Origin of the sequence: Methylobacterium komagatae, from assembly GCF_042661665.1 — a bacterium.
Lineage (GTDB): Bacteria > Pseudomonadota > Alphaproteobacteria > Rhizobiales > Beijerinckiaceae > Methylobacterium > Methylobacterium komagatae.
This window is the reverse complement of record NZ_JBHSWN010000001.1, coordinates 2259966-2317636: the sequence shown is the minus strand read 5'-3', so window position 1 is coordinate 2317636 and position 57671 is coordinate 2259966. Positions and strand designations below refer to the sequence as shown.

The 57671-nt window shown below is 65.6% G+C and carries 47 protein-coding genes and 6 pseudogenes (2 of these 53 cut by a window edge); 22 read left to right on the top strand and 31 right to left on the bottom strand.

Annotated features, from left to right (window positions below; translation table 11 throughout):
* The 3 genes and pseudogenes from ACFQE0_RS11300 to ACFQE0_RS11290 form a co-directional block, all read right to left on the bottom strand.
* A pseudogene (locus ACFQE0_RS11300) lies at positions 1-601 on the bottom strand (efflux RND transporter permease subunit) (it extends 2453 nt beyond the left edge of the window).
* Between the two features lie 22 nt (positions 602-623).
* On the bottom strand, positions 624-1709 hold the full coding sequence (locus ACFQE0_RS11295; protein ID WP_378969601.1) for an efflux RND transporter periplasmic adaptor subunit: 1086 nt from the start codon (positions 1707-1709) through the stop codon (positions 624-626).
* Positions 1706-2824 carry an efflux RND transporter periplasmic adaptor subunit gene (locus ACFQE0_RS11290; protein ID WP_378969599.1) on the bottom strand — a complete coding sequence of 373 codons (1119 nt, stop codon included), beginning with the start codon at positions 2822-2824 and terminating at the stop codon, positions 1706-1708. The genes ACFQE0_RS11295 and ACFQE0_RS11290 overlap by 4 nt, the downstream gene beginning before the upstream one ends.
* 99 nt (positions 2825-2923) lie before the next feature.
* On the opposite strand from ACFQE0_RS11290, the gene ACFQE0_RS11285 reads away from it, so the two are divergent.
* The 9 genes from ACFQE0_RS11285 to ACFQE0_RS11245 all read left to right on the top strand — a co-directional run bounded on the left by ACFQE0_RS11285 (position 2924) and on the right by ACFQE0_RS11245 (position 8926).
* Positions 2924-3496, top strand: a complete 573-nt coding sequence (locus tag ACFQE0_RS11285; protein WP_378969596.1) for a TetR/AcrR family transcriptional regulator — start codon at positions 2924-2926, stop codon at positions 3494-3496.
* 66 nt (positions 3497-3562) lie between these two features.
* Entirely contained in the window at positions 3563-4558 is a 996-nt protein-coding gene (locus ACFQE0_RS11280) for a phosphoribosylaminoimidazolesuccinocarboxamide synthase (protein ID WP_378975426.1), read from the top strand.
* A 150-nt stretch (positions 4559-4708) separates the two neighbouring features.
* Positions 4709-5197 (top strand): hypothetical protein, encoded by a 489-nt coding sequence (locus ACFQE0_RS11275; protein ID WP_378969594.1) that lies wholly within the window; start codon positions 4709-4711, stop codon positions 5195-5197.
* The gene (locus ACFQE0_RS11270; RefSeq protein ID WP_378969592.1) at positions 5194-5445 is read left to right on the top strand and encodes a monovalent cation/H+ antiporter complex subunit F; all 252 of its coding nucleotides are present in this window, start codon (positions 5194-5196) and stop codon (positions 5443-5445) included. The genes ACFQE0_RS11275 and ACFQE0_RS11270 overlap by 4 nt, the downstream gene beginning before the upstream one ends.
* Positions 5442-5726, top strand: coding sequence for a monovalent cation/H(+) antiporter subunit G (locus ACFQE0_RS11265; protein WP_378969589.1), 285 nt, complete (start codon positions 5442-5444; stop codon positions 5724-5726). The genes ACFQE0_RS11270 and ACFQE0_RS11265 overlap by 4 nt, the downstream gene beginning before the upstream one ends.
* On the top strand, positions 5723-5992 hold the full coding sequence (locus ACFQE0_RS11260) for a Na(+)/H(+) antiporter subunit B (protein WP_378969587.1): 270 nt from the start codon (positions 5723-5725) through the stop codon (positions 5990-5992). Before ACFQE0_RS11265 ends, ACFQE0_RS11260 begins: the two co-directional genes overlap by 4 nt.
* Positions 5989-6765, top strand: a complete 777-nt coding sequence (locus tag ACFQE0_RS11255; protein WP_378969585.1) for an MnhB domain-containing protein — start codon at positions 5989-5991, stop codon at positions 6763-6765. Before ACFQE0_RS11260 ends, ACFQE0_RS11255 begins: the two co-directional genes overlap by 4 nt.
* Complete coding sequence (locus ACFQE0_RS11250) at positions 6762-7160, top strand: sodium:proton antiporter (protein ID WP_378969582.1); 399 nt, start codon at positions 6762-6764, stop codon at positions 7158-7160. The genes ACFQE0_RS11255 and ACFQE0_RS11250 overlap by 4 nt, the downstream gene beginning before the upstream one ends.
* Positions 7157-8926: a complex I subunit 5 family protein gene (locus ACFQE0_RS11245; protein WP_378969580.1), complete on the top strand. Its 1770-nt coding sequence runs from the start codon at positions 7157-7159 to the stop codon at positions 8924-8926. Before ACFQE0_RS11250 ends, ACFQE0_RS11245 begins: the two co-directional genes overlap by 4 nt.
* Positions 8927-8953: 27 nt before the next feature.
* Here the strand turns inward: ACFQE0_RS11245 and ACFQE0_RS11240 are convergent, their stop codons facing one another.
* The 14 genes and pseudogenes from ACFQE0_RS11240 to ACFQE0_RS11175 form a co-directional block, all read right to left on the bottom strand.
* Complete coding sequence (locus tag ACFQE0_RS11240; protein ID WP_378969578.1) at positions 8954-10075, bottom strand: DUF2827 domain-containing protein; 1122 nt, start codon at positions 10073-10075, stop codon at positions 8954-8956.
* Between the two features lie 10 nt (positions 10076-10085).
* Complete coding sequence (locus ACFQE0_RS11235) at positions 10086-11294, bottom strand: DUF2827 domain-containing protein (protein ID WP_378969575.1); 1209 nt, start codon at positions 11292-11294, stop codon at positions 10086-10088.
* Positions 11291-12424, bottom strand: a complete 1134-nt coding sequence (locus ACFQE0_RS11230; RefSeq protein WP_378969572.1) for a DUF2827 family protein — start codon at positions 12422-12424, stop codon at positions 11291-11293. The genes ACFQE0_RS11235 and ACFQE0_RS11230 overlap by 4 nt, the downstream gene beginning before the upstream one ends.
* Before the next feature lie 406 nt (positions 12425-12830).
* On the bottom strand, positions 12831-13493 hold the full coding sequence (locus tag ACFQE0_RS11225) for an invasion associated locus B family protein (protein ID WP_378969570.1): 663 nt from the start codon (positions 13491-13493) through the stop codon (positions 12831-12833).
* Between the two features lie 447 nt (positions 13494-13940).
* Positions 13941-14186 (bottom strand): hypothetical protein, encoded by a 246-nt coding sequence (locus ACFQE0_RS11220; protein ID WP_378969567.1) that lies wholly within the window; start codon positions 14184-14186, stop codon positions 13941-13943.
* Positions 14187-14306: 120 nt separating this feature from the next.
* Positions 14307-14930 (bottom strand): invasion associated locus B family protein, encoded by a 624-nt coding sequence (locus tag ACFQE0_RS11215; protein WP_378969565.1) that lies wholly within the window; start codon positions 14928-14930, stop codon positions 14307-14309.
* Positions 14931-15108: 178 nt separating this feature from the next.
* Entirely contained in the window at positions 15109-17346 is a 2238-nt protein-coding gene (locus ACFQE0_RS11210; protein ID WP_378969562.1) for a YadA family autotransporter adhesin, read from the bottom strand.
* On the bottom strand, positions 17259-18416 hold the full coding sequence (locus ACFQE0_RS11205; RefSeq protein ID WP_378969559.1) for a serine-rich family protein: 1158 nt from the start codon (positions 18414-18416) through the stop codon (positions 17259-17261). Before ACFQE0_RS11205 ends, ACFQE0_RS11210 begins: the two co-directional genes overlap by 88 nt.
* A gap of 1179 nt (positions 18417-19595) precedes the next feature.
* The gene (locus ACFQE0_RS11200; RefSeq protein WP_378969556.1) at positions 19596-23333 is read right to left on the bottom strand and encodes a beta strand repeat-containing protein; all 3738 of its coding nucleotides are present in this window, start codon (positions 23331-23333) and stop codon (positions 19596-19598) included.
* 1 nt (position 23334) lies between these two features.
* Entirely contained in the window at positions 23335-23574 is a 240-nt protein-coding gene (locus ACFQE0_RS11195; RefSeq protein ID WP_378969554.1) for a hypothetical protein, read from the bottom strand.
* Positions 23575-24760: 1186 nt separating this feature from the next.
* Positions 24761-25953 (bottom strand): annotated as a pseudogene (locus ACFQE0_RS11190) (YihY/virulence factor BrkB family protein).
* Positions 25954-25996: 43 nt separating this feature from the next.
* Positions 25997-28330, bottom strand: a complete 2334-nt coding sequence (locus ACFQE0_RS11185) for a putative bifunctional diguanylate cyclase/phosphodiesterase (RefSeq protein WP_378969552.1) — start codon at positions 28328-28330, stop codon at positions 25997-25999.
* A complete protein-coding gene (locus ACFQE0_RS11180) occupies positions 28327-28917 on the bottom strand; it encodes an MHYT domain-containing protein (protein ID WP_378969549.1) in 591 nt (196 codons plus the stop codon). The genes ACFQE0_RS11185 and ACFQE0_RS11180 overlap by 4 nt, the downstream gene beginning before the upstream one ends.
* Positions 28918-28992: 75 nt before the next feature.
* Positions 28993-29280, bottom strand: a complete 288-nt coding sequence (locus ACFQE0_RS11175) for a hypothetical protein (protein ID WP_378969547.1) — start codon at positions 29278-29280, stop codon at positions 28993-28995.
* A 140-nt stretch (positions 29281-29420) separates the two neighbouring features.
* Here ACFQE0_RS11175 and ACFQE0_RS11170 point away from each other — a divergent pair, with 140 nt between their 5' ends.
* The 4 genes from ACFQE0_RS11170 to ACFQE0_RS11155 all read left to right on the top strand — a co-directional run bounded on the left by ACFQE0_RS11170 (position 29421) and on the right by ACFQE0_RS11155 (position 31637).
* Positions 29421-30530, top strand: coding sequence for an SMP-30/gluconolactonase/LRE family protein (locus ACFQE0_RS11170; protein WP_378969545.1), 1110 nt, complete (start codon positions 29421-29423; stop codon positions 30528-30530).
* Between the two features lie 97 nt (positions 30531-30627).
* The gene (locus ACFQE0_RS11165) at positions 30628-30981 is read left to right on the top strand and encodes a hypothetical protein (RefSeq protein WP_378969543.1); all 354 of its coding nucleotides are present in this window, start codon (positions 30628-30630) and stop codon (positions 30979-30981) included.
* Positions 30982-31046: 65 nt separating this feature from the next.
* Entirely contained in the window at positions 31047-31430 is a 384-nt protein-coding gene (locus ACFQE0_RS11160) for a hypothetical protein (protein ID WP_378969541.1), read from the top strand.
* Positions 31431-31472: 42 nt separating this feature from the next.
* The gene (locus tag ACFQE0_RS11155; protein ID WP_378969539.1) at positions 31473-31637 is read left to right on the top strand and encodes a YqaE/Pmp3 family membrane protein; all 165 of its coding nucleotides are present in this window, start codon (positions 31473-31475) and stop codon (positions 31635-31637) included.
* Positions 31638-32053: 416 nt separating this feature from the next.
* Here the strand turns inward: ACFQE0_RS11155 and ACFQE0_RS11150 are convergent.
* Positions 32054-32938, bottom strand: a pseudogene (locus ACFQE0_RS11150) (MBL fold metallo-hydrolase); the annotation flags it as partial.
* A 453-nt stretch (positions 32939-33391) separates the two neighbouring features.
* Here ACFQE0_RS11150 and ACFQE0_RS11145 point away from each other — a divergent pair.
* The 4 genes from ACFQE0_RS11145 (at position 33392) to ACFQE0_RS11130 (ending at position 38967) form a co-directional block, all read left to right on the top strand.
* Positions 33392-33835 (top strand): Ros/MucR family transcriptional regulator, encoded by a 444-nt coding sequence (locus ACFQE0_RS11145; protein WP_378969537.1) that lies wholly within the window; start codon positions 33392-33394, stop codon positions 33833-33835.
* 126 nt (positions 33836-33961) lie between these two features.
* Complete coding sequence (locus ACFQE0_RS11140) at positions 33962-35515, top strand: OpgD/OpgG family glucan biosynthesis protein (RefSeq protein WP_378969534.1); 1554 nt, start codon at positions 33962-33964, stop codon at positions 35513-35515.
* Positions 35500-37647 carry a glucans biosynthesis glucosyltransferase MdoH gene (gene mdoH, locus ACFQE0_RS11135; protein ID WP_378969532.1) on the top strand — a complete coding sequence of 716 codons (2148 nt, stop codon included), beginning with the start codon at positions 35500-35502 and terminating at the stop codon, positions 37645-37647. The genes ACFQE0_RS11140 and mdoH overlap by 16 nt, the downstream gene beginning before the upstream one ends.
* 129 nt (positions 37648-37776) lie before the next feature.
* Positions 37777-38967 carry a YbfB/YjiJ family MFS transporter gene (locus ACFQE0_RS11130; RefSeq protein WP_378969529.1) on the top strand — a complete coding sequence of 397 codons (1191 nt, stop codon included), beginning with the start codon at positions 37777-37779 and terminating at the stop codon, positions 38965-38967.
* Here ACFQE0_RS11130 and ACFQE0_RS11125 read toward each other — a convergent pair.
* Positions 38964-39341, bottom strand: a complete 378-nt coding sequence (locus ACFQE0_RS11125) for a PH domain-containing protein (RefSeq protein WP_378969527.1) — start codon at positions 39339-39341, stop codon at positions 38964-38966. The two genes, ACFQE0_RS11130 and ACFQE0_RS11125, sit on opposite strands and share 4 nt — an antisense overlap.
* Positions 39342-39531: 190 nt before the next feature.
* On the opposite strand from ACFQE0_RS11125, the gene ACFQE0_RS11120 reads away from it, so the two are divergent.
* Positions 39532-40215: a GntR family transcriptional regulator gene (locus tag ACFQE0_RS11120; RefSeq protein WP_378969525.1), complete on the top strand. Its 684-nt coding sequence runs from the start codon at positions 39532-39534 to the stop codon at positions 40213-40215.
* A 337-nt stretch (positions 40216-40552) separates the two neighbouring features.
* Complete coding sequence (locus ACFQE0_RS11115) at positions 40553-40690, top strand: hypothetical protein (RefSeq protein ID WP_378969523.1); 138 nt, start codon at positions 40553-40555, stop codon at positions 40688-40690.
* A 57-nt stretch (positions 40691-40747) separates the two neighbouring features.
* Here ACFQE0_RS11115 and ACFQE0_RS11110 read toward each other — a convergent pair whose 3' ends face one another.
* The 4 genes and pseudogenes from ACFQE0_RS11110 to ACFQE0_RS11095 form a co-directional block, all read right to left on the bottom strand.
* Complete coding sequence (locus ACFQE0_RS11110) at positions 40748-41593, bottom strand: carbohydrate ABC transporter permease (protein WP_378975424.1); 846 nt, start codon at positions 41591-41593, stop codon at positions 40748-40750.
* An 88-nt stretch (positions 41594-41681) separates the two neighbouring features.
* Positions 41682-42638 carry a carbohydrate ABC transporter permease gene (locus tag ACFQE0_RS11105; RefSeq protein WP_378969520.1) on the bottom strand — a complete coding sequence of 319 codons (957 nt, stop codon included), beginning with the start codon at positions 42636-42638 and terminating at the stop codon, positions 41682-41684.
* A 23-nt stretch (positions 42639-42661) separates the two neighbouring features.
* Positions 42662-43975 (bottom strand): ABC transporter substrate-binding protein, encoded by a 1314-nt coding sequence (locus ACFQE0_RS11100; RefSeq protein WP_378969518.1) that lies wholly within the window; start codon positions 43973-43975, stop codon positions 42662-42664.
* A gap of 80 nt (positions 43976-44055) precedes the next feature.
* Positions 44056-45118, bottom strand: a pseudogene (locus ACFQE0_RS11095) (ABC transporter ATP-binding protein).
* Between the two features lie 431 nt (positions 45119-45549).
* On the opposite strand from ACFQE0_RS11095, the pseudogene ACFQE0_RS11090 reads away from it, so the two are divergent.
* Positions 45550-46011, top strand: a pseudogene (locus tag ACFQE0_RS11090) (sigma factor); the annotation flags it as partial.
* 24 nt (positions 46012-46035) lie between these two features.
* Here ACFQE0_RS11090 and ACFQE0_RS11085 read toward each other — a convergent pair.
* From ACFQE0_RS11085 to ACFQE0_RS11075, 3 genes are read right to left on the bottom strand one after another with little or no spacing between them, the layout of a single operon-like run.
* On the bottom strand, positions 46036-47451 hold the full coding sequence (locus ACFQE0_RS11085; RefSeq protein ID WP_378969515.1) for an MATE family efflux transporter: 1416 nt from the start codon (positions 47449-47451) through the stop codon (positions 46036-46038).
* A 9-nt stretch (positions 47452-47460) separates the two neighbouring features.
* Positions 47461-48792, bottom strand: a complete 1332-nt coding sequence (locus tag ACFQE0_RS11080; protein WP_378969513.1) for a lysine N(6)-hydroxylase/L-ornithine N(5)-oxygenase family protein — start codon at positions 48790-48792, stop codon at positions 47461-47463.
* Positions 48789-49805 carry a GNAT family N-acetyltransferase gene (locus ACFQE0_RS11075; protein ID WP_378969511.1) on the bottom strand — a complete coding sequence of 339 codons (1017 nt, stop codon included), beginning with the start codon at positions 49803-49805 and terminating at the stop codon, positions 48789-48791. The genes ACFQE0_RS11080 and ACFQE0_RS11075 overlap by 4 nt, the downstream gene beginning before the upstream one ends.
* 144 nt (positions 49806-49949) lie before the next feature.
* On the opposite strand from ACFQE0_RS11075, the gene ACFQE0_RS11070 reads away from it, so the two are divergent.
* Positions 49950-52778 carry an amino acid adenylation domain-containing protein gene (locus ACFQE0_RS11070; protein ID WP_378969509.1) on the top strand — a complete coding sequence of 943 codons (2829 nt, stop codon included), beginning with the start codon at positions 49950-49952 and terminating at the stop codon, positions 52776-52778.
* Between the two features lies 1 nt (position 52779).
* The gene (locus ACFQE0_RS11065) at positions 52780-53559 is read left to right on the top strand and encodes a GNAT family N-acetyltransferase (RefSeq protein WP_378969507.1); all 780 of its coding nucleotides are present in this window, start codon (positions 52780-52782) and stop codon (positions 53557-53559) included.
* Between the two features lie 4 nt (positions 53560-53563).
* Here the strand turns inward: ACFQE0_RS11065 and ACFQE0_RS11060 are convergent, their stop codons facing one another.
* The 5 genes and pseudogenes from ACFQE0_RS11060 to ACFQE0_RS11040 all read right to left on the bottom strand — a co-directional run.
* A complete protein-coding gene (locus ACFQE0_RS11060; RefSeq protein ID WP_378969504.1) occupies positions 53564-54337 on the bottom strand; it encodes a ferredoxin--NADP reductase in 774 nt (257 codons plus the stop codon).
* Between the two features lie 18 nt (positions 54338-54355).
* Positions 54356-54694 (bottom strand): ferredoxin FdxA, encoded by a 339-nt coding sequence (gene fdxA / locus ACFQE0_RS11055; protein ID WP_378969501.1) that lies wholly within the window; start codon positions 54692-54694, stop codon positions 54356-54358.
* A gap of 43 nt (positions 54695-54737) precedes the next feature.
* A complete protein-coding gene (locus ACFQE0_RS11050; RefSeq protein WP_378969499.1) occupies positions 54738-55598 on the bottom strand; it encodes an ABC transporter ATP-binding protein in 861 nt (286 codons plus the stop codon).
* Between the two features lie 43 nt (positions 55599-55641).
* Positions 55642-56528 (bottom strand): annotated as a pseudogene (locus ACFQE0_RS11045) (ABC transporter permease).
* A gap of 4 nt (positions 56529-56532) precedes the next feature.
* Positions 56533-57671, bottom strand: the 3' portion of a protein-coding gene (locus ACFQE0_RS11040; RefSeq protein ID WP_378975422.1) for an ABC transporter substrate-binding protein. 286 nt of this gene lie beyond the right edge of the window; 1139 of the gene's 1425 nt are visible here — the last part of the coding sequence; the start codon falls outside the window, past its right edge — the gene reads right to left on this strand; it ends in the stop codon at positions 56533-56535.

The following is a 57671-nucleotide window of genomic DNA, read 5'->3' as shown; positions in this document are numbered from 1 at the left end:
CGTAGCCGGCGAGCTTGCGTGGGGAGAAGTCGAGGGAGATTACCTCGTCCTGCGCGCCGAGGATCTGCGTCTTGCCGATATCGGGCACCTTCAGGATCTCGGTGCGCACTTTCTCGACGTAGTCGCGCAGCTGCCGGTAGCTCAGCCCATCCGAGGAAAAGGCGTAGACGTTGCCGTAGACATCGCCGAATTCGTCGTTGAAGAACGGGCCCTGCACGCCTGCGGGGAACTGGCCCTTGATGTCGCCCAGGCGCTTGCGCGTCTGGTAGAAGGCCGGCTGCACCTGAGATGGCTTGGTGGTGTCGCGGAACTGCACGAACACCGTGGTCTGGCCAGGCGTCGTGTAGCTGCGGACGTAATCGAGCCCGTTGAGCTGCTGAAGCTCCTTCTCGATCCGGTCCGTCACCTGATCGAGGGTGTCGGTGATGGTGGCGCCCGGCCACATCGCCTGCACCACCATCGTCTTGATGGTGAAGGGCGGGTCCTCCTCGCGGCCGAGTCGGCCATAGGCCATCACCCCGGCGAGCAGGCAAACGCCCATCAGGAACCAGACGAGCGACCGGTGCCGCAGCGCCCAATCCGAGAGATTGAAATCCTTCACGATCCGACCCGCTCCCGCACGGTCACTCGGCGGCGGTGGCGAGGCGCACGGCCTGCCCGTCGCGGATGGAATGGACGCCCGCCACGACGACGCGCTCGCCCGGTTGCAGCCCGTCCGTCACAGCAATTTCGTCCGGGTTCTCCGGCGGCCGCCCGACGGTGACGTCGCGCCGGACGACGGATTTCCCGTCCGCCGCCACGACCCAGACCGAGCGCCGCTCGCCCTCGGAGAGGAGCGCCGTCGCAGGCAGCACGAAGCTGCGCGGCTTCGCGCGGCTGAGGGATACGGTGATCGTCGCGCCCAGGCGGAAGGCCGGGTTCGGATCCTCGAGGGTCATGCGGATGCGCCGTGTTCGCGCCCCGGTCTCGGCGAAGGGCGCGGTCTCGCGCACGCGACCGCGTGCGGTGATTTCCGGTGCGCTCTGGAGCGAGACGGTGAACAGACCGTCCGCCGGCATGGCACCGACGAGGTCTTCTGGGATATCGACCACCGCGTCGCGAGCATCCGGCCGGGCGACGGTGACGACGCCTTGACCGGCGCTCAGCACCTGCCCGACTTCCGCGAGACGCTGGGTCACCACGCCGTCGAACTCTGCCTTGAGTTCGGTGTAGCCCATCTGGTCACGGGCCTTCTGCAAGCTTGCTTCCGCCTGGGACAGGCGGGCCTGCGTGGTGTCGCGCTTCGCCACCGCCTGATCGAGGGATGCCTGACTGACGGCATTGCCCGCCAGGAGGCGGCGTGTCCGCGCCTCGGCCGCCATGGCGTTCTCCGCCTGCCCGCGCGCATCCGCGAGGTCGGCTTCGGCGCGGGTCAGATCGAAGCGCGACACCACCGGATCGAGGGCCGCGAGGCGCTGCCCCTGCTTGACCAGATCGCCCATCGTGACGTCGCGGGCGACCATGCGGCCGGGAATCTGGAAGCCGAGCTGCGACTGGTAGCGCGGCTCGACCGTGCCCGCGAAGGGGCCGAATGTGACGCTGTCGCTCGGCTGCGCCACCTGCGTCAGCACCGGGCGGATCGGCGAGGCCTCATGCGCCTCCTCGGTCGGCTTGCACGCGCCGAGCGCGAGGGCGGCGAGCGCCAGTGCGGCTGGATGTAAGTGGTTCATCGGCGTTCGCCCGTCACGGCCGCACCCTGAAGCGGCGTCTCGCCGAGTTCGATGGCCGCCACCGTCTGACCCGGCCGCAGGAACTGGATCCCCGCCACCACCACGTGCTCACCCTGCTCGATGCCGGATTTCAGGGTGATGACGTTCGGCCCGTAGCGATCGATGGCGACCTTGCGCACCGCGACAGTGCGTTTAGCCGGATCGTAGACCCACACCGCCGGCTCGTTCTCGTAGCGGTAGAGAGCCGACCACGGCAGCACGACCACGTCGCGCGGAACGAACGTCCCGCGCCCCACGACCACCGAGCCGAGGCTCATGGCGGGTGGCGTCGATTCGAGCCCGATCTTGACCCGCACCGTGCCACTCGACGCATCGACGGTCGGGGAGATTTCCCGCACCGTCCCCACCGTTTTCACGGAGGGATCGGCCTGAAGCGAGACTTCCACGACCTTGTTGCCCGGCGGGCGGGCGGTCAGCGCCTCGTAGACGTTGAACACCGCGTCGCGGGGTCCATCCTGCGCGAGAACCAGCACCGTTTGGCCGGATTGCACCACCTGCCCGACCTCGAAGTCCCGGCGAGTGACGATGCCGGGCACGCCCGCGCGCAACTCGGTGTAGCTCAGCTGCTCCTGCGTGGTTCCGAGGGCCGCCTTGGTCGATTCGACGGAGGCCTGGGCCGTGCGCAGGTCCTGCTCGGCGTTGTCGTAGGTCGAGCGTGTCGTGAACCCGCCGCCGAGGAGTTGCTTTTGCCGCTCGAAGGTGAGCTTCGCCTGCGTGAGCTGCGCCTCGGCCGAGGAGACCGCCGCGCGGGCGTTATCGAGGTTGGCACGTTGCGTCAGCGGCTCGAGTTCGGCGATGACCTGATCCGCCGCGACATGGTCCCCCACTTCCACGAGGCGCTTGGCGACCTTGCCATTCGTGCGGAACGAGACGTTGACCTGAGCCTGGGCCTGGATGTCGCCGCTGAAGACGACATCCTCCGCCATGGAGGTGCGTCGTGCCTCGGCGACGCGCACGCGCAGGAGCCCCTCGTCCCCCGGCGGCGAAGCGGCGACGAGGAACGGTGCCGCCAGGAAGGCGGCGAGTGAGATGCAGAACTTGCAGCGAGGATGCATGATGCGAGCAGCACCGCGACGAACGCCAAGCGGCGAGAGAACCCTTGCTCCCTATAATCCCTTTGCTACATACCGTCCAGTCGGTAACTAAGGAGCGTCATGCAGCCTAAGCGCCAGCGGCTCGCGGAGCGACCGGAGATCATCCTCGACGCAGCGGACGCCGTGCTGCTGCGCAACGGCGCACGCGGGCTCACCATCGATGCGGTCGCCGCCGAAGCGGGGCTGAGCAAGGGTGGCGTGCTGCACCATTACAACTCGAAGGACGCGCTCGTGGCGGCGCTGGTGGCGCGCAAGCTCGCCAAGCTGCGAACGGGAATCGCCGAGTGCGAGGTATCGGAGACGGGAGAGCGCCGAAGCCTCGCGCGGGCCATGGTCGCGCATTTCCGGCAAAACCTCTGCGCCGACGACGAGATTTCCCGCGCGCTTCTCCTGGCCTCCATCGAGAACCCGGCCGCCCTCGCCGATTACAACGGCTTCGTCGCGGAACGCCTCGACCGGCTGGCCGCGGCGGAAGGCGGCTTCGGCGCGGGATCTGTCGCGTTCTACGCCATCCTCGGGATCGCCATGGGCCGGGCTCTGGGCCTGCACGACGTCCCGCCTGAGCAGTTCGACGCCGTGTTTGCCGCCCTCGACCGCATCGCAGCCTTGGACGATCCTGCCGCGAAGGCTTGAGCCCTCTGGTCTTCCGCTACCGTTCTGCGCAAAGGCTTATCGCGAGACCCCCGCCCGGAGCGCATGATGGATCACGCCGCCCTCGCCCCCTATGTCCGGCATGTCATTGAGGAGGCGACCCTCGCCGAACTGCCGAACCATTACCGGGGCAAGGTCCGGGACAATTACGATCTGCCGGATGGGCGGCGCATCCTCATCACCTCCGACCGGATCAGCGCCTTCGACATCGCCCTGGCGGCGATCCCCTTCAAGGGACAGGTGCTGACGCAGACCGCCCGGTTCTGGTTCGAGCGCACGGGCGACATCTGCCCGAATCACGTCATCGCCTATCCCGATCCGAACGTCGTCGTGGGGCAGCGCCTGTCGATCCTGCCTGTCGAGATCGTGGTGCGCGGCTACCTTGCGGGGACGACCTCGACCTCGATCCTGACCCGCTACAAGGCGGGCGAACGGGAGATGTACGGCCATCGCCTGCCCGACGGGATGAGCCCGAACCAGAAGCTCGACCGGCCGATCATCACGCCGACCACCAAGGCCGACCATGGCGGCCACGACGAGCCCCTGACCGAGGCCGAGATCCTTGATCGCGGCCTGCTCACCGCCGAGCAATGGGCGACCGTGAGCGCGGCGGCCCTCGGCCTGTTCGCGCGCGGTCAGGAGGTCGCGGCCGAGCGGGGCCTGATCCTGGCCGACACCAAGTATGAGTTCGGCCTGGATGGCGAAGGCCGCATCGTCCTCGCGGACGAGATCCACACGCCCGACAGCAGCCGCTACTGGTTCGCGCAGAGCTACCCGGCGCGGTTCGCGGCGGGCCAGAGCCCCGAGAGTTTCGACAAGGACTTCATGCGGAACTGGGTGGTCGCCCGTTGCGACCCCTACAAGGACCCGATCCCCGAGATCCCATCCGAGGTCATCCTGGAAACCGCCGCCGTCTATATCCGCGCCTACGAGACCATCACCGGACAGGCATTCCCCCTGCCCGAAACCGCCGAGAACCCCCTGGAGCGCATCCGCCGCAACATCGCAGCTTATCTCCAGAGTGACAGAGGGCCGAAAGCCTGATCGCGACGGCGGGCGGCTCGATCATATTTTAGTCAGACGGCAATGAGGCCACGTCTCTCGGCGGAACCCTGAGCCGACTGCTCGATTGTGCCGCCAGGCTTGCCGGTGGTCGGGAGCCGCCCGATCCCCCGAACCGGTGGCGCTTTCGGCATGTCCCAGCCTTCCGCCGCCACTAAACCCGGACATTTCGCCCTCACCACCGCAGCGGCCTGGGTGGTGCTGTTCGCGCTTTACATGCTCCTCGCAGGCTCTTTAAGCCTGGACGAGGCAGCAACCGGCGCAGGCGCCGCGACCCTCGCATGCATCTGGTGGGCCGTGGGCGGCCGGGGCGGCGGCATGCGGTTCTCCGGGTGGACGGGCTTTCTCGGCCCGATCTGGCGGTCCCTGATCGCCCTGCCCGGCGCGACGATCCGCGTGGGACGGCAATTGCTCGGCTTTGTCCTCCACGGCGCTCCACCGGGCCACACGACCTATGAGCGCGATGCTGCCAGCGCCTGGGCCACGGCGGATGCCCCGGCCGAGCGCGCCCTTGGCCTGATCGCCAAGTCGCTGGCGCCGGACAGCTTCGTCCTGCGCGAGAAGGGCGGCGATGCCGGAATCGTCGAGCATTCCCTAAGCGAGAGCGAGGCACGGCGATGAGCGTCTGGATTCTGGCGACCCTGGCCCTGATGCCTCCACTCGTCCTCAGTGTGGCACTGACCTGGCGCGGGCGCCCCGGCCAGCGACTCGCGGCCTACCAGCTCGCCACGACGATCGGCGTGACGATCCTGACGCTTCTGACCTTCGCCACCGACCAAGCCTCGGTCATCGACCTCGCCCTCACCGCCGTTCTCCTGGCTTTGCCCGGCACCCTGCTGATCTCCGTCTTCATGGAGCGGTGGATATGACGGCGATCATCGCGCTCCTGCTCGGCCTCGCCGTCGCGACCACATGGCTCTCGACACTCGCCCTGTGGCGGATGCCCCGCGCCCTCGACAGGTTGCATGCGGTGTCCTTCCTCAACATCGCGGTGGGCGCCTTCGTCACGGCTGCCGCCTTCGCCTCGGACGGTGTCTCGGTGCGCTCCCTGAAGATCCTGCTGATGACGGTCCTCCTCGTCGGCTTCGGCGCGGTGATCTCGCACGCGGCGGGCCGGGCCATCCTCCTGCGAGAGGGCCGGTCCGCATGAGCGTTCTGCTCGGCCTCCTATTCCTGCTCACTGCCGCATCGGGCACGGCGGTTGTGCTGGTGCGCGATCCGCATCGCCAGATCTTCGCGATCTCCGCCAACGGAGTCGTGCTCGCGATCCTGTTTACCGCCCTTCAGGCACCGGACGTCGCCCTGTCGGAACTCACGGTCGGCGCGGTCGCCGTGCCGCTGCTGTTCCTCGTCGCTCTCATGGCCGTGCGGGCGGGCCGGATCGAACAGGCCAACGGGGAAGGCAACGAGAAGTGAGCCCGCGCCTGCGCCTCGCCCTCCTTGGGGCTGCCCTTGCAGGCCTCCTGCCGGGCGCCGTCGCCGTGATCGGCCGCCTTCCTGAATTCGGTGCGACCATCGCCGCCTATGGCGAGAGCATCAACGCCATCGTCCCCGGCGAACGGCACGTCGCGAACATGGTCAGCGCCATCAATTTCGATGTGCGCGGGCTGGATACGCTGGGTGAGGAGTTCATGCTGCTTGCCGCCATCACCGGCACCGTCGTGTTGCTGCGCGGGCGGCGCGGCGAATCCACCACCGACCGCGCGATGCGCCTGCCCGGCCGGGCGATCCTGCCCCGCTCCGAGGCCGTGGTGCTGACCTGCCGCCTCGCCGGGCCGCTCCTGATGCTGTTCGGCCTCTACATCGTGGTCCACGCCACGGTGACGCCGGGCGGGGGATTCCAGGGTGGCGTCATCCTCGCCTCCGGCACGCTGCTCGCCTATCTCGGCGAGGGCTATGCGGGATGGCGCGACGTCGTCCGCAGCCATTGGCTCGACGCCATGGAAGGCGGGGGCGCCCTGCTCTTCGCCCTGTGCGGGCTCGCGCCGATGCTGACCGGGGCCGCCTTCATGCAGAACGTGCTGCCCCTCGGCACCTTCCGTGATCTCTATTCCGGCGGGCTGATGCTCATCGAGAACGCAGGCGTGGCCCTGGCGGTCTGCGGCGGCTTCACGCAACTCTTCCTCGAATTCCTGGAAGAGACGCGAGAATCCGACGGTCCGGATGAACCGGGGGAGGATACCGCGTGACCTGGCTCCCCTACGCAGTCGCCGCATGGCTCTTCGCGGCAGGCCTCTATGGCCTCGCCTCCAGCCGCAACCTCATTCACCTCGTGGGCTGCCTCTCGGTCTGCCAATCGGCCACCTATGTGCTGCTGCTCGGCCTCGGCTATCGCTGGGGCAGTATCGCGCCGATTTTCTACGACCACCCGCCCGGCACGCCTGCCGTGGACCCGGTGATGCAGGCGCTGGTCCTCACGGACATCGTCGTCGGCGCGACCCTGACCGCCCTGCTGCTCGTGTTGACCGTGCAGATCTTCAAGCGCAGCGGCACTCTCGACCCCGAACACCTGAAGCCCCTGCGGCGCCGGCGAGAGTCTTCGGCGGGGAAAACCAAGTCAAACGGGGAGCGACCCGCACCATGAGCGGCACTTTGCTCGCGACCTGGCCGACGGCGACCCTCGTCCCCCTGCCGGTGGCCGTACCCCTGGTGGTCTGCGCCTCTCTCCTCGCGACGGCCCATCTGTTGCCGGGGCGCCTGCCCGATATCCTGGCCACCCTCGCCTCTCTCGCGGTGACAGCCCTGTGCGCCCTGATCGCCTCCCGGGCTGGGGACGGCACGGTCGATTACTGGTTCGGCGGGTGGGAGCCGCGCGATGGCGTCGCGCTGGGTATCGGCTTCTCGGTTGATGCCGCCAGCGGCTGGATCGCCGCGTTCATCGGACTGCTCTACACCCTCACCTTCGTCTTCGCCTGGGGCTTCTTCGGCCGCACACACGGGCATTTCCACATTCTGATGTTGCTATTCCTGGCCGCGATGGTCGGGTTCTGCTTCACCCGCGACCTCTTCAACCTGTTCGTATGGTTCGAGGTGATGAGCGTGGCCGCCTTCGCGCTCACCGCCTACCACCTTGAAGAATCGGCGCTTGCGGGCGCACTCAACTTCACCGTGGTGAACAGCCTTGCGGGCTTCCTGATGCTCGGGGGCATCGGCCTGCTCTACGCCCGCGCCGAGACGCTGGACTTCGCCGGAATCGCCTATGCCGTCGCCCATGCGGGGCGTGATCCCGTCGTGGCTGGAGGCTTCTGCCTCGTCGCGGCGGCGCTGATGATCAAGGGCGCGGCCGTGCCGTTCCAGTTCTGGCTCGCCGACGCCCATGCCGTCGCGCCGAGCCCGGTCTCGGTGATCTTCTCCGGTGCGATGGTGTCGATGGGCGTGTTCGGCCTCGCCAAGCTCACCGCCTTCGTCTTCGCCGGATCGCCCCAGATCCAGGAGGCCGTTCCTACCCTGATGATCGGCCTTGGTGCCGTCAGCGCTGTGCTCGGGGGCTGGATGGCCCTGTTGCAGCGACACCTGAAGCGGCTGCTCGCCTTCTCCACCATCTCCCATGCCGGCATCATGCTGACCGGCATCGGCGCTCTGTCCTCCTCCGGAACCGGTGGGCTCCTCGTCTACGTGGTCGGCCACGGAATGGTGAAAGGCGCGCTGTTCATGATCGCGGGCATCCTTCTCGCGACGCGCGCGAGCATCGACGAGATATCCCTACGCGGCCTTGGGCGCGGTATCGGGCCAGCGGGCGCGGCGATGGCGATCGCCGCGTTGCTCCTGGCGGGACTGCCGGTTGGGCTCCTCGACTACGGCTCACGCCTTCTTCACGGAGCGTTGGAGGACGCCCATCCCCTCGCGCTCGCCGCGAATGTCGCCGGTGCCGCCCTGACCGGCGCCGCCGTGTTACGCGCGGCCGGTCGGATCTTCCTCGGCCTCGGCGAAGATCCCGGCGACGAGGCCCATGCCCCGAGTGAAGAGGAACGCGAGAAGGCCGATCGGCCGCTCTGGCTGATGCTCGCCCCCTGCTGCCTGCTGCTGGTACTCGATGTCGCTATTCCTACGGACTGGGCGCACGCTCTTGCCCCTGGCGCGGTCGTGGCCTTCACCCGTGGAACGATGACGGGCGCCCTGCACGAGGGTCCGGCCTGGGCGGGCTGGCTTTCCGTCGCCGCCGCACTGCTGCTCGCGATTTACGCGTTGTTCCGGCAGCACCTGCCCGGCGCCGTGGTTCGCCCGCTCCAAGCGACCCAATCCGCGCCCGCGCGGGCGCTGGAAGCTCTGCATAGCGGGTTGATCGGCGATTACGTAGCGTGGCTCGCCCTCGGCCTCGCTCTCATGGCCGGTGCTTTGGCCATGGCATGATCGCTTCCGCGACGGGAAGCCAGGAGTTCAACCGTCCACGAGGTTGAACAGAAGATCGTCATAGCGGGCGACGAGCGCGGGATCCGTTGCGAGGAAGCGGCCGATCCGTTTCCGCTGGTTCGCACGATAGGCCTGCCACTCGCTGTCGTGATGCCGGAGGGACCGGAGCAGACCGTCCGCCGCCGCCTCCAGATTATGACCCTCATAGTAATAACCGAGATCTTTCGCGATATCGGCGTTATGAATGAGCGGAAATCCCTGCCAGCAGCATTCGAGATACAGATAGTTGAGCGGCAGCCCCCATTGATGGGAGATCACCACATCGGTGTGCTCGGCCAAGAAATACGGCGTCGTGACACGCCCGATGAAGGATGCCCGACCGGCGCGGATCAGATCGAGGTGACGCATGAGCATGGCGAATTCGCGGTTTTCCCGCGCAAACCGGTCCGCATTCGCGACATGGAGAAACTGCACCAGATCGGGAGCCTGCCGGTAAGCCCGCTCTGCAATGAAGACCGGGTAGAGGCAGAACTTCATCACATCGATGTTGGGCTCAATCACGGTCAGTCGCTTCGCCCTATGACCGGGTCGATACTCGCCGCTATGCGGGAGGTCACGCGTCGCGGCCTCAAGGGCCATCGGATCCCACACGAACGGCACTGCCTGGATCGGACAGCGACGCAAGGTCTCGAAGAAGCCCCGATTCAAATCCCAAATCTGGGGGATGATCCACACGCAATCATAATGCTGATTGATGAAGATCGAGTCGTAGAGGGGGCGACCGAAGATCATCGCCTCTATGTTTTGTACGTATTCCGGTCCGCAGCAATAGCTGACGATTTTTGTTCCCTGGTGCTTCAGGCGCGCCGTCTGATCGGGATCGATTTGCCCGCCGAGCTCGATCAACACATCGAGCCCTTCCCAACCCTCCTCGAACGGCCGGGTTTCGAACCGGCTGCGGTCCCAGGGAAGGGACTCGTTCAGGGGAACGGCCGTCGTGTTGAGGAGAATGGCCCGGTGCCCGAGGGGTGAGTGCAGAAAAAGCTTGGCGAGATACAGGGCGTTCTGCTTGATCCCGTTGAGCCACAGACTCTCTCCGGGATCCCGGAGGCCTATCGTGATGCCGATCGTCAGCGGTCGCCGTGTCATCGCTGAAGCCTCACACCGCTTCCGCCTGCGCGCCGCGATAGGCTAACGTCGGGTCGGCTTGGCGATCCGGATCGAACAGCCCGGCAATGGCATCGCTATAGAGGCGGACATTCGCTTCCGACGTCGGATCAAGCTTGGACAGCAGCTTTCGCCCGTTGGACATGTAGGCCCCTAGGCTCTGATCGTGCTCCAAGAAAGCCTGCAGCAAGGCGCGGCCACCGTCCTCGGGATCGAAATCGCCGTAGCAATACCCACATCCGTCGAGCAATCTCGAGTTGTGGATCAGCGGATATCCGAGGTAGATCGCTTCATAGTACAAATAATTCTGCGCATTTTCCCAATGGTGCGAGACGATCGCATCCACATATGACCCGAGCACGCTGAAGATCGGGAAGCGTCCTTCGAAGCTCGCCCGACCGTTCTTGACCACATCGAGGGAACGGGCAAAGTTTGCGAAGATCTCGTTCGAGCGAATGCCGTCCGTGTTGAAGACGCGCAGCGCTTCAAGGAATTTGGGCTGCATCCGGTAGGCATTTTCGCAGACCAGCATGGGGATGTGGCAGGTCTTCACGGAGCAGAGATTCGGCTCGAGCACCCCGACCCGCCAGCGGGACCGTCCGGGCGAGTAGCGCAGCTTCTCGTGATGGCCTGTCCCCGAGGCCGCCCTCTCAAGAAGGACGGGCGACCAAAGGTGCTGCATGATCCGGACGGGCGCCCGGAAACCCATTTCGTAGTAGGTCCGGCAGGTCGGTTCGAAAGCCGGCAGCGTCCACACTTCGTGATAGGGCACACCCGACATCAACAGACCTGGCGACAGGCCGAATGCCATGCGCTCGGCGTCGATGACGAAATCGCTGGCGACCCGCATCGCCACGATCCGCCCTCCTCGCTCCACAAAGCGACGCCCCCATTCCGGATCGAGTTGGGCGCTCAATTCGATGACGACATCCAGGGTCTCCATCGCCTCATTCAAATCGATGATGCTGGCCTCCGCCCCGGCCAGGAAATGTTTGGCTTTGGCCGGATCCCCAGGTCCGGAGGCGATGATGCAACACCATTCGACGAGCGGCGACTTTCGCAGGGTCGCCAGGAGAAAGAAGCTGTTCTGGAAAATGCCATTTTCCCAGATCGACTGATGTTCGTCCCTCAGAAACAGCGTGACGCCGACACGCAACCGCTCGGGACGGCCATGACCCCGCGAACCGTCCGGCTGTCTCATGCCGACCTCCGGGTCGCACTCGCACTCGTCAGGGCCACCAGACGGCGGGCGTAATGATCGACGTTCAATCTTGCGGACGGAGACAGGGCATCCACGACGCCTTTTGCGCGCTCGGAATAGGCATCAAGGTCGTCGTCATGGGTCTCGATCGCCTGCCGCAGGGCCTGGGCCCCTGCCGTGACGTCCGACGCCTCATAGTAATAGCCCGCCTCCTTGAACAGCGGCGAATTATGGATCAGCGGGTAGCTACCGTGGAGGGCGTCCAGATAAACGTAGTTCTGCGGACAATTGATCTGATGACTCACCACGATGTTGGATCCACGACCCATGACATGAGCAAAGTAATCGCGCCCGGTAATCCGCGCCTTTCCAGCTTGGTAGACAGCCGAGTTGCGCATGAAATGAACGAACGTCGGATGCGTCATCATACCGTCGCCGTTGAGATACGTCACATCTTCGAGCATGCCCGGTGAGCGGCGCTCGACCGCATCGCAAATCATGTAAGGAATGAGCCCCATCTTGATCGGCGACAGGTTGGGCTCGAAGATTGCGGGGCGCGCGGTTCCCCGCTTGAGCGACCCCCGGCGGTAGCCGTAGCGCGGCCCGCCATCTTCCGCCGTCTCGATCGTCTGTTCGAGGAACCGTGGCGCCCAGAGATAGGGCACCTCGTAGACGGGGCACCGATGGATCGTCCGCAGCATCGGCGCGAAGATCATGTCCTTGGCCAGGAGCCAAATCTCCTCGGCTCGCTGCGCCTCGATGAAGAAGCCCTGGCGGCCGAAAATGGTAGGCTCGATCAACGAGACGTAAGGCTGCCCGCAAAGGTGTAAGATGAACTTGCCACCCTGGAAGCGAAGTCGGCGGATCCACTCGACATCGACAGCCCCGCCCATTTCGATGCCGACATCGATTAGATCCAGGGCCTCTGCTGCCCTCACCAACGGCAACGATTTGGCTTCGTCGTCCGAACCGTTCGGGTGGCAATCCTGATCGCCACAGTTGATCAGATATACCTGTTCAACAAACGGTATTTTTCGCAGAAGAGCCGCGAAATGATAGATGTTCTGGACAAGACCGTTATTCCAAACATGCTGTTTGTTTCCGGTCATGATAGAGATGCCGATACGCATCCTAGATCCTTACGGGCCGCACAATGCCGTGCGAGAATTGTCCATGAACATAAGATACGGTTCTAAATCTTTTAGCTGGGCCAGCCATTGATCAACAAGTAAATGCCGAGCCACATTGAGAAGGCACAACCCTAGCGCGCGTATCCAGTTGACCGCGACACCCTGAGCTCACTTCAAAGCCGCCGCATGACCTCAGGGCGCCGCGACATCACCACAGCACTGATGCGATGCCCCGCTCGAACAAAGCTTTCGCTTCGTCTGACATAGCGCAGAATATTTTGGAGCACGGCGCCTTGCCGAACCTTCAATTTCCATCATCCGAAACGTTCCCCGCCGCCGACCATCTGGATCGGCAGACAGGGTTTGAGCGACACTTCATTCTGTCGACGTGTCAGCCAAAGCGCTCTTAGCGTGAAGCAAGATAAGCGATAGTGTTACGAGATTCCTGCAACGGGTATTCGACACGAACTTCGCCAACGCCGAGCCCAACCCATGAAGCACTCGCCTTCGAAGAATCGGCCACTTCACGAGTAAGAGCCTCATCCATGGGAAGAGCTGCCGAGCAGAGGGCAGGCTCACAGCTGACATAATTGAGATGCCGCGGCGCAGCATCCCCGATCTTGAGCATAACGCCCGGCGCAAGATCGATCCCCGTCGGAGTCTGAATGACGAGCGTTGACTTTCCGTCGGCTTTCACAATGTTCATGAAGACGATAGGGCGAGGATCCTCTTTGCTTTTGATCACAGTCGTCTTCGCCATACATGTCCGCGGCTGCCCAGCAGAGCCGGGCGGCGTGCATGCAACCGACCATCCTTGAAAGTTTGCGGTTTCGTTCTTGGGAGCGGCTGCGGCAGACGCCGGGGTAGATGCAGCAGCCGCAGTTGGTGCGGGAGTTGCTGCGGGCTTCAGCGTCGCACGCTCTGGCGCTCTCGGCTTCTGCTCAGTGCGGTGAAGCTTCGGCGCTGGATTTCCAGAAAGCTGCTCCTGCGCAGATACGTAGGCAGGTGCCAATAGAAAGGCGCCGAGGAAACCCACCACGAGCGGCGTATAATTGATCGAGCGCTTCATGATTTTGGATCCTAACTAAATACAAGGTGCGACAGGCAAGGACTTGCAGCACGCTCAGTGTCCGTAGATCATCCTGTAGCTTGCGCCCCTCGTAGTATCGTTGACCTCTCCCGCAGCGGGGTCGATCCTGATACATTTATGGACGATCCCCTTCGCATCAGCACAGGCAATGATGTCGAATCCAGTTGAAGCTTGGGAGACAGCCTTCGCCTTAGGCTTTTGCGTCGTGACGGATTTGACTGCCGACTGAGCGTGAGCCGGCGCGCCTCCGTGTACCGCAAGAGCAGCACCTTCTACGCCTTGAGCCAGGGTAGCCCCCGCACCCGCCACAGAGAAGAGCGCAAAGGGAATGATCAAGAAGGCTCGCAGTTGCAAAGTAGCTTTCGACATGCTCGAACCTTTCAAATGAACTCAGGGGGCGCCACCATTGCAATATTTTGCCTTGGCTTATTGCCCATAGATGACGCGGTAACTCGCACCCTTCGCGGCATCGTTGATCTCTCCGGCTTTCGGGTCGATGCGGATACATTTGTGAATATGCCCAGCCGCATCCCCGCACTCAATCATCTCGAAATTATTCCGTGGAGGAATACTTGAAAATGCCGAGTAGATATTTGCACCTGTTAAGGCGATGATATTGACCGTCAGAGAGACGAAGATGACAAACAGAATGTTTTGCTTAACCATTTGCATGACTCTCGTTTTCGCTAGGCAACCGACCCGTTGAAGACCTGTTCGTCATTCGACAGCAAAGCATTGCGCTCTCGTCTCACCGCAAACGTTATGCGAAGCGAAGCGCCACAGTCTGCCGAACTACCAAACCTTAGTGCTCTCGGTGAGAGCCTCAGCAAATCCACGCCCAGATATCGTGAGAAATTTCACGAGCTGGCCGGGCCGGTCGTTGCGGAGCTTTCCCTTCGGCCCTTCCGGAGCGGGGGAAGCGATGGATACCGTTTCACCTGCGTTGAGAATGAAGACCAATCTCGAATCCAAGGGAAACATATACTTACAACTTGTATCGCAGATCATGGGGCGAGTTGTCGTCTCAAACTCAACCTTCACGACCTTTCCATCGACTTTACCAATCGAACTCGCCCGAACGGCGATAGGTTTTTCTTGGGCCAAATCATGAGGCAGCGTGATCATCATAGCAGGAATGCCAGTATCGGTAGATGCTATGACGACAGATCCGCCGAGATTACCACGGTAATCCACGGCGTTCGATAAAAGATTGCATACTCTCTTTTTGATTTTCACAATCTGTCGGCAATTTGCCGCCCAGTCCTGGAATTTGAAGTTCTTATCTTCAACTGCCCCATCCTTGAAGATACTGGTATCGATAGCTGGGGTTGCTACCACCGTTTGGGCCAAGACCACATTGCTGCATCCTGCAAACGCGACGGCTGCCGACAGCCCAATAAGAAAGTACCACCGCATAGCTCTCAATAGCATAGAGCCGTTCAATATCAAACTTTTACTTGTGATTGCTCTTGTTTAAGCGCTAAACCGAAAGTTGCAGCGCGTCCCAGAGGCCACATCCCGTCGTCGCCCCCACTGTCCTCGCAATAGCCAATGCGGATCGGGCGCGCCTTCGCGCGCCCGATCCCTCCGGTGATTACCAACTATAGGACAAGCCCGCACCCATACCGATCTTGTTGATGGCCGGCGAGTACGAGAGCGAAGCCGTCCCGCGCCACGCGCCATCCTCGGAGGTGAAGCCGTAGCCAATGGCCATGGCGCCTTGACCGTCATAGAAGCCGGTTCCGATACCAAGGCTCTGCGAGCCCGGGCGATCGGTAAACCGCATCTGGCTCATGGCAAAGGCTGAAGCCACGCCTCCCGCCGCAACGTTGCGGTTTCGTGTGATCTGCGTCTGGAGGGACGCCGTGACGGCATACATGTTGTTCTGCAGGGAGGTCAGACCGTTGTCGAGCGCCGTGATAGCGCCGCCAACACTGGTATATGTCGACCCCTGCACCTTGTAGGCAGGCGCTGTGACTTGACCCGTTGTTGTATCCAGAGTCGCTCCACCGCCGAGAGCCGTTGCGATGCTGTTGCCGAGGGCGACCATCTGCCCGCCGTTGATCGCGTCGGTGGAGTCGACCGCCAAGCGACCGGCTGCCACGTTGTGCAGAACAACGGGACCCGACCCTGATTGAGGTTGCAGGAACAGGTCGTTCGGGGTGCCCGAACCCGAGCTGGATCCAGCGGTGCCATATCTCAGTGGCCCGATCTCTCCGTTCGCGAGGCTTGCAACTGAGCTGTTCGTGCCGGCGAGCCCGGTCGAGAGTGAACCAACCAAAGCCGTCGTGCCGCTCAATCCTGTCGAGAGAGATGCAACAGAACTTGCTGTGTTGGACAAGCCTGATGATATCGCGGCAACCGCGCTGCTGGTCGAACTCAGAGCCGTCGACAGTGACGGGGTCACCACGCCAGGCAATCCAATGCCGCCCGCGACACTAGTTGACAGTTGCGCGACGACTTGCACCACCGCGTAGAGCTGACTTCCGTTGACGGCATCGGTCGAGTTGGCACTGATCCTCCCGGCGGCCACGTTCTGAATCTGCCGCTCGTTGCCGAGAGACCCCACGGAGAAGGTTCCAATCGGGGCAGTACCGGCAAATCCAGAGATCGTCGTCCCGTTGATCGTGGCACTGGACACGGAAACCGGTGCGGTTGCGATCGATCCATCGCCCAATGCGATACTACGCGCCGCCGACACAGTGGCACCTGAGCCCAGCGCAATGCCGGTGGTTGCGCCCGGTGCGACGACGGCCTCGTTGCCGATCGCGATAGCACCAGTATTGGCGGCATTGGTGTGATAGCCGAGAGAGATACTGCCTTGCCCGACTGCTATGGCCTCGTTGCCGATAGCCACGGCTCCATCCGCAGCACCACCAGTTATAGTGCCATCTGACGAAGCGCCAGAGTTATAGCCGGCAGCGAAGACGCCCTGACCAATCGAGAAGGTCGGATCGCCGATCGCGACAGCACCTGCGCCCTTTGCGACATTGCCCAAACCAATGGACACAGCCGAGCCGGCGCCGAAGCTATTAGCTGATGTTTGGGTACCGATCGCAATGTCGTTGGAACCGGTGGCCAGTGACTGACTACCAATCGCAATGCTGCTTTCGCCCAGAGCTTGAGCAGCGCCATTCGGACCCGCACCGATTGCCGTCGAGCCGGTCCCGGAAGCGGTGGCCATATAGCCGAGGGCTGTCGAATAACCCTTGTTTGCATCTGAGCGGACACCGACAGCTGTTGCAGTCGTGAATGCTGCATTGGCGCCGCTGCCGATGGCGACATGCGTGTTTCCAGGCCCGTTCGGAGCAACGGCGCTGTATAGATCCGATACTCTGCTATCGACCGCGTAGAGCTGAGCGCCGTTCACCGCATCGGTCGACGATGCACCGATTGTGCCTGCAGCGACGCCAGTTATCTTCTGTGCGCTGCCATTACGGGTGGCATCGAATTCCGTGCCATTCCACTGCAAAGCATTCTGACCCATCGCCGCGATGCTGGTGGACAGCGAGATGACCGAGCTGGTCGTATTGCTGAGGCCGGTCGACAGGGAACCGACACCCGTCGATAGGCTCCAGACCGCGCTGCCAGTATTCGACAAGCCGGTCGACAGGGATGCCGTGCTTGTCGACAATGAGCTCACGCCCGTCGACAGCGAGCCGACACCGGTCGAAAGGGAGATCACGCCCGTCGACAAGGAAACGACGCCAGTCGACAGCGAGCTCACGCCCGTCGACAGGGAATTTACGCCAGTCGACAGCGATACCACGTTGCTGTTCGTGCTCGACAGGCCGGTCGACAGCGAACCGACACCCGTCGAGAGTGAGCCCACCCCCGTCGACAGCGAGCCACGCTGCTGTTCGTGCTCGACAGACCCGTCGAGAGTGAGCCGACGTTGCTGTCCGTGCTCGACAGACCCGTCGAGAGCGAACCCACACCCGTCGACAGCGAACCCACGTTACTGTTCGTGCTCGACAGACCGGTCGACAGTGAGCCAACGCCGGTCGACAGCGAGCCCACTTTGCTGTTCGTGCTCGACAGACCCGTCGACAGTGAACCGACGTTGCTGTTCGTGCTCGACAGACCCGTCGACAGCGAGCCAACGCCCGTCGACAGTGAACCGACATTGCTGTCCGTGCTCGACAGGCCGGTCGACAGGGAGCCGACGCCCGTCGACAGCGAACCCACGCTGCTGTTGGTGCTCGAGAGACCCGTCGACAGGGAGCCGACGCCGGTCGACAGCGAGCCTACTCTGCTGTTCGTGCTCGATAGACCCGTCGACAGCGAGCCAACGTTGCTGTTCGTGCTCGACAGACCCGTCGACAGGGAGCCGACATTGCTGTCTGTGGTCGACAAGCCGGTCGACAGCGAGCCGACATTGCTGTCCGTGCTCGACAGGCCGGTCGACAGGGAGCCGACGCCCGTCGACAGCGAACCCACGCTGCTGTTCGTGCTCGACAGGCCCGTCGACAGTGAGCCAACGCCCGTCGACAGCGAGCCTACTCTGCTGTTCGTACTCGATAAACCGGTCGACAGCGAGCCAACGTTGCTGTTCGTGCTCGACAATCCCGTCGACAATGAACCGACGGTGCTGTCCGTGCTCGACAAGCCGGTCGACAGGGAGCCGACATTGCTGTCCGTGCTCGACAGGCCGGTCGACAGCGAGCTGACGCCCGTCGACAGCGAACCTACGCTGCTGTTCGTGCTCGACAGACCCGTCGACAGCGAGCCGACTCTGCTGTTCGTGCTCGATAGACCCGTCGACAGTGAGCCAACGTTGCTGTTCGTGCTCGACAGACCCGTCGACAGTGAACCGACGTTGCTGTCCGTGCTCGACAGACCCGTCGACAGGGAAGCGACGGTGCTGTCCGTGCTCGACAGGCCGGTCGACAGCGAGCTCACCTTGCTGTTCGTGCTCGACAGGCCGGTCGACAGCGAGCCGACGCCCGTCGACAGCGAGCCAACTTTGCTGTTCGTGCTTGATAGACCCGTCGACAGCGAGCCGACGTTGCTATTCGTGCTCGACAGACCCGTCGACAACGAACCAACGTTGCTATCCGTGCTCGACAGACCCGTCGACAGTGAAGCGACGGTGCTGTCCGTGCTCGACAGCCCCGTCGATAGCGAGCTGACGCCCGTCGATAGCGAGCCACCTTGCTGTTCGTGCTCGACAGGCCGGTCGACAGTGAAGTCACACCCGTCGACAGCGAGCCCACTTTGCTGTTCGTGCTCGACAGGCCCGTCGACAGGGAACCGAAGCCCGTCGACAGCGAAGCGACGTTGCTGTCCGTGCTCGACAGACCGGTCGACAGGGAGCCGACGTTGCTGTCCGTGCTCGACAGACCCGTCGACAGTGAGCCAACGCTGCTGTTCGTGCTCGACAGGCCAGTCGACAGTGAAGTCACACCGGTCGACAGGGAGCCCACTTTGCTGTTCGTGCTCGACAGACCCGTCGACAGCGAGCCCACCTTGCTGTTCGTGCTCGACAGACCCGTCGACAGGGAACCGACGGTGCTGTCCGTGCTCGACAGGCCGGTCGACAGCGAACCGACATTGCTGTCCGTGCTCGACAGGCCGGTCGACAGCGAGCCGATATTGCTGTCCGTGCTCGACAGACCCGTGGAGAGCGAACTCACCCTGCTGTTCGTGCTCGACAGACCGGTCGACAGCGAGCCAACGCCCGTCGAGAGCGAGCCCACCTTGCTGTTCGTGCTCGATAGACCCGTCGACAGTGAACCGACATTGCTGTCCGTGCTCGACAGACCTGTCGACAGCGACCCGACATTGCTGTCCGTGCTCGACAGACCCGTGGACAGCGAGCTCACGTTGCTGTTCGTGCTCGACAGACCCGTCGACAGTGAGCCAACGCCGGTCGACAGCGAGATCACCTTGCTGTTCGTGCTCGACAGACCCGTCGACAGCGAACCGAAGCCCGTCGACAGCGAACCAACGGTGCTGTTCGTGCTCGACAGACCCGTCGAAAGTGAACCGAAGCCCGTCGACAGCGAACCGACATTGCTGTCCGTGCTGGACAGGCCGGTCGACAGGGAGCCGACACCCGTCGACAGCGAACCGACGGTGCTATTCGTGCTCGACAGGCCGGTCGACAGGGAACCGACACCGGTCGACAGCGAGATCACTTTGCTGTTCGTGCTCGACAGGCCAGTCGACAGCGAACCGACATTGCTGTCCGTGCTCGACAGGCCGGTCGACAGGGAGCTCGACATTGCTGTCCGTGCTCGACAGACCGGTCGACAGGGAGCCCACGCCCGTCGACAGCGAGCCCACGCTGCTATTCGTGCTCGACAGGCCGGTCGACAGAGAGCCAACGCCGGTCGACAGCGAGATCACTTTGCTGTTCGTGCTCGACAGGCCGGTCGAGAGCGAACCAAAGCCCGTCGACAGCGAACCGACGGTGCTGTTCGTGCTCGACAGACCGGTCGACAGAGAGCCGACATTGCTGTCCGTGCTCGACAGGCCCGTCGACAGCGAGCCCACGCTGCTGTTCGTGCTCGACAGGCCAGTCGACAGAGAGCCAACGCCGGTCGACAGCGAGATCACTTTGCTGTTCGTGCTCGACAGACCCGTCGAGAGCGAACCAAAGCCCGTCGACAGCGAACCGACATTGCTGTTCGTGCTGGACAGGCCGGTCGATAGTGAACCGACATTGCTGTCCGTGCTCGACAGGCCAGTCGACAGGGAGCCAACGCTGCTATTCGTGCTCGACAGGCCGGTCGACAGGGAGCCGACGCCCGTCGACAGCGAACCCACGCTGCTGTTCGTGCTCGACAGGCCGGTCGACAGTGAGCCAACGCCCGTCGACAGCGAGCCTACTCTGCTGTTCGTGCTCGACAGGCCCGTCGACAGGGAGCCGACATTGCTGTCCGTGCTCGACAGACCGGTCGACAGCGAACCGACATTGCTGTCCGTGCTCGACAGGCCGGTCGACAGGGAGCCGACGCCCGTCGACAGCGAACTCACGCCGGTCGACAGCGAACCCACTTTGCTATTCGTGCTCGACAGACCGGTCGACAGCGAACCGACATTGCTGTTCGTGCTCGACAGACCCGTCGACAGAGAGCCGACATTGCTGTCCGTGCTCGACAAGCCGGTCGACAGTGAGCTGACGCCCGTGGACAGCGAGTCCACGCTGCTGTTCGTGCTCGACAGGCCGGTCGACAGCGAGCCGACGCCGGTCGACAGCGAGATCACTTTGCTGTTCGTGCTCGACAGACCTGTCGACAGTGAACCGAAGCCCGTCGACAGTGAACCGACGCTGCTGTTCGTGCTCGACAGACCGGTCGACAGCGAACCGACATTGCTGTTCGTGCTCGAAAGACCCGTCGACAGTGAATCGACGCCCGTCGACAGCGAACCCACGCTGCTATTCGTGCTCGACAGGCCCGTCGACAGTGAACCAATGCCGGTCGACAGCGAGCCTACCTTGCTGTTCGTGCTCGACAAGCCGGTCGACAGCGAACCGAAGCCCGTCGACAGCGAACCGACGTTGCTGTTCGTGCTCGAAAGACCCGTCGACAGTGAATCGACGCCCGTCGACAGCGAACCCACGCTGCTATTCGTGCTCGACAGGCCGGTAGACAAGGAGCCGACGCCCGTCGACAGCGAACTTACACCGGTCGACAGCGAGCCCACCTTGCTGTTCGTGCTCGACAGGCCCGTCGACAGCGAACCGACGTTGCTGTTCGTGCTCGACAGACCGGTCGACAGTGAACCGACGTTGCTGTTCGTGCTCGACAGACCCGTCGACAGTGAATCGACGCCCGTCGACAGCGAACTCACGTTGCTGTTCGTGCTCGATAGACCCGTCGACAGTGAACTGACGCCAGTCGACAGCAAACTCACGTTGCTATTCGTGCTCGACAGACCCGTTGAGAGCGAGCCGACACCCGTCGACAGCGAACCGACATTGCTGTTCGTGCTCGACAGACCCGTCGACAGCGAGGCCGTCGTGTCCAACATGGTCGAGGCCACCGAGTACAGCTGGCTACCGTTTACCGCATCCGTCGAGGTCGCTGTGACTTGGCCCGCCGCCACGTTCTGAATCTGGCGCTCGTTGCCTGCAGAGCCCACCGACACTGGGCCCACAGGCGCCGTGCCCGCAAAGCCGCTGAAGGCCTTGCCGTTCACCGTGGCCGACGAGACCGGCGTCGCGGCCGTGGTGGTGCTGCTCGCGCCAAGCGCGACGCTGTTCTGGACGGAGGCGCTGGACGACTTACCAATCGCGATGGCTTGGAGGCCGTCCGCCTTCGCTGAGTCGCCTACGGCCGCGGCGGACTGCCCAGCGGCCTGAGAGCTCTGGCCGAGAGCCGTGGCCGAAGTGCCCGAAGCATTCGCGCCGTTGCCAAACGCCGAGGCGGTCTGGCCGGAAGCAACAGCGGAGGCACCCACCGCGGTGGCGCCGAGGTTGGACGCGTTGGCAGAGTTGCCGAACGCCGAGGCGTAAACGAAGGAGGCAACGGCTGAGTTACCCACGGCGGTCGTTGCACCGCTGGCCGCCTTGGCAGTTTTACCGATGGCCACCGCACTGTCAGCGGCAGCATTGGCGTTGTAGCCGAGGGCCACGGCGCTTTGGCCGGCAGCATTGGCGTTGTTGCCGAACGCCACGGCCTGGATGCCCGTCGCCGCCGCGCCTGTGCCAATGGCCGAGATACCCGACAGCGCCTGATCGCCCACGCCGCGTCCACCGTCCCAGGCGCCGAGCGTGCTGTTCCACGGCAAGCCGCCGTCGACCAACGCCTTCGCCACTGCGTAAAGCTGGCTGCCGTTCACCGCATCCGTAGAGGTCGCTGTGAGTCGGCCCGCCGCCACGTTCTGGATCTGGCGCTCGTTGCCCGCCGAACCCACCGACACCACGCCCACCGGCGCCGTGCCCGCAAAGCCGCTGAAGACCGTGCCATTCACCGTGGCCGACGGGACCGCCGTCGCGGCCGTGGTGGTGCTGCTCGCGCCCAGCGCGACGCTATTCGCAACGCTGGCGGTGGCGCCGTTACCGATCGCTACCGTATTGTCACTGGTCGCACCGGCGCTCGTGCCGATGGCGGCGGCGTTCAGTCCGGAGGCGCTGGCCGCCTTACCGAGCGCCAGGGCGGTGCTCCCCGCTGCGCTCGCGCTCGTACCGATGGCCATCGCATTGGTCCCGGCGGCCGTACTTGTCGTGGTCGTGTCACCAATCCGCATCGACCCGTTGCCGGCGACATCCTGAACGGTGATCTTGCCACCGTTGACGTAGAGCTGGCCGCCTAGGCTGAGGTTATAGGATTCGCCACCGCCCGCGCCGCCTACCGCCCCGAAAAACACAGAACGGACCGTCTGCGTGGCGAAATTTGGATTGCAGCCAACGTTAGTGAGACTTCCATAGAACGTGTTTTGTGATCCGTCCTGGATCATTGCGCAAGCGCCATCTTGCTGATTATTGATGAACAACTGCGCCGTGGCCGTGGAGGGCATCAGCCCACCCACGGCTCCGAACGTCGCCGTCAGCGCCCCCGCGCCCAGCGCCCCGAGCCGGGGGCGGCGGCCGAAGGCCACGCAAAGGCTGGAAAGGCGCAGCACGGCCATGATGCGGCGGCGCATGCCGTCCGTTAGCTCGCCGCGGATCCCCACCGCGTAGCCCAGATGGGCGGCGCGGCCGTTGGCGCGGGTGGTTTCCTGATTCTTACGGTTCGTGTTCATGGTGCCCCTGAAAGGATGATCGCGCCGTTGGCCGTCGCGGTTGTTTCGGGTGGCCAGAGCGGAGCGTCCGCTCCCCTGGCCGTTGTCTCGGTTCTGCTCCGGGGCGCCCCAGCCCCGCCGCTTCACGTCATTCGCGGTGGAGGTCGCTGTCCCTCGTGGCGCCGCGGAGCCACCAGCCGACGAAGCCCATGGCGGGGACCACCACGGCGACCATGGCCGCCATCGCGATCCGCCCCTGGATCAAGAGGCCCATGAGGCACCCGGAGACGGCCGCCGCGGACAGGCCGACCACGGCCGCCCCGCTGTCGCCCTCCGTCTCGACCCGGCCCAGGGCCTCCACGGCGCCTTCGGTATTCCGCTCGTGCATTCGACGAACTCCACCCTCGCCCCAGAACGACACCGCCTCCGAAGGCCTCTGGCTACGCACAGCCGCACCCTCCGAACAGGTTTGCTGCAACTCCACGATGCACACCCCTGACTTTTGCCCCGTCAATTGTGGATGTTACCGCTAGTTTGCTGATAATCAGTACTTGCAACTTCTGCGTTATGTCGCCTTAAACGCAGTCTTGCTGGGTTTTTGTTTGCATGCGTCGGTATAGCTGTCAATTCATCGAGGTAGAAACCGCGCTGCACCTGTTTAACGGCTTTTATCCGATCATTTTAACTTTTTGTTAACCTGTAAATTATTGGTCGAAATGCCGAAGCTGATTGGGTTTTTGCTTCGGACTCTTGGATCTCTCGGGCGCTGGGTCTGGTTTTGCGCAAAAAAGATAGTACCCGCCGATCTTTCGGCTGAACACGACTGGGATTTCTTGGCCCAAAATGCGATCAACAGTCGTTTCACGGCGAGATTCCGGGAAATTTCGTCAGGTTCTCGGCGGACATCGGAGTCTCTAGGCCGATCACCAATGGATCGGTCCGTTCGATGCTCCGCACGCGCGTGCTTCACGCGGTTCTGATCAGCGGCCAGTCGATTTTTCTAGAGTTCTAGTGGTCTTCCGGGGCGAGTAGCCGGGACGAGCCGAGGTCTTTACTGGCCCAGCCCACTTGCGGGACCAGCCATCGATGAAGGCAGACCTCTCGTCGCGATGCGTCGCCGCCTCGCTCATCTCATCACTACCGCGGCGGCGCTGGGCCCCAGGCAATCAATAAGCACCGGGGCTATGGGCGGATTCCTGGCGATCCAGTCCGCTTTTTCCGCGCCATTCCATCCGTTAAGTTAAGCTATCGTATAAAGCGGGTGCGCGATCTTCGAGATCATGGCGCCAACAAGTATGCCGCGGGCGTGATTCCTTGCGCGGAAGTCTCTGCATGATCTTCGTGCGCCGATCCGGGCGGTGCGATCATGCCGAGACGGTCATTTCTTCCCTGGGCCCGCCAATCCTCACGACAATTTCTCCGTTTTCGCCGGTTCCGGAGCGGCCGTGGCTTCGTTGCAACAGGTTCTGTGGGGCGGCGGGCCGCTTCCTCATCCTGAGGCGCCCGGTTTGCCGGGCCTCGCAGGAGGCCTCCGGGAATCGCGGCGACCTCTGGGGCACTGCTTCGCTTCCCGGTCAGGCTCTGGTGGCGGCGGGCGTATCCGGATCGACCCCCTCATCCGCCGCCTTGCCGACCGTGTCGGCCATCGTGGCGCGGCGGGTGCCGAGGGGCTCGGGATCACCCACCGTCGTGTCCTCGGCGGTCTGGTGCTCCATCTCGGCGTTCAGCTGCGCGCCCAGCAGCACGATGGTGGTGGACAGCCAGATCCAGGTCATGAAGCCGATGGCGGCGCCGAGCGACCCATAGGTCTGGTTGTACTTGCCGAAGTTGGCGACGTACCACGAGAAGAGCCCCGATCCGCCGAGCCAGAGAATCGCCGCCAGCGCCGAGCCGGGGGTCGCCCAGCGCCAGCGGGGGCATCCCGGCTGGGGCCGAATCGGTACAGCAGGGCGAGGCCGAACAGCACCGCAACCAGCAGGATCGGCCAGCGCAACTGCGACAGCCACCACGCCCCCTCCCCCAGCCCGATGAAGCCGAGGACGATGGGCAGGACGATCACGGCGGCGAGCGCCGAGACGAGGAACAGCAGCGCCCCACCGGTGAAGGCGAGGGAGATGAGGTTCAGCTTCACGAAGCCGCGCGATTCGCGCTCGTCGTAGACGAGGTTGAGGGCATCGAAGACGTGCTTCATGCCGCCGTTGGCGCTCCACACCGAGAGGGCGAGCCCGACGATCAGGCTGAGGCCGAGGGTGGTGCTGCCCTTCTCGTTGAGGCGCGTTACCTGCTCGCCGACGATCTCAAGGGCGCCCTGGGGCAGGATACCCTGAAGGCTGCCGATCTGCTCCGCGATGGTCGAGGGGTCGGCGACGAGGCCGTAGAGCGAGACCAGGGCCGCGATGGCCGGGAAGATCGCGAGCAGGGTGAAGAAGGTGACGCCCGCCGAGACGAGCATGATGCGGTTCTCGCCGACATCGTGCCACGTACGCAGCAGGATGTCCTTCCAGCCCGCCGCCGGGATCTCGGTGGGGGCGGACGCCCTGCGGCCACGGTCCGCTTGGCGGCGGGCGACTTCCTCGGCCTTGCGGCCCGTATGGGAGGGCGGTGGGCGCCGGGCCTCGCCCGGATCAGCGCCACGGGGCTGCCCGGCGGCGCGGCGCGTCCCCGGCAAGGCCACGAGGCCGACGAGGGCGGCGGCAAGGCCGAGTGTCCAGATCAAAGAGGCCGAAGCGGCCGTTTCGTCTTGATCTCGCGAAGTCGTCTTCGGCATCGGCGGCCCCGTTCCATTCGGGGATGCGCCCGAATTCCTTGGGCTAACCTCCGTTGGTCCCGGCGCGTTTCAGGGGACGCTTGGTTTGTGTCGGGCCCGCTTCTTCCTGGTCCGCGAGCGTGTCCACCATCCAGGCGGATTCCGCGTTCTCACCGCGCAGATAGCGGGCGAAGACGTCGATCGGCTGCGGCTTGCCGACGAGGTAGCCCTGCACCTCGTCGCAGGCCTCGTCGGTGAGGAACCGCATCTGGTCCGGCGTCTCCACGCCTTCGGCCACGACGCCCATGCCGAGGCTGCGCCCGAGGCTGAGCACCGCGCGGACGATGACCGCCGCCTGCGGGCTGCCCTCGACATGCCCAACGAAGGATCGGTCGATCTTGATCTTGTCGAACGGGAAGGCCTGCAACGTCGCGAGCGACGAATAGCCGGTACCGAAATCGTCCATGGCGATGGAGATGCCGAAGCTCTTCAGCCGCCGGAGGATGCCGAGCGCGCGGGCCATGTCGTTGATGATGACCGATTCGGTGATCTCCAGTTCCAGCCGCGCGGGGGGCAACCCCGTCTCGGCCAGGATGGCGAGGATGCGGTCGGCTAAATCCGCTTGCTGAAACTGCATCGGCGACAGGTTCACCGCGATCTTGAGCGGGCGGTCCCAGGTCGCGGCCTCGCGGCAGGCGGCGCGGAGCACCCACTCACCGAGGCTGAGAATCGTCCCGCTCTGCTCGGCCAGCGGCACGAACACGCTGGGGGGCACGAGGCCGCGCGTCGGGTGGCGCCAGCGCACGAGCGCCTCGAAGCCCACGAGGTCCCGCCCGCCGGTATTCACCTGAGGCTGGTAATGCAGGGTCAGCTCGTTCTCAGCGATGGCGCGGCGGAGGTCGCATTCGAGATCGAGGCGTTCGGCCACCGCCTCGTCCATGGCGGCCTCGAACACGCGGTACGTGTTCCGTCCTTCCAGCTTCGCGCGGTACAGAGCCAGGTCGGCGCGCTTGAAGATCTCCTCGCCGGATTTGCCGTGCTCCGGCGCGAGGGCGATGCCGATGCTGAGGCCGACCTCCATCCGCTGCTCCTCGAAATAGACCGGCTCGTTGACGGAGCCGATGAGGCGGCGGGCGAGGTCCTCGATGGCCGCAAGGTCGCCGCCATCGGCCACGAGCACGGCGAATTCGTCGCCGCCGAGCCGGGCCACCACGTCCTCCGCGTGCAGTTCCACGCGGATCCGGTGCGCCACCGCGCGCAGCACGGTGTCGCCCGCGAGATGCCCGAGGCGATCGTTCACCGCCTTGAACCGGTCGAGGTCGAGGCAGAGCACCGCCGCCCTGCCCCCGCGCAGGCGCAGTTCGGAGAGGCGGTCGTCCAGACGCTCGTAGAACAGGGCGCGGTTCGGCAGGTCGGTCAGGCCGTCATGCCGCGCCATGTGGGCGATCTGTCGCTCGGCGGCCTTGCGGGCGCTGATGTCGATTTGCGTGCCGACGAAACGCAGCGGCGTGCCATCCTCGGCGCGGGCCACCACCCGGCCGCGGGTGAGCAGCCACGCCCAGCCACCATCGCTGCGGCGCATGCGGTGCTCGCACTCGTAAAGGGGCGTGCGGCCGTCGATATGATCCTGAAGAACGCGCTCCGTCCTGGCCGCATCCTCGGGGTGGACCAGCATCCGCCACGTGCGAGCATGGGGCTCCAGCTCGCCGGGCGTGTAGCCCAGCACCTCCCACCAGCGCGCGGAACACCACGCTTCCCCGCTCACCAGATCCGAATCCCACAGGCCGTCGCTGCCCGCATCGAGCGCCAGGGCGAGGCGCGCCTCGCTCTGCGCCACCTGGGTCTCGGCGCGCTTGCGGGCGGTGATGTCGGTGAAAGTCAAGACGGCGCCTCCCTCCACGACAGGGACGAGGCGAACCTCGACCACGCAGCCGTGGGGCGCTTCCTGCTCGAAGGCGTAGGTCTCGCCCGGTGCCATATCCTCGAAGTTCCAGCGGCGCAGGGCCTCCGGAGCATTGCCGAGACGGCCTTCGGCGATCTGGTGGAAGCTCACGGCCTCGAAGGAGGGATGCGCACGCATCAGGGCCGGGGGAAGACCGAGCAGGGTGGCGGCTCGCTCGTTGCACACCCGGACGAGGCCGGAGGCGTCCACCATCATCAGCCCCTGGTCCATCGTTTCGAGGACCGTATCGAGCAACTCGGTCTTCTCGCGCAGGAGCTGCTTGCCCTCGCGCAGGAAGCGGTTCGTCCGCCGCAGATGCTCCACGAACAGGGCCAGCGCCGACATGGCGAGGATGGTGAGCATCCCCGCCGCGATGGCGAGCGCCAAGGCGCCGCGGGGGAAGGTCTCGGTCTCGGGCGCCCGGGCCGGATCGGGCACGATCTCGACGGCCATCATGGCGATGAAGTGCAGGCAGGCGATGGCCGCCGTGAGGAGCGTGGCCGATACGACATCGACCGCCCCTCCCCCGGTCGGCGAGCGGCAGCCATGGCCAGGGCGGCGAGCGCAGTGCCCGCCACGAGGGCGATCACGACGAGGGCGATGTCCCAGGTGATGAGGCCCGGCAGGCGCACGCCCGCCATGCCGGTAAAATGCATCGCCCCGATGCCGAGCCCTAGAACCGCGCCCGCAACAGCGGCCCCGGACATGCCCGGAAGGGAGCTCGCCAGGATCAGCGCAAAACAGGCCGACGCGATCCCGACCACGAGGGACAGGCAGGTCAGGACCGGATCGTAGCCGATGCCGAAGCCGGGGTCGTACCCCAGCATGGCGATGAAATGGGTGCTCCAGATCCCGATGCCTGCCGCGATACCGGCTCCCAGGATCAAGGCCGCGCGACTCGCTCCAAGGCCGGCCCTGGCCTGCCTCAGCAGGTAGAGGGTGGAGAAACACGAGAACCAGCAGACCAGGGCGGCAAGGGGTACCGCCCAGGCCGTGTGCTCATGAGTCAGACAGAAGAGCGCGCGATACATGGTGGCCCACATGCCCGTTTCGTGGAGGGCATGTTGGCCGTGACAACTTTAAGATGGGTTATTTTACAACCTACGAGCGAATTTCTGTCACCGGTTGAGGGAGGGTCCACCGGCCGTGCCGCCCGTGCCGGGCGGACCGCTGGTGGGGGTTCCGCCGATCGTGACGTTGGGCGTGGTGCCGGGAACCGACGAATTGCTCGGGTTGGCCTCGTTCCCTCGGGTGATCGGGCTCGGCCCGAGATCACGCTCCCCGGGCGTGACGCCGCCGACGCTCGAGGGCGGTGTCACGCCGGTATTGCCCGCGCCTCCGGTGACGACCTGCGCCATGGCGGGAGAGGCCAGGGCAAGGGAGAAGGCGAGAATCACAAGGCGCATGGATGGGTATCCGTTCGTCGGAATGGCGGGCGGCAACGGACCGGGCGCGGGTTGGTTCACCGATGCTGCGGCGACGCTGCCCGGAACAAGGCGTCCGGCGGAGGCTTTGCGCAAACTGTCGGACCACCCGGGATCATCGCATGCGCCGCACGCCGCTCTTCGCCACCATCCTCCTCACACTCGGATTGGGCGGGCCGGGCCACGCGGCGGAAGGGGCGCAGTTCGATGGCTCAGCGCTGAAGCCGATGCTCCAGAGCGACAACCTCGTCTTCAACGGCGTGACCCGTTCGGCGGATGGCCGGGTGTTCTCGCCGTTCCAGCGTCAGACCAAGGACAAGGGCATCGAGCTCGGCGAATGGAAGGATGGGAAGCCCGTCGCTTATCCGAACGAGGCCTGGAACGCGTGGAAGCAGGGTGACGACCCGGCCAAAGCCTTCGTAGCGGTGAACGCCATCCGCATGGGACCGGACGGCGACCTGTGGGTGGTCGACAAGGGGGCGCCGGGCCTCGGCGACGCACCGCTCCCCGGCGGGGCGAAGCTCGTGCAGATCGACATCGCTAAGAACGAGATCCGCAAGATCTATCCCCTTGATGCGGCGGTGGATGAGAAAGGCTTCATCGACGATTTCCGCTTCAACGGTCGCAAGGTCTATCTCACCGATGCGGGCAGACCCGGCCTCGTCGTGCTCGATCTCGACAGCGGCAAGCTGCGTCGCGTGCTGGACAACCATTGGTCGATGATCGCGCAACGTCCCCTCACCGGTCAGGGGCGCGTCTTGCGCGACGACAAGGGCAAGCCTTTGGCGATCCACGCGGACCAGCTCGAAGTCTCCCCGGACGGCAAGACCTTCTATTACCAAGCCTGCACCGGCCCGCTTTATAGCATCGAGACCCGTTGGCTCGATGACGAGGGCGCAAGCGACGAGGAGCGGGCCAAGCATGTGAAGCTCTTCGCACCCACCGTGGCGACAGGCGGCACTGCCATCGCGGCGGATGGGACCATCTATTCGAGCGACACCGACGCCCTGCGCGTCCTGAAGATCGCCCCGGACGGCACGACTAGCACCCTGGTTCAGGACCCTCGCCTCATCTGGGTGGACGCGATGTGGATCGATGAGGAGGGCGGGCTATGGATCCCGGCCGCGCAGATGAACCGCACGCCCGCCATGAATGGCGGAGAAGCCTCGGCGGTGAAGTTCCCGACCACGATCTTCCGGCTCGATATCGGCGCCATGCCCCTGAGAAACTGACGATTCGGCACGCGGCGGTGGATGGCCCTCACCGCCGACGCTGCATCGTGAGGCAGATCGGCTAAAATGGGGGCGTCTCCTTTGAGCCGTTTGAGCGATGCCGCCGAGTTCGACGCCCACCCCGGACACCGACGATCAAGCCGAAGGACTGGCGAAGGTCCACCGCCTCGCGACCGAGCTGGCCGCCAGGCTGCGCTATGCGCAGATGGTGGAGCGTCCGCTCCCGCCGGAACAGGTGAACGCCCTGATCGATGCGGCGCGCCTGCTCCAGGAGCGCGGTGAGCCGTGGCCGCACCTCGTCGGCGAGGTTCTACGGAAGGTCGCTGACGATCTCAGCGAGGAAGAGACGCCGAAGGAGCCGGACGAAGCCGGGCGAGGCCGCGTCGTGGCGGGCCTCAACCGTTTCCTCGGCGCCTTCCGCCGCGAGGGCCGCCCCTCTTCGGAGAGCTGAACCGGGTGGCGACGCGCCGCAGGCAGCCATGAGCAGCATGCAGGCACCCTTTCGGTGCTTTCGCGTTGGGCCGGCATGACCGTAGAGGCGCCGACCATGTTACGTTCCGAGACCCCGCCCCCGCCCGGCAACCTGGGCTCAAGGAGCCGCCGGATTCCGACCGGCCGAACGTCGCGCAGTTGAAGGGCGACATCAACAGCGGCCGCACGGGCGATAAGATTGCCCATGTCGATGTCGGCGCGGCCATGCTCGGAACCTGTGAGGAGGCCGGAGGCGCCCCGCCGACGCCGCAGCAGGTGAAGCTGGCGCGGACCAACGAGGCGGCGTCGGAACGCGTGCGCGCGGCGGCCGATCCCCACGGCCACAGGGGCTGGACCATGCCGCTTTACCTTGGGATCGTCGGGGCTATCTGTGCCGTTCTGGTGATCGGGATGGTGGTGATCCGCTGACAGGCCGGTCCCACCTGAACCGGCACAAGGAGACCTTTGCCCATGGTCATGATCATCATTTGCTTCCTGGCGCCGTGGCTCGCCATGTTCCTGCGGGGCAAGATCTTCCAGGGCATCCTTTGCATCATTCTCCATCTGACGCTGATCGGCTGGATCCCGGCGACGATCTGGGCACTCATCGTTACCCAGCGGGAAAAGAGCGCCTAAGCGACACGCGTCGCCTCGGCCGTTCGGCGCTGGCGCTCGACATGCTCGCGCGCCCGCAGCCAATGGACCAGATCGAGCACGACCACCGGTGAGACCGCCGCCAATGCCATGAGGGTGCGGTGGCGTTCCGGATTCGAGGGCCCCAAACCCCGCGCGAGCAGGGCGGCGTCGAGCAGATCGCCGCCGACCCGCAGGCCCAGCCGACGCTCCGGCTCCGATCCCGCGAGCATCGCCGCACCCGAGGCGATCTCGCGCAATCCGAAAGCCTGGAGTGCGCGTTCGTGACCTTCGAGGCCGATGGCGCGCGCGAGTTTCCGTGGCGCCAGCACCTCGACGACGCCGAGGCCGATGCCGAACCATGCGAGTCCCCGGGCCATGCGACGGTCATCGGCTTCGTCCCAGGATGTTCTGCGGTCCGGCGGGGAATAGGCACTTCGGTCCCCGGCCCGCACTGGGGCTCGGCGATACGGCGACCGGCGCGGCACGGCGACGGAGTCGAACTGCGCGGCAAGCCTGTAAAGGCCGGAGCGCAGTGCAGGGCCCTGCAGCGGCCGTCCGTGGCCGGTGATCGCGCGTTGCGGCTCGAGGGCGGCCAGTTGCTCGACCGATCGCCTTGCCGCTCCCCAATCCACCGTGAAATACATCGGCGGCCCGTGGATCTCCGGCACCTGCAACGTCACGGCGTAGACCGATTCCTGCGCGGTGGTGACGAAGGCATCGCCCGCGATGAGGCTGCGATCGGCCTCGCGCCAGAAGGCGACCTGCCCGACCGAATGCCCTGGGACGTGGATCCAGCGCCAGCCCGGCATGGGCGGCACCGAGCCGTCCTCGGGTAAGAGATGCAACCGATTAGCGACATCGACCGGGTTACGCGGGAACAGCGTCGAGAGACGAGCGAGCGCCCCGCCGCCGACGTGGGGGGCAGCGGGCGGATAGGAAGCGGAACCGTCGAGATAGGGGCGTTCCAGGGTATGTGCCCAGACCGGTGCGTCCCATTCCTGGGCAAGTTCTTCCAGAGCGCCGACATGATCGAAATGGCCGTGGGTGAGCACGATGGCCGCCGGTCTGCTCTTTGGCCCGAAGCGCGCGGCCGCCGCGGCCTTGATCGCGGCGCGGGAGCCCATGAGCCCCGCGTCGATCAGCACCCATTCCCGGTCGCCCGCCCCAGGGGCACCCCAGAACACCACGTTGACGATGGCGAGGCGCAGATAGGCCAAGTCGGACGTCACATCATAGAGGCGGCCCTGCCCAGAAGGCCGGTCGGCACGGGCATCTCGATCGATCGGGATTTGCTGGGCCACGGCACGCTCCATCGACGGACAGGCCACCCGAAGAACGGCAGAGGTTCTCGGCGGCTCCTCAGTCCAACCTGAGGCCCAGGCGAACGTTCACTCGACGCATTCACTCCTCTGCTTGCACTCCGCGCCCACGTCGTCTGGAAACACCTATGTTAGCCGGCGATTCATCTATCGAATTGTCGCACCCGGCCAGTAAATCCATTTTAACCAATCACCGGCGCGATCCACCGCTCGTCAGACAATATCCGCCGCTCAATCCGGTGGCATACGCTCTTCCGCAACCAAGCCTGCTAGAAGCGTGACATGTGCTCCAAAGCACAGCCAAAATTGCCACTTTTGCCGAAGCCATTCCCTCGACGCTGATCTGTAATCCACGTCAATAATGGTTTTGGCACTTGCTTATTCGATAAATGAAGCTCATTTGACACCTGAGGGTGCAACCATGGAAAAATGCGAATGTCTCAGGAAACCGAGGGCCAACGCCTCGACTTCATCGTAGCAGCCAGCGACATCGTCGCCGCCTACGTCTCCAACAATCACGTCGCTGCGGCCGATCTGCCCGCGCTGATCATCACCATCCATCAGGCTCTTGGTACGCTCGCCAGCGGCGCTCCCGCCCATGAGGAAGAGGCGGTCGAGAAGCCGAGTGCCGCTCAGGTCCGCAAGTCCGTGCAGCAGGATGCGATCATCAGCTTCATCGACGGGCGCCGGTACAAGACGCTGAAGCGCCACCTCGCGGCGCATGGGTTCAACCCGGCGAGCTACCGCGAGAAGTTCGGCCTCGGCGCGGACTACCCGATGGTTGCCCCCGCCTACAGCGAGAAGCGCTCGAACCTCGCCAAGTCGCTCGGCCTCGGCCGGCCGGCGGAGCAGCCTTCGCCCCGTTCGAAGGCCGCCTGAAACGGCGTTCCCGGCCGCTGGACGAAGCTCCGGCGGCCGTTGTAGTGCGGTGCACACTTCTTCACGGAACCAAACGGCCACCTTGGCCATATCTGTTGCTCCGTGATCCGCAGGAGTAGTGATTCCGTGCATCGACGTAACGTCCTCCTGGGCGGCTCCGGCGTGGCCCTGTCCGGCCTGTTGGAGACGGTCCTTCTGCCGAAGGCCGCCCTTGCCGAGGGCAACGACAAGCAGGCCGCCATTCCGGGACCGGGACCGTTCGAGGGATCGACCGTCCGCCGCCTCGCGCAAGCGCTGGCGAAGCAACCCTTCAAGGCGCCGTCGACCGATCTGCCCGGCGCGATCAAATCCCTGACCTACGACCAGTATCGGGGCATCCGCTTCCGCAAGGAGCGCGCCCTCTGGCGCGACCAGAAGTTGCCCTTCGAGGTGCAGTTCTTCCCGCGCGGCTTCCTGTTCCGTCCCGCCGTAGACATCTTCGAGGTCGTCGACGGCAAGGCGACGGCGGTGCCCTACAGCGCCGACCTCTTCACCTATGACGAGCCCAACTTCCGCGTGACGGAGCCGCTCGGCTTCGCGGGCTTCCGCATCCACGTGCCATCGCAGGGCGGCGGCGACAGCGACGAACTCTGTGCCTTCCTTGGCGCCAGCTATTTTCGCGCGATCACCAAGGGCCAGCAATATGGCCTCTCGGCGCGTGGCCTCGCCATCGGCACGGGCAACCCGAAGGGCGAGGAATTCGCCCGCTTCCGCTCGTTCTGGCTGGAGAAGCCAAAACCGGACTCACCCGCCCTCGTCATCTACGCCCTGCTCGACAGCGAAAGCGTGACCGGCGCGTACCGCTTCACGGTCCGTCCGGGCTCGGCCACGGTGTTCGACGTGGAGAGCGTGCTCTACCCACGGGTCGACATCACCGAAGTCGGCATCGCGCCTCTCACCAGCATGTATCAGCTCTCGCCGAAGGATTCCCGCCGGTTCGACGAGTGGCGCCCGGCCGTCTACGATTCCGAAGCGCTGCTGATGTGGACCGGCCAGGGCGAGCAGATCTGGCGCCCCCTCTGCAACCCGGTCGATCTTCAGTTCAGCGTGTTCGGACAGGCCAACCCGCGCGGTTTCGGCCTGATGCAGCGCGACCGCATCTTCGCGGATTACCAAGATCTCGAGGCACGCTACGACAAGCGGCCAAGCCTCTGGATCGAGCCGATCGGCGATTGGGGCCAGGGCGCCATCGACCTCGTGGAGATCCCGACCGCCAACGAGACCAACGACAACATCGTCTCCTTCTGGCGGCCGAAGGACAAGCTGACCGCACACGGCGAGTACACCTTCACCTACCGGATGCATTGGGCGTGGGACACGCCTTGGCCGACGCAGCTCGCGCGGGTGACCAAGACCTTCATCGGCGCGGGTACCGCCGAGAACTCTCGCATCTTCGTCATCGACCTCGTGGGCGAAGCGGTGAAGGGCAAATCCGCCGACGCTACGTTCAAGCCCGAGATCACCACCAGCAAGGGCAAGATCTTGAACGTGCTGGCCCTGCCGAACCCGGAGACCGGGGGATGGCGCGTCAGCTTCCATCTGGAGCATGGCGGGGACAAGCTCGCGGAGTTGCGCTGCGTCCTGCTCGGTGAATCCGGCCCGGTCTCGGAGACGTGGCTCTATCGTTGGACCGCGTCCTGATGCAGGCGCTGGAGGCCGCCCCGGCCGAGGCTCAACATCCCGCCCTTCCGCCGCCGTCGCCACTGGAGATGCCGGTCCAGTCCCTGAAGGGCGAGCCCCGGCGGGAGACCGGCTTGATCCCCCCGACGCGGGGGCTCGCCCTGCGCCGCGCCCTTGTCATCGGCGGGGCGGTGGTGATGACCGCTATTGGTGGCCGCCAGATGTATCTGGTGCTGAATGGCGCGGGGCAGAGCTTCCTCGGCTGGGCAGTGCTCGTGCTCTACGTGGTGCTGTTCGCCTGGATCGCGTTGGCCTTCACGAGCGCACTCGGCGGCCTCATTGATATGCTCGCCCGGCGGCGGCGAGGGGATGACGAGGCCCTCCCGGCCCTGTCGATGCGTACAGCGCTCCTGATGCCCTGCTACAACGAGCACCCGGCGCGGATCGCGGCGGGGTTGCAGTCCATCTACGAATCCCTCGAGGCGACCGGTCGGCTCGACCACTTCGACTTCTTCATCCTAAGCGACACGACCGATCCCGACGTCTGGATTGCGGAGGAAGCGTCGTTCCTCGCCCTCCGCGAGCGGACGGGCGGTGCGGCCCGGATCTTTTATCGGCGCCGCGCCAAGAATACCGAGCGCAAAGCGGGTAACATCGCCGATTGGGTCCGGCGCTTCGGCGGCGCCTATCCCTTCATGCTCATCCTCGACGCGGACAGCGTGATGGAGGGTGGCACCATCGTGCGGATGGCCGCGATGATGGAGCGGGAGCCCGGTACGGGCCTGATCCAGACCCTGCCGGTGATCGTGAACGGCACCACGCTGTTTGCGCGGATGCAGCAATTCGCCGGGCGTATCTACGGGCCGCTCATCGCCCACGGCATCGCCCGCTGGCACGGCACCGAGGGCAATTACTGGGGCCACAACGCCATCATCCGCACGCGCGCCTTCGCCGAGCAGGCGGGCCTGCCGATCCTGCCGGGCCGCGCGCCCTTCGGCGGGCACGTTCTCAGCCACGATTTCGTGGAAGCCGCCCTGATCCGCCGGGGCGGCTGGGCCGTGCATATGGTCGCCGACCTGCCCGGCAGCTTCGAGGAAGGCCCGCCGTCGCTGACCGATGTCGCCGTTCGTGACCGACGCTGGTGCCAGGGCAACATCCAGCACGCCGCCGTGCTGCCGACGCGCGGCCTGCACTGGGTGAGCCGCCTGCATCTGATGATGGGCATCGGCAGCTACGTCACCTCGCCCCTGTGGCTGATCTTCCTGCTGTTCGGCGTGTTGATCTCGTTGCAGGCGCGCTTCGTCCGCCCGGACTATTTCGGCGATGGGCCTTCGCTGTTCCCGAACTGGCCGAAGGTCGATCCCGTACTCGCCGAGCAGCTCTTCACCGCCACCATGACGGTGCTGCTGGCGCCGAAGATCATGGCCTATGTCGCCCTGCTGTTCGACGGTCGGCTTCGGCGGGCCTGCGGCGGGGGCATCCGCGCCTTCGGTGGGGTGCTGGTGGAGACGCTGATCGGCGGTCTGATCGCACCGATCGCCATGCTGATCCAATCCTCGGCGGTGGTCGGCGTCCTGCTCGGCCGAGATTCAGGTTGGAACGCACAGAAGCGGGACGATGGCCGTGTTCCCGTGGGCGCGGTGATCGCCGGCTACTGGCAGTATACCGTGTTCGGGCTGATCCTCGCGGGAGCGGCCTACGCGGTTTCGACACCGCTCTTCCTCTGGATGACGCCCGTGCTGGTCGGTCTCGGCCTCGCCGTGCCGCTGGTGTTGCTGACATCGAGCCGCAGCGCGGGCCGGGCCCTGCGCCGGGTCGGCCTGCTGCGCACACCGGAAGAAGCGGCCCCGCCGCCCTCGCTGCAGAGAGCGCTCGCCCTCTATCGGCAACTCGGCGAGGCCAAGGAGGAGGACGCCATGCGGCGCCTCATTCGCGACCCCGCCTTGCGGCGACATCATCTCGATTCCCTGCCTCCGCCGCGCCAGCGCGGCCAAGGCGCCATCGACGCGAACCTCGTCGTCGGCTGCGCCAAGCTCGCGGATGCGGACGACTTCGAAACGGCCTGGGCCAGCCTGTCGCGGGCAGAACGATCGGCGGTTCTGGGCTCCCGCGAAGGCATGGAGCTCGCCCTCGGCCTCGCGCGGGCGGCTTAAGCACGCACGTCCGAGCCGGTGCGAGAGAGGCGCCCCGGCTCCGCGGCGGTGAGGAAAGGCGAGGATCGATAGGCCTGTGACGCCGAGATCGCTTCCGCGCCCGCGATAGGAATGCTCAATCCTGGGCCGATGAACGCCCTGAGTCTCACCCGCGCCACACCGGATCGCTCAGCCCATCCGGTGGTCGGTAGCGGACTCGTCGCCCTGGCCATCGCCATGGGGATCGGGCGTTTCGCCTTCACCCCGCTCATGCCGCTGATGGTAAGGGACGGCACCCTCGACGCGGCCTCCGGCGCGGAATGGGCGGCGGCGAATTACGTCGGCTACCTGATCGGCGCGCTTACCGCTTCACGCTTCTCGGGGCATCCTCGCCGGGGACTGCTCCTCAGCCTGGTCGGCGTCGCGGTGACGACGGTCGCGATGGTCGCTATCGGCCGAGTGGCGATCCCGGGCCTGGGTGCTAGCCTACGTGCGGCGGCGGGCGTGTTCAGCGCCTGGGCGCTGGTCTGCGCCAGCGGCTGGTGCCTCGCGGAACTCGGCCGCCGGAAGGCCGGGGCGTCGGGAGCCTGGATCTATACCGGGGTCGGCGCGGGCATCGCCTTCGCAGGCCTGCTGACATGGCTCGGGGGGCGCCAGAGGGCGGATTGGCTGTGGCTCGAACTCGGGTTGATCGCGGGGCTCGGGGCCCTGCTGGTCTGGTCCCTCTCACGGGGGCAGACCACGGCCACGGCGGATGCGCCGGGGAAAGCGGTCACCGCCGCAGGCGCCGCGCGCCGAAGCAGCCCCCTCGCCCTCGTCCTCTGCTACGGCACGTTCGGCTTCGGCTACATCGTGCCCGCGACGTTCCTGCCGGCCATGGCGCGCGATCTCGCCCCCGATCCATTAGTCTTCGGCCTCACTTGGCCCCTCTTCGGGCTTGCCGCCGCCCTGTCGGTGGCGGCTATCGCCCGCTGGCTCCCTCATGGATCGCGGCAGCGCATCTGGGCCGTGGCGCAGGCAGTGATGGCGCTCGGCACCGCCCTGCCGATCTACCTGCGAACCCTTCCGGCGATCGCCGCTTCCGCGGTGCTCGTGGGCGGTACGTTCATGGTGGCGACCATGGCAGGCCTGCAACTGGCGCGAGAGGCGCAACCGGATAACCCGACACCGCTCCTCGCCCGAATGACGGCTTCCTTCGCCGCTGGGCAGATCGCCGGGCCACTCCTGGTGCGCGCCCTCGGCTCTGGCACGGAGGCGATGGTCTGGACGAGCGCCCTCGCGACCCTGTCGCTGCTCCTCTCCGCCCTCTGGCTGTGGCGCGACGCCGCGCGGGTCGCCTAGCGGAGGACCCCTTCGGCCAGGGCGCGCTGGATGCCGCGCACGTCGGCGCCCTTCTTCAGGGTGCGCTCGATCGGCTGATCCGCGCCGGAGACCCAGATCTTGAGCTCGGCATCGAGATCGAACGTTCCCGCCGTCTCGATGGAGAAGCGTGTGATCGCCCGATAGGGCACCGACATGAATTCGACCTTGCTGCCCGTAACGCCTTGAACGTCGATGAGGATCACCCGGCGCTCGGTGAAGACGAAGACATCGCGGATGATCTTGAAAGCGAGCCGGGCCGTCTCGCCCTGAATCAGGATGCCGTCGAGGCGCTGCTGTAGCGACCCGGCATCGACGGCACTGCCATGCCCCAGCAACCCATCGAGCAAACCCATTCCGTCGCCCCCATTTCCATGCCGGACGAAGATGTGATCGCCGGGAGGGTTCGGCAACTCTACATCGTCCCCGTAAGACGGAGGCCTGCGCCTTGTGTTTCCCGGCGTGAGCCGCCATCCTCCTGGACCGCGCGGGATGTCTTCCGTGCCGGCGCCGCACCGGGCCCGCGCAGAATTGTCGTAGAACAGAATGCAGAATCTCGCGATCACCCCGATCGTCCCGGCGACGAGCCTCCGCACGCTGGCCTATGAGGCGCTAAAAACCGCCATCACCAATATGGATATCTACGGCCAGTCCGGTGACATCCGGTTGGACGAGCGCAGCCTGTCGCAATCGCTCGGTGTCAGCCGCACGCCGATCCGCGAAGCGCTGACGGTGCTGGAGCAGGAAGGCTTCGTGCGCAACGAGCCCCGGCGTGGCATCTTCGTGGTCAAGAAGACCCGCAAGGAGATCGTCGGCATGATCCAGGCCTGGACGGCCCTGGAGAGCATGGCGGCGCGGCTGGCCTGCAGCCAAGCCTCGGATGACGACCTCGCCTGCATCCGACGGATGTTTCCCGAATTCTTCGAGGGCAAGCCGCAGGAGCATCTCGACGAGTACTCGGAAGCCAATATCCGCTTCCACCAGAAGATCCTGTCCCTCGGACAGAGCGAGGTGATCCAGAGCCTGTGCAGCAATCTGCTGATGCATGTCCGGGGCATCCGCAACACCGCCCTGCGACAGGGCGACCGCGCTTCGACCTCCATCGACGAGCACGTGAAGATCATCGAGGCTCTCGAAGCCCGCGACGCCGATTTGGCCGAACGCCTCGTGCGCGAACACGGGCTCGGTCTCGCGGCTCATGTCGAGGCTTACGGCAACCACCTCGACTGATCACTCGGCAGAATGCGTGGCCACCATCGCCGGGGTGGTTAGAAGCGCAACCCGGTTGCTCGCAATATTGCAGTCGCTCAAAAATCCCTTGTGCACCTGCAACAAATGCCTCGATTTGTGAGCGATGGACGCTGCCCGGTGCGCCAAATGCGGCTACGGGACGATGGCGCGTGGCCAAAATGACCATGCCAAGAGCAGAGCGCCCGGCACACCTCTTCAGCAGACGCAGTCGCCCATGCACACAGCGCATGGGGATTTTGGCATTCTGCAGTTGGTATACCGCATATCGCGGTCTATGTCGGGGATGTCGCACCGCAACATAATCACCGAGGCACCGATGATCGCTACCGCTATTTCCGCTTTCGTCCTCCTCGCTGCCGTTCAGTGCCTGTTGGTCGTCCATGTCGCCGACAAGCTCACCCCTGGCGCTTCGGACGAGAGCACCGCGACCGGCGGGACCCCGCAATTCGCCTGATCGCGTCTCCCGCGGCTCAATCTGGGACGGGCATCGGCTCCTCCCCCGCTGACCGGGCTATTCCTTGACGGCGCCGGTCAGAGCCGAGACGTAATATTCCACGAAGAACGAGTAGAGGATCACGAGCGGCAGCGAGCCGAGCAGCGCGCCCGCCATCAGTGATCCCCATTTATAGACGTCGCCATCCACAAACTCGCTGACGACCGCAATCGGGACCGTCTTGTTCTGCGTCGAGGACAGGAAGGTCAGCGCGTAGATGAACTCGTTCCAGCACAGCGTCAGCGAGAAGATCCCCGCCGAAATCAGGCCTGGGAAGGCGAGCGGCAGGATGATCTTCGTCAGGATCTGCCATCGGCTCGCGCCGTCCATCAGCGCGCATTCCTCCAGCTCGTACGGGATGGTCTTGAAGTAGCCCATCAGCAGCCAGGTGGAGAACGGGATCAGGATCGTCGGATAGGCCAGGATCAGGGCGATCGGCGAGTCGAACAGGCCATAGGCCTGGATGATCGTGGCGAGCGGAATGAACAGGATCGAGGGCGGCACGAGATAGGCGAGGAAGATCGCCGCGCCGACCCAGCCCGCCCCCCGGTAGCGGATCCGCACGCAGGCATAGGCCGCAAGCACGCTCGCGAAGAGCGACAACACCGTCGCCGCCACGGACACGTACATCGTGTTCCAGAGCCAGCGCGGATACTGCGTCTCGAATAGCAGCTTGTGAATGTGCTTGAAGGTCGGCTCCACGACCCAGAACGGGTTGTACCGTTCCATGTCGATCAATTGCTCATCCGGTTTGATGGCGGTGAGCGCCATCCAGTAGAACGGAAAGAGCAGCACCGCGAGGATGATCAAGAGCGGCAGGTAGGTGGTCACGAGCCGCCGGGGTAGCCGCTCCAGATAGGCCATGCCCTCGGAATTGTCGGTGATCCCGGCGGGTCGCGCCTCGATCACGGAGGCGATGTGCGGATCGGCGTGGGCGGGGGTGCGGGCGCGCTCATCGGTCGTCTCCCCCGGACTGCCAAGCCCGGCGCTGCAGGCCGAACCACGAGATGCCGATGGCGGCGAGCAGGAACGGCACCATGGCGGTGGCGATGGCCGCGCCTTCGCCGAGCGTCCCCGAGAGGATGCCGCGCTGATAGGACAAGGTGGCCATCAGATGCGTGGCGTTCACCGGCCCGCCGCGGGTCATGGCCCAGATCAACTGGAAATCGGTGAAGGTGAACAGCACCGAGAAGGTCATCACCACGGCGATGATCGGGGTAAGCAACGGCAGGGTGATCCGCGAGAAGATCTGCCAGTTCGAGGCGCCGTCGAGCGTCGCGGCCTCATAGAGCGAGGGCGAGACGGTCTGAAGCCCGGCGAGCAGGGTGATGGCGATGAAGGGCACGCCGCGCCAGATGTTGGCGAAGATCACGCAGGCGCGGGCCATCGTCGGATCGCCGAGGAAATCGATGTTGCCGTCGATGATCCCGAGATGGCGCAGCGACCACGAGATGATCGAGAACTGACTGTCGAAGATCCACCAGAAGGCGATGGCCGACAGCACCGTCGGCACCACGAAGGGGATCAGCACGATCGACCGGATGATCGACTTGAACGGCATGTTCTTGTTGAGCAGCAGGGCGAGGTAGAGCCCGACGCCGAACTTCACCGCGGACGCCACGGCCGTGTAGAGGCAGGTGTTGAACACCGAAAGCCAGAACACGTCGTCTTCCAGCAGCCATTCGTAGTTCTCGAGGCCGATGAACACGCCCTCGCGCCCGATCCGCGCATTGGTGAAGGACAGCCAGATTCCCTTCAGCAACGGATAGGCCAGGAACAGCCCGAGGATCAGGGCGGTCGGCAGCATGAACCAGAAACCGGCCCAGCCCCGACTCGCGCGCAGGCGCTGCCACCCGGAGCGGGTGGGCACCGCGATCGCAGCGGGCTGGGTTAGGGCCGTGTTCGCCATGGTCTCGCCTCCGCCCAGTTCCGTCAGGTGTTCCGGAAGATGCGGGTGGCGGCGCGCTCGGCGTTGCGGATGGCGCCCTTGACGTCCTCGCGACCCGTGCAATGGCTCGCGAACATGTCGACGACGACGAAATCCGCCAGCACGGCCGCGATGCGCTCGCTCACCGGGGCAAGCCCGCCCGCCGCCAGCGAGCGCCGCCCGGCCTCCGCGAACACCGCGTTCTTCGGGTCGCTCGTCCAGATCGGATTCTTCGGGTAATTCGAGAGCGGCTCGCACAGGTAACCCTGGGCGGCTTCCAGCCACGGCCCGTAATTGGCCGCCTCCATCATGAAGCTGATGAATGCCTTGCAGGCGTTCGGGGCCTTCGAATACTTGAAGGCGAGGATCGGGAAGGCGAGCTGGAACTCGGTCGGCTTGCCTGCGGGGCCGACCGGCCAGACAGCGTGATCCATGTCCTCGGCGAGTTTCGGGTTGTCCTTCTTGGCGGCGGCATAGATCGAGATGCCGTTATTCGTGAGGTAGAGGTCGCCCGCCAGGAACGCCTTGTTGTTCGAAGAATCGTTCCACGAAACCGTGCCCGGCACGAAGGTCTCGTAGAGAGACTTCACGTATTCCAGAGCCTTCGCCGTCTCGGGCGAGTTGATCACGATCTTCTCGTTGGCATCCACGAGGTTGGCGCCGTGGGACCAGAGCGCCCAGTGGCACCATGTGTTGCCGTCACCCGTGGCATGGCCGAGCGCAAAACCGGCGGGCGTGTTGTTCTTCTTCAGGCCGCGGCAGAGTTCGAGGAAACCCGCCGTGTCGGTAGGGAACTTGTCGAAGCCCGCCTTTTTCATCGCCGAGATGCGATAGTTCGGATAACCGCCGTTGAACGCCACTGGGATAGCGATCCACTTGCCCTTGACCTTGCCGTAGGCCTCCGCAGACGGGAACCACGGTCCATATTTCTTGGCGAGCGACTCCGCGACATCCTCCAGCGGCAAGCACTTGTCCGGGAATAGGGCGGGGAAGGAGAATAGGCCCCAGACCATGTCCGGCCCCTGCCCCGTATTGGCGGCAACCGACGCCTTGGGCTGGATGTCGTCGAAGGACTCGTTCGTCACCGTCACCTTCACGCCGGTCGCCTTGGTGAAGGCATCGACTAGCCTCATGAAGGCCTCGTCTTCGGCGGGGACGAAGCGCTTCCAGCGCAGCAGCGACAGGCTGGCGCCCGCTTCCGGCTTCCATTCGGCACTCTGCGCCCAGGCCCTGGCGAAGCCGAGGAGATCGCCTCCAGCGGCGAGGCCCGTCGCGGCGGCGGCGCCGGCGAGGAGGGAACGGCGGTCGAGAACGGTCATCCTGGGCGTCTCCCTCGAGTAATGGTCGTTCGCGGGGCATGGCGTGCCCCGATGCCTGGTTTGTAGGTCGGTTCGGCAGGTCAATTCGACAGGCGTCGGCCGGTCTCGGCGTCGAAGAAATGCACGCAATTCGGACGAAGGGTGACCGTCTCACCCGGTCGCTCGCGAACGCGGTCACGCAGGACGGCGGTGAGGTCCTGCCCCCCGGCACGCACCGCGAGCATGGTCTCGGAGCCGGTCGGTTCCACCACCACGACCTCGGCGGCGATGCCGTTCGGGGCGAGGTCGAAATGCTCGGGGCGGATGCCGAGGATGAGGGGACGCCCCTCGGCGGAAGCGGGCGCGCTCGTCAGGGGGACGGTCAGGCCGCCGTCGCTCACGAAGACGAGGCTCCCGTTCGAGCGGACCTTGCCGGGCACGAAATTCATGGCGGGAGAGCCGATGAAGCCGGCGACGAACAGGTTGTCGGGGCGGTCGTAGAGTTCGAGGGGCGCCCCGATCTGCTCGACGATCCCGTCATGCATCACCACGATGCGATCGGCCATGGTCATGGCCTCGATCTGGTCGTGGGTGACGTAGATCGTCGTGGTTTTCAGACGCTGGTGCAGGCTCCTTGATCTCGGTGCGCATGGCCACGCGCAGCTTGGCATCGAGGTTCGAGAGCGGCTCATCGAACAGGAAGACCTGCGGATCGCGGACGATCGCCCGGCCCATGGCCACGCGCTGCCTCTGGCCGCCGGATAATTGGCGCGGGTAGCGGTCGAGGAGCGGGGCGAGGCCCAGGATCTGCGCCGCCTTGGCCACGCGCTGGTCGATCTCGGCGGCGGGCGCCTTCCGGATCCGCATGGAGAAGGCCATGTTCTCCCGCACCGTGAGATGCGGATAGAGCGCGTAGTTCTGGAACACCATGGCGATGTCCCGCTCCTTGGGCGGCACATCGTTGACGACGCGGTCGCTGATGCGGATCTCTCCGCCGGAGATGTTTTCCAGCCCGGCGATCATCCGCAAAAGGGTCGACTTTCCGCAGCCCGACGGGCCGACGAGGATCACGAACTCCCCGTCACGGATGTCCACCGACACGCCGTGAAGGACATTCGTCGATCCGAAAGCCTTGCGAACCTCGCGGATTCCCACCGAGGCCATGCTTCCTCCCGATCAGGGCCGCTCTGTCGGCAGCTCCGTAGACAGCAGTACAAAGCAGCGTTGGGGGGAAAGCAAGCGGTCACTTGCACCATCCTGCATAATGTCTTCGATCTGTCAGGTAGTCCGGGGATAACCCCTGCCGCGCCGCCGCTGAACTCATCACTGCACTGCAAAATATCTCCCGGCGTCTCTCACAAGGGGCGCTTATCCCAGGTTATGGGCGTCGATCCGACCGTAACGGCGGCTCCGCCGTCAGCGTGTTGCGCCACCACTCCGCAACGAAGAGAAGCGTCGGCTGCCTTCTACAGATTAGGATAATATTACACAGATCAACTACTATAGGACGCTGTTTTTAATCGTTTTAATTTGGAAACATAGCGGTTGTTCGCAAATTCGGGGGCGTGTTAGCTGCGAGACAGTCAGAATACGACATGGGTCTCGCCGTGCTACCGTCTCCTCACCATGAAGCGGGCGAGCCTAGTCCGGCAGCCGCCGCGAAGTACGTGGCCACGCTCGAGCGGTACCGCTCGGCCTACCTGCACAAGGCGCGTCGCATCCTCGATTGCCCGGCCCTCGCCGAGGATGTGGTGCAGGACGTCATGCTGCGGATCATCGCAGATCCGCCACAGGCCGAGGCCGGGATGGAGGCCGCCTATGTCGGGCGCATGGTCCGCAACCTTGCCCTCGACCGCGCGAGGCGGCGCAGCTTCGAGCGGCGGCTGTTCTCCACGCTCGACGTCGCGCCGGATCCGGTCGATGCGGCAGGGGGCACGCCGGAGACGGCGGCGGCCTCGCGGGAATCCCTCTTGAGGGTCGAGGCCGCCGTCGCCGAACTGCCGGAGCCGACCCAGACGGCGTTTCGTCTCCACCGGGTGGAGGGCGTGCCGCAGATCGAGATCGCCCGGAAGCTCGGAGTCTCACGCGCCCTGGTGTGCGGGCTCGTGCGAAGGGGGCACCTGCACTGCCTCGCGGCCCTCGACCGGCGCTGCGCCGATTGTCCGGCAGGCCTCCGCCGCCCATGCGAGCATCAACAGAAGGCCCAGGCCATCCGCGCAGAACTCGGCCACGATGCGACTCATGAGTACGCCGTCGTAACCGAACAGGGTCGGAAAGATCAGCAGCGGCGGGATCAACGCCAGCCCCTGCGCCGCCAGGGATACGGCGGCGGCCCGGCGCGGCGCGCCGATCGCCTGGAACAGGGTCGCCGCGGCGAGTTGTAGCCCGACCGGCATGAAGGCGACCGCAAAGAACGCGACCGCGCGAGCGCCCTCTCGCGCCGTCTCCGGTTCCTGCGCGAACAGGGAGACGAGGGGCCGCGCCAGCAGGATCATCAGGCCCCCGACGACGAGGCCGTAAGCGAGCGACGCCGCGACGGTGAAGCGGAGGGCGTGGGCCAGCCGGTCGCTGCGTCCGGACCCTGCGGCGTGGCCCAGAACGGCTTGCGCACCGGCCACCAGCCCCAGAAGCGGCAGGGCCGCCACGAGCGTGAGCCGCAGGGCGATGCCCTGGGCCGCCACGGCGGCCTCGCCGTAGGGGGCCGCAGCTTCTACGAACAGGGCCATGGCGAAGGCGGCGAGCAGGCTCGATCCCGTCACGGGCACGGCGAGCCGCAAAGCCTCGCCCAGCAGGCCGGGCGTGCCCTGCCAGGGAGAGCGTAGCCGCAAGGCTCCGCGTCCTTTGGCGAACCATGCGACGTAGGCCAAGACGCCCAGGAGCTGCGACCCGACTGCCGCCCATCCGGCACCTGATGTGCCGAGGCCGCAGAGACGGATCAACACCCAATCGAGCAGGATGTTGAGGCCGAAGCCCCCGATCATGATCGCACCGCTGAGCCGCGCATGGCCCTGCGCGCGAACCACGAAGCCGCCGACGATCATCACCAGCATCAGTGCCGTCCCGACGGTGGAGAGCGCGGTGTAGGGCGCGGCGGCGGTGGCGAGGGTCTCGTCGGCGCCGAGGAGCCGGAGCCATGCGGGCGTGTCGGCAAGGATCGCGACGGTGACGACGCCCCCCATCGGCAGGGCGAGCCAGAAGCCGAGGGCGGCGGCGGCCCCCGCGCGGTTACCATCGCCCGCACCCAGAGCCCGCGCCACCTGAGAGGCCGCGGCGACCCCGGCGCCGTATCCGAGTGCCGCGACGAGCAGCGTCACCGGATAGGCGATGGCGATGGTGGCGATCGCGGTCGCGCCGAGATCGGCGACGAACCACGCATTGACGAGCATCTGCAGGGCATGGGCCGAGATGCCGAGGATCGCGGGACCGGACAGTCTCAGGATCAGGCGGACAATCCCATCCTCCGCGAGGTCGATGGGGCGGCTGCGCGGACGAGTCATCACTCGGCTCTACTGGCGGATCGCGGCGGGACGGATGGCGGATCGGGCCGCCTGCTCCTCCCCGAGGATCGTCTGGGTGATGGCGCCCGCACGCACTGGCAGGATCGAAAGCAGCGTCTCGGTCAGCCCATGGGTCGGCTCGCTGAAGCCTTGCAGGTGCAGGCTCACGCGGGGTTCGGAGGGGTGCAACGGCAGACGGTAATGGCGGTCGGCGGTGTCGCTGGCGAGGAACGGGCGGAGCGGTTCGAGGATCGCGGGGAGAGCCGCCCGCTGGTAGCCCGTTGCGCAGACGATGGCCGCGTAAGCCTGCCGCTCCTCCGTCCCGGCGACGGTATCGCGCAGGGTCGCGCACAGCCCCTCCCCGCTCTCCTCCAACGCCGTGGTCTGCGTGTTCCGCAAGAGCCTGTAGCGTGCATGGCCGCTCACCTCCTGCTCGTAGAGGGTGGCGTAGAAGGCTTGGATCAGATCCGCATCGACCACCGCATAGTTCGTGGACCGATGGGCGGCGATGAGGTCCGCGCGAAGCTCCGGCGACGCATTGTGGATGCGGTCCACCGAGGCCGGATCGAAGATCTCGTTGACGAACGGGCTGTCGTCGGCAGGCTTCAGGGCAGGCGCGCGGATTGCAAGGTCGATCCGCGCGCGGGGGTAACGCTGGCCGAGGTCGGTGACGATCTCCACAGCGCTCTGACCGCCGCCCACCACAAGGATGCGCGGCTCCGGCCCGTCGAGGCGTGGCGCCCCGAGCGCCTGCGCGATGCCAGGCAGATACCACGACGAATGGATCACCCGCCGGTCGCGCAGATGCGCGGCGAAGGGCTCCGGAACCGCCGGATCGCCCCCCGCCGCAACGACGAGGTGGCGGCAGCGACGCGAGCGGCGGGTGCCCGAACCGTCCTTCGCCTCCACCACGAAGGCGGCGAGGCGCCCGTCCCGGGTTTCCGGGCGGACGATTTCGACCGCCTCGCCATAGGCGACGGCATCCGCGAAGTGGTCCGCCGCCCAGGACAGGTAATCGTTGTATTCGACACGCGACGGGTTGAACGTCTTGAGGTTGAGGAAGGTGGTCAGCCGCCCTTTCACATGCAGGTAATTCAGGAAGCTGAACGGGCTCGTCGGGTCGCGTAGCGAGACGAGGTCCTTCACGAAGCTGATCTGCATATCCGCGCCGGGCAGCATCATGGCCCGGTGCCAACTGAATTGGTCCTGCCGCTCGATGAAGCGGAAGGAGGGTCGCAGGGAGCTGCCCGCCATCGCATCGCGCAGGGCGATGGCGAGCGACAGGTTGGCCGGACCGAAGCCGATGCCGATGATGTCGTCGGTGGTGGGATGATCGGTCATGGTTCGCCTCTATCGGCAGAAGGACGCTCATCGACCGGCACGACCGGAGGTCGCGCCGTCGCATCGGCGGCAGCCGCGCCGGGCACCCAGAGCCTGTCCTGGAAGAAGTGCTCCCGCGTCAGCGAGACGAGCGCCGCGCGCTTGTGCGGGAAATCGATGGTGGCCAGCGTGCCGAAGCCGGAGGCATGCAGGTTGCGGATCTGCTGGGCGTGATCCGCCCGTGGCTCACCGACGATGCGTTGCGTGCGCGGCTCGTCGAGGAACATGTAGTGCATGAGCGAGGGCAGCCACGCCGACAGGGACGCGCGCCCCCGCACATCCGGATCGCCGATGGCGACATGCCAACCGCGATCGTAGGGACCGGATTCGTAGAGCGGCCCCAGGCGGCTTTCTCGCGCCCAGTACAGCTCGAAATAGCCGAACGGCTTGCCGTCGAGACAGCCGAACAAGGGCAGGGACGCGGGGTCGGCCTGAAGCTTGGCGATGTAGCCCTCATGCGCCGAAAGGGGGCCGCTCTCTTGCCAGACCGCATCGACGCGGGGATCGTTCATCCAAGCGGAGAACAAGGCGACATCGCCCGGCTCGGTCATGGTGCGGAAGCTCAGGGTCCGGCCGAGCCAGGGAATGGCGCGGGCATAGACGGTCCCCGCCGGTGTCTCGGGCCGTAGCGGGTGGCGCCGCCCACCGGTCGCGGTGAACAGTTCCGGAAAGGGCGGCCGGGTGGCCGGGAGCCAGCGTCCGGCGCATTGCCAAAGCAGGCCGGGCAGGATCTCGGCCCCATCGCCGCGCCGCCGCGCCGCGCCCATTGCGATGAGCCGATCGCGAACGGACGGCTCGGCCTCGATGGTGATGCGGTATGCGCGGGTATCGCTGGCGGTCAGCACCTCGGCGCGCGTCAGGATCGCGCGAACCGCCTCTCCCGGGGTAAGATCGCCGCTCACGCGCAGGATCGGCGCTTCGCGGCTGCCAGCGACCGTCACCTCGTCTGCTTCCGATGTCGTCAAACCGGTCATTCGCCCTCCCGCATGTCGTCGGCATCCCCCTGACGGATGGGCCTGGGCACGGTTCAGCGGAATTTTTGCGCGAGCCCGCCGTGAACGGCGCGAAGGGTCGTTCGTCAGACCTGTCGAAGCCTCGGATTGCGCGGGAGTTGACGGATGGACGAACAACCCGGTGCGGACTGGACCTCGGGCGCCCTGCTGGTCGCCTTCAGCGAGGCTGGGCACGGGTCGCTCTGGCCCGCGACGCGTCCCCTCCCCGAGGGATGGAGATCCGTGCATGGCCCCTGCGGGATCGCGGAGGCTCGCGAATGGATCACCGACCCGGCGAATGCTCCGCCCATCGGCCGCGCACGAGCGATCGCACCGGATGCGGATCGCGAGAGTGTGCCGGAACGCCTCGCTCGCCTCGCCGCCCTGTCGCCCGAACGCCCGGCGATCCTGTTCGGCCACGAGACCCTGAGCCGGGGCGAACTCGATGCGGCGGCTGCGGCGATCTCATCCAGTCTGGCTGCGCGGGGCATCGGCCAGGGACGCCTCGTCGCGGTGGCTCTGGAGCGGTCTCCGCAACTCATCGGCGTGCTGCTCGGTGTGCTTCGGGCGGGGGCGGCCTTCCTGCCCGTCGATCCCGCTTATCCAGCAGCACGGGTGCGGATGATGCTGGAGGATGCGGGCATCGCCCATTGCATCACGTCGTCCGGAATCGCCGAGCGTCTGGCGCTCCCTTCGGAGATCGAACGGCTCGATCCCGCCGCCCTCGCCCAGGCCGATCCGGCTTCTGCCCCGGCCCGGATGCCCTCGCCGGAGGACCCGGCCTATCTCATCTACACGTCGGGCTCGTCCGGGCGGCCGAAGGCTGTTCTGGTCGAGCACGGCCCTCTCGCCATGCATTGCCGCACCACGGCCGATGCCTACGAGATGGACGAGACCTCGCGCGAACTGCACGTCCTGTCCTTCGCCTTCGATGGGGCGCACGAGCGCTGGATGACGCCCCTCATCGCGGGCGGCTGCATCGTGCTGCGCGGGCCCGACCTCTGGACCGCCGCCGAGACCCTGGCTCAGATCCGCCGCCACCGGGTGACCCATGCGGGCTTCCCAACGAGCTTCATTGGCCAAGTGGCGGATTGGGCGGAGCGCCTGGGCGAGGCGCCGCCGGTGAAGGTCTATTCCTTCGGCGGCGAAGCCATGGCCCGCGAGACCTTCACCCGGCTCGGCCGCGCCCTGAAGCCCCAGCTGCTGATCAACGGCTATGGGCCGACCGAGTGCGTGATCTCGCCCCTGATCTGGAAGGTAAAGCCGGGCGAGACCTTCACGGAGGCCTATGCGCCCATCGGCGGCCCGGTGGGCGCGCGAGAAGTCTACGTGCTCGGGCCGGACCTCGAACCCGTGTCCGAGGGCGAGACCGGTGAATTGTACATCGGCGGGGGCCTCGCACGGGGCTACTGGCAGCGCCCCGCGCTGACGGCAGAACGCTTCCTGCCGAACCCCTGGCTGCGCGACGGCCGGATGTATCGCACGGGTGACCGGGTGCAGCGGCGGGCCGACGGGAGCCTCGCCTTTGCCGGGCGAGCGGACGATCAGGTCAAGATCCGGGGCCACCGGATCGAGATCGGCGAGGTCGAGGCCGCCCTCCGCGAGCTCCCGGCCGTGGCCGATGCCGTGGTGCTCCGACGCGAAGGCCCCGCCGGACCCTACCTCGCGGGCTATGTGGTACCTGCCAGGGGGCGCCGGGCGGAAGCCGGACGCCTGCGGGCCGCCCTCGCCCGCCAGCTGCCCGAGCCGATGGTGCCCGCGAGCCTCACGCTCCTCGCCCGGTTGCCGGTGACGGCCAACGGGAAGCTCGACCGCAAGGCCCTACCCAACCCCGCCGCCGGAGACGAAGGGGGGCGTGAGCCCACCACCGCCACCGAGCGGCGACTCGCCGGGATCTGGTCCGAGGTGCTGGGCTACCCCATTCGGGATGCGGACAGACGCTTCTTCGCGTTGGGCGGCGATTCCCTCTCGGCCCTGCGGCTGGTCGGGCGCCTGCGCCTCATCGCGCCCCGAGGCGGGATCGGCGTCGCCGACCTCCTGCGCGATCCGAGCATCGCCGAACTCGCTGCCCGGATCGACGCCGGGGCATCGACCGACGAGGACAGCCTCGCACCGATGGTACGTCTCTCGGCGGGTCGGCCAGGCAGTGGAAAACCGCTTCTCGTCCTGTTTCCCGGCCTTCTCGTCAGCACCCGTGAATACGAACCGCTGGTGCAGAAGCTCGGGCCGGATCAGGAGGCGCACGGCTTCCTATGCGCCTCCCTCATCGAGGAGGTGCGGCCCCTGCCCCCGGTGGCCGACTTGGCTTCGGCCTATGCCAGGCGGGTACGCGGCCTGATGCGCGGCCGGTCCGGACGCTGCCTGTTCCTGGGCTGGTCCTGGGGTGGCGTGCTCGCCTACGAAACGGCCCGCCTCCTCGGGCCGGCCTTCCCACTGGACGGCGTCGGCATGCTCGACGCCTGCGGCCTCGAAGCCAACTTCGCCCCCGGCGCCGGCCGCCCCATCGATCGTCAGGAGCGGGCGACGTGCGACGCCATGCTCGCGGATTTCCTCGCTCGCTCACCGATGCGCTCGCATTGGGAAGCCCTGCGGACCCGCATGGATCCCGAGGCCGAAGGGCAGTTCCTGCGCTTCCTGGCGGCCGAGCCGCAGCCGCTTCCGACTGACGGTCCGGAGGTCGGAAGCCGAGAGCGGATCCTCTGGACCCTGATCGACCACGCCCTGCAGTTCAGGGCTCTGCGCCTGAAACCGGGCTCGGTCCCGATCCGCAGTTTCGTCGCCGAGGAGTCTCTTACCCGGTCGCTCCCGGTGATCGATTGGGGGCCACTGACCGATCGTCTCCTCTCGGTCGAGACCGTGCCGGACACCGACCACCTCGACATCGTCCTGTCGCCGCATCTGCACGAACGGATCGCCGACCTGACGAGCCGCGAGCTCGCCTGGGACGTCGCCTGACATGATGCGCCCACGGGACCCCACCTACGACACGCTGCGCAGGACGCATATCGAGGCGCTAACAGGCTCGTTGATCGACGGGGCGGAGCGCGGCCCCGGCGAGGCGGGCTATGCTTGGTCGCGCGGCATCGCGGACCCCACGATGAACTTCGCCTATGGAGTCCGCACTCCGGAGCAATTCGCCTGGGCAGGAGCGGCCGCCCTCGGGCGCGGTCGTGCCCCCGCCTTCCTGGCGCAGGATGACGGCGAGGTTGCGGATCTGCTGCGCCTGTTCGCGCCCGCCTCCGTCTTCCCGGCAAGTTGGATGGTCGCGAAGCCCCTGCCCGCGACGAACGGCGCGGACGAGGCCGTGAGCGTGCGAAGCGCCCCGTCTCCGGGGGCGGATTTCGAGCGGGTCTTCGCCAGCATGACCGCCGACCCCGCCGTGCGGATGCACCTGCAAAGGACCTACCTGCCCGCCCTGCGGCGGGCACGGGTGCGGCCCGGCCTCGTCCCCCTGCATCTCACCCTTCGAGACGCCACCGGACCCGCCGCCTGCGCCAGCCTCTACCTGAGAGGGGAAGCGGCCGGGTTGTACAATGTCAGCACCCGGATCGACCGGCAAAGGCGCGGTCTGGGCCTCGCCATCGTTCAGGCGGCGCTGAGGGAGGCGCGAGCGCGCGGTGCGGCCTACGTGTTCCTGCAATGCCCCGCAGGAGGAGCGATCGAGGGGCTCTATGTCCGTGCGGGGTTCCGGACGGTCCATTCGCCCACCCTGCTGTGCACGAGCCTGACGGGATAGGTGCCTACTTCTCGACGAAGGCCTTTTCGATCACGAAGTGGCCGCCCTCGCCGTGGTTGCCCTCCTCGTAGCCGCCCTCGGCCAGGAGTTGGCGGGTGTCGCGGATCATGTCCGGCGAGCCGCACAGCATGAAGCGGTCGTTCTCGATCGACATCGGCGGCAGGCCGATATCCTCGAACAGCTTGCCCGAGACCATCAGGTCGGTGATCCGCCCGCGGTTGCGGAACGGCTCGCGGGTCACGGTCGGGTAGTAGATCAGCTGGTTCGAGATCATCTCGCCCAGGAACTCGTGGCTCGGCAGATCCTGCGTGATCGTCTCGCCATAGGCGAGTTCCTGCACTTGGCGGCAACCATGGACCAGCACGACCTTCTCGAACCGGTCGTAGGTCTCGGGGTCCTTGATGATCGACAGGAACGGCGCGAGGCCGGTGCCGGTGCCGAGCAGATAGAGGTGCTTGCCGGGCAGCAGGTTGTCGAGCACCAGGGTGCCGGTCGGCTTCTTGCCGACGATGATCGGGTCACCGACCTTGAGGTGCTGGAGCTTGCTGGTCAGCGGACCGTCCTGCACCTTGATCGAGAAGAACTCGAGTTCCTCCTCGTAATTGGCCGAGACGACCGAGTAGGCGCGCAGCAACGGGCGACCATCGACCTCCAGGCCGATCATCGTGAACTCGCCGTTGCGGAAGCGGAAGGCCGGGTCCCGCGTGGTGCGGAACGAGAACAGGTTGTCGGTCCAGTGGTGCACCGACAGCACCCGTTCCTCGTAAAACTTGCTCATTCCCTGCAACTCCCTCGCTCAGGCCGCCGCCGGGTCGGCCGCGCCAAAAACCTCGATGAGCTTGCCGTCACGCCCGTCCCATGCGGCGGCGTCCGCGGCCGGGTCGGTCTTCTCGGCGATGTTCGGCCAAAGAGCGGCGTATTTCGCGTTGAACGCTTTCCAGCCCGCCATGCCCGGCTCGGTCTCGGCCTTGATGGCATCGGCCGGGCATTCTGGCTCGCACACCCCGCAATCGATGCATTCATCCGGGTTGATGACCAACATGGTCTCGCCGACGTAGAAGCAATCAACCGGGCAGACTTCGACGCAATCCGTGTATTTACAGCGGATGCAGTTCTCGGTGACGACATAGGTCATCGTATCGTCCAATAGTGTTTGCAATGACCGGAGACGAAGGGCGCTACAGCACCGTCGCGAGGTCCTGACCTTCGAGATCGATGGCGAGGCCCTTCATCGCCTCGTCGCTGACCTCGCCGCCCATGGCGCGGATGCTCTCCTCGCGGATCAGCGACATGAGCCCCCGGCGCAGGCCGAGGAATTCCGAGGAGAGGGTAACGGCGGGCTGGCGCGGGCGCGGCAGGGGCACCACGATCTCCGCCTTGATGCTGCCGGGGCGCGCGGTCATCACGTAGACCCGGTCGGATAGGAAGATCGCCTCGTCGATATCGTGAGTCACGAACAGCACCGAGATCTTCAGGCGCTGCCACATGTTGGTGAGGATCTGCTGCATGATCAGCCGGGTCTGCGCGTCCAGCGCACCGAACGGCTCATCAAGCAGGAGAATGCGCGGCCCGGTGGCCAGCGCCCGCACGATGCCGACCCGCTGCTTCATGCCGCCCGACAACCGGTCAGGATAGTGGTTCTCGAAGGCCGTGAGGCCGGCGAGCCCGAGAAGCGTGCGGGCCTGCCGCTCGCGCTCGCTGCGGCGGATGCCCTTCATCTTCAGGCCGAACTCGACGTTCTCGCGGACGGTCTTCCACGGGAAAAGCGAATATTGCTGGAAGATCATGCCGCGTTCGGCGCTCGGCCCCGCAATCGCCTCGCCATCGACCGTCACTTGGCCCGAAGACGGCGTGAGGAAACCGGCCAGCGCATTCAGCAGGGTCGATTTCCCGCAGCCCGAGGGCCCGATGATCGAGACGAACTCCCCGGGCCGAACCGTGAGCGAGGCGTTCGAGACCGCCTCGACGGATCCTTCCATCGTCTCGTAACGCAGGCAGAAGTCGCGGACTTCGATCAAGCCCCGGCTAGGTTCGGCCATGGCGGATTCCTCGCTCGATGGATGTCGGGGTGTGGCCTCTGCCTCAGCGGGCGGCGGCCCAGGGCATGACGAGGCGTCCGGCGAGGCGGATCGCGAAACTCGATCCGAGGCCGAGAAGGCCGATCGTGATCATGCCCAGCGCGATGTCCGGATACTGGACCAGGGAATAGGCCTCCCACGTGAAGTACCCGATGCCGAACTGACCCGAGATCATCTCGGCGGCGATCAGAGAGACCCAGGCGACGCCCATTCCCACCGTCAGCCCGGTGAAGATCTGCGGCAGCGAGGCGGGCAGATAGACCTCGCGGAACACGGCGGGTTCGCTGGCGCCGAGGCAGCGGGCGGCACGCACCAGCACCGGATCGACCTGCGCCATGCCCTGCAACGTGTTGATCAGGATCGGGAAGAACGAGCCGAGGAAGGTGATGAAGACGATCGAGCCCTCGTTCGTCGGCCAGAGCATGATCGCCATCGGCACCCAGGCGATGGCCGGGATAGGGCGCAGCACCTCGCAGATCGGAAAGGCGATCTCACGCAGCAGCCGATAGCGGCCCATCAGCAGCCCGAGGGGCACCGCGATCCCTCCTGCCAGAAGGAACCCGAACAGGATCCGGCGGCAGGAGATAAGGACGTGATCGCCGAAGACCGGGCTTCGCAGGGCGATGACGGCGCGGCCGAGCACATCCATCGGCGTAGGGATGTTGAGGAAGCGCACATAGAGCGCCACGCGGTTCGCGGTCAGATATTGCCAGAGCGCGACGAACAGAACGAGCGAGACGAGCCCGATCAGCGCGGCGCGGAACTCCCCCTGTGCAGGCGCAGCCAGCGGCGGGCGCGGCCCCCTGCGGGATGGGCCGGTCGTGGCGGCGGGACGAGAACCGGGCGCATTGGCGCGGATTCGGGAGCTGGCCGGAGAGCAATGGCTTCCATGGGATCAGCCTCCCGTCACGGCGGCCTTCAGGGCCTCGTCGTAGGGCATCACCTTGCCGCCATCCTTGGCGGCCGCCTCCGCATCCTGCTTCAGCAGGAACGGCGCGATGCCGCCCTTGCCATCGACGACGTAGAAAGCCTCGCGGGCGAAGAGCTTGATGCCGCGCGCCGTGTCGAAGACGTAGGCGACGTCCGCGGCCTGCCCCTTGGCCTTCATTTCGTTCAAGGCGCCCAAGGTGCAGGCCGCGCTGGAATAGGGCTTGATGTCCCCGCCCTTCACCCAGATCTCGCCCGCCCTGCGTGGATCGGCGATCGGCTTCTTGCAGAAGCTATCCTCGCCGCTCACCTCGTAATTCGTGGTGGTGCCGCGCTGCCTCTCATAATCGAGCCCGCGCTCGGCGAAGACCTTGCGCAGATACTCGTCGTTGACCCACGGGCCGACGTCGAATTCCTTGATCCGGTCGAGCTTCTGGAGAACCTTTACGTCCTCGCGGGCGGCGTCGATCAGCGGTTGCTTGATCGTCGGATCGATCGTCATGATCCCGCCGGGGCCGAGGAAAATGTAGACCACTTCCTTGTCGGTGCCGGTCCAGGCCGAGATCTGTTCGGCGGCGCGCTTCGGGTTTTCCTTCACCCAGGCATCGGCATCGAGGATCGCCTTGATGTAGGCCTCCACGATCTCCGGATATTGCTTGGCGAAATCGGTGCGGACGACGACGCCGTGCCAGGTCGGAAGCTTGGTCTCGACGCCGTCGAACACCTTGCGGGCGAAGCCGCGGAACGGCAGCAATTCGGCGAAGGGGACGAAGTCGGCGTGGGCGTCGATCTTCTTCTCTTGCAGGTTGGTAGAGCCGACCTCCGGACTCTGGCTGACGAGGCGGAAATAGGTCGCCGGATAGCCCTTATCCTGCAACGCCTTCAGCACCATTCCGTGGGCGGCGGAGCCGAAGGGTACGCTGACCACCTTCCCCTTCAGGTCTTCGAAGGAGAAGTATTTAGATTCCTTATGGACGACGATGCCGTTACCGGATCCAAAAAGGTTGTAGGCGGCGACCGCGACGAGTTGCGATTGGCTTTCGGGGTTGTTCTTGAATGTCGCGCCATTCACAACGAGGGGATAATCGCCCATGGCGCCGAACTGAA

Excerpts from the sequence above, each read along its gene's own strand:
- ACFQE0_RS11295 (WP_378969601.1), bottom strand. The coding sequence starts at position 1,709 with ATGAACCACTTACATCCAGCCGCACTGGCGCTCGCCGCCCTCGCGCTC.
- ACFQE0_RS11225 (WP_378969570.1), bottom strand. The coding sequence starts at position 13,493 with ATGAAGCGCTCGATCAATTATACGCCGCTCGTGGTGGGTTTCCTCGGC.
- ACFQE0_RS11115 (WP_378969523.1), top strand. The coding sequence starts at position 40,553 with ATGATCGCTACCGCTATTTCCGCTTTCGTCCTCCTCGCTGCCGTTCAG.
- fdxA (WP_378969501.1), bottom strand. The coding sequence starts at position 54,694 with ATGACCTATGTCGTCACCGAGAACTGCATCCGCTGTAAATACACGGAT.
- ACFQE0_RS11105 (WP_378969520.1), bottom strand. The coding sequence starts at position 42,638 with ATGGCGAACACGGCCCTAACCCAGCCCGCTGCGATCGCGGTGCCCACC.
- ACFQE0_RS11080 (WP_378969513.1), bottom strand. The coding sequence starts at position 48,792 with ATGACCGATCATCCCACCACCGACGACATCATCGGCATCGGCTTCGGT.
- ACFQE0_RS11120 (WP_378969525.1), top strand. The coding sequence starts at position 39,532 with ATGCAGAATCTCGCGATCACCCCGATCGTCCCGGCGACGAGCCTCCGC.
- ACFQE0_RS11155 (WP_378969539.1), top strand. The coding sequence starts at position 31,473 with ATGGTCATGATCATCATTTGCTTCCTGGCGCCGTGGCTCGCCATGTTC.
- ACFQE0_RS11260 (WP_378969587.1), top strand. The coding sequence starts at position 5,723 with ATGAGCGTTCTGCTCGGCCTCCTATTCCTGCTCACTGCCGCATCGGGC.
- ACFQE0_RS11110 (WP_378975424.1), bottom strand. The coding sequence starts at position 41,593 with ATGGCCTATCTGGAGCGGCTACCCCGGCGGCTCGTGACCACCTACCTG.
- ACFQE0_RS11270 (WP_378969592.1), top strand. The coding sequence starts at position 5,194 with ATGAGCGTCTGGATTCTGGCGACCCTGGCCCTGATGCCTCCACTCGTC.
- ACFQE0_RS11185 (WP_378969552.1), bottom strand. The coding sequence starts at position 28,330 with ATGATGGCCGTCGAGATCGTGCCCGATCCGGCCCGGGCGCCCGAGACC.
- ACFQE0_RS11085 (WP_378969515.1), bottom strand. The coding sequence starts at position 47,451 with ATGACTCGTCCGCGCAGCCGCCCCATCGACCTCGCGGAGGATGGGATT.
- ACFQE0_RS11145 (WP_378969537.1), top strand. The coding sequence starts at position 33,392 with ATGTCTCAGGAAACCGAGGGCCAACGCCTCGACTTCATCGTAGCAGCC.
- ACFQE0_RS11280 (WP_378975426.1), top strand. The coding sequence starts at position 3,563 with ATGGATCACGCCGCCCTCGCCCCCTATGTCCGGCATGTCATTGAGGAG.
- ACFQE0_RS11060 (WP_378969504.1), bottom strand. The coding sequence starts at position 54,337 with ATGAGCAAGTTTTACGAGGAACGGGTGCTGTCGGTGCACCACTGGACC.
- ACFQE0_RS11125 (WP_378969527.1), bottom strand. The coding sequence starts at position 39,341 with ATGGGTTTGCTCGATGGGTTGCTGGGGCATGGCAGTGCCGTCGATGCC.
- ACFQE0_RS11245 (WP_378969580.1), top strand. The coding sequence starts at position 7,157 with ATGAGCGGCACTTTGCTCGCGACCTGGCCGACGGCGACCCTCGTCCCC.
- ACFQE0_RS11220 (WP_378969567.1), bottom strand. The coding sequence starts at position 14,186 with ATGCAAATGGTTAAGCAAAACATTCTGTTTGTCATCTTCGTCTCTCTG.
- ACFQE0_RS11265 (WP_378969589.1), top strand. The coding sequence starts at position 5,442 with ATGACGGCGATCATCGCGCTCCTGCTCGGCCTCGCCGTCGCGACCACA.
- ACFQE0_RS11075 (WP_378969511.1), bottom strand. The coding sequence starts at position 49,805 with ATGACCGGTTTGACGACATCGGAAGCAGACGAGGTGACGGTCGCTGGC.
- ACFQE0_RS11065 (WP_378969507.1), top strand. The coding sequence starts at position 52,780 with ATGATGCGCCCACGGGACCCCACCTACGACACGCTGCGCAGGACGCAT.
- ACFQE0_RS11050 (WP_378969499.1), bottom strand. The coding sequence starts at position 55,598 with ATGGCCGAACCTAGCCGGGGCTTGATCGAAGTCCGCGACTTCTGCCTG.
- ACFQE0_RS11275 (WP_378969594.1), top strand. The coding sequence starts at position 4,709 with ATGTCCCAGCCTTCCGCCGCCACTAAACCCGGACATTTCGCCCTCACC.
- ACFQE0_RS11130 (WP_378969529.1), top strand. The coding sequence starts at position 37,777 with ATGAACGCCCTGAGTCTCACCCGCGCCACACCGGATCGCTCAGCCCAT.
- ACFQE0_RS11240 (WP_378969578.1), bottom strand. The coding sequence starts at position 10,075 with ATGACACGGCGACCGCTGACGATCGGCATCACGATAGGCCTCCGGGAT.
- ACFQE0_RS11290 (WP_378969599.1), bottom strand. The coding sequence starts at position 2,824 with ATGCATCCTCGCTGCAAGTTCTGCATCTCACTCGCCGCCTTCCTGGCG.
- ACFQE0_RS11235 (WP_378969575.1), bottom strand. The coding sequence starts at position 11,294 with ATGAGACAGCCGGACGGTTCGCGGGGTCATGGCCGTCCCGAGCGGTTG.
- ACFQE0_RS11285 (WP_378969596.1), top strand. The coding sequence starts at position 2,924 with ATGCAGCCTAAGCGCCAGCGGCTCGCGGAGCGACCGGAGATCATCCTC.
- ACFQE0_RS11070 (WP_378969509.1), top strand. The coding sequence starts at position 49,950 with ATGGACGAACAACCCGGTGCGGACTGGACCTCGGGCGCCCTGCTGGTC.
- ACFQE0_RS11230 (WP_378969572.1), bottom strand. The coding sequence starts at position 12,424 with ATGCGTATCGGCATCTCTATCATGACCGGAAACAAACAGCATGTTTGG.
- ACFQE0_RS11180 (WP_378969549.1), bottom strand. The coding sequence starts at position 28,917 with ATGTGGGCCACCATGTATCGCGCGCTCTTCTGTCTGACTCATGAGCAC.
- ACFQE0_RS11100 (WP_378969518.1), bottom strand. The coding sequence starts at position 43,975 with ATGACCGTTCTCGACCGCCGTTCCCTCCTCGCCGGCGCCGCCGCCGCG.
- ACFQE0_RS11175 (WP_378969547.1), bottom strand. The coding sequence starts at position 29,280 with ATGCGCCTTGTGATTCTCGCCTTCTCCCTTGCCCTGGCCTCTCCCGCC.
- ACFQE0_RS11195 (WP_378969554.1), bottom strand. The coding sequence starts at position 23,574 with ATGCACGAGCGGAATACCGAAGGCGCCGTGGAGGCCCTGGGCCGGGTC.
- ACFQE0_RS11170 (WP_378969545.1), top strand. The coding sequence starts at position 29,421 with ATGCGCCGCACGCCGCTCTTCGCCACCATCCTCCTCACACTCGGATTG.
- ACFQE0_RS11215 (WP_378969565.1), bottom strand. The coding sequence starts at position 14,930 with ATGCGGTGGTACTTTCTTATTGGGCTGTCGGCAGCCGTCGCGTTTGCA.
- ACFQE0_RS11165 (WP_378969543.1), top strand. The coding sequence starts at position 30,628 with ATGCCGCCGAGTTCGACGCCCACCCCGGACACCGACGATCAAGCCGAA.